This window comes from Variovorax sp. PBL-H6 (genome assembly GCF_901827155.1).
Lineage (GTDB): Bacteria > Pseudomonadota > Gammaproteobacteria > Burkholderiales > Burkholderiaceae_C > Variovorax.
Genome location: NZ_LR594659.1, coordinates 5863835 through 5919261, shown reverse-complemented (window position 1 = coordinate 5919261; position 55427 = coordinate 5863835). Strand labels below are relative to the sequence as shown.

Annotated in this window: 56 protein-coding genes (2 of these 56 running past the window's edge); 27 read left to right on the top strand and 29 right to left on the bottom strand. The window is 66.7% G+C overall.

From position 1 onward, the window contains the following. The 3 genes from G3W89_RS27870 to G3W89_RS27860 form a co-directional block, all read right to left on the bottom strand. Positions 1-878: the 5' portion of a non-ribosomal peptide synthetase gene (locus G3W89_RS27870; RefSeq protein WP_162577183.1), read on the bottom strand. The gene continues 4336 nt to the left of window position 1, outside the view; only the first 878 of its 5214 coding nucleotides appear in the window; its start codon is at positions 876-878; its stop codon lies beyond the left edge, outside the window. A gap of 365 nt (positions 879-1243) precedes the next feature. Next, positions 1244-2221: a Bug family tripartite tricarboxylate transporter substrate binding protein gene (locus tag G3W89_RS27865; RefSeq protein WP_162577182.1), complete on the bottom strand. Its 978-nt coding sequence runs from the start codon at positions 2219-2221 to the stop codon at positions 1244-1246. A 41-nt stretch (positions 2222-2262) separates the two neighbouring features. Next, positions 2263-3501: a pyridoxal-phosphate-dependent aminotransferase family protein gene (locus G3W89_RS27860; protein ID WP_162577181.1), complete on the bottom strand. Its 1239-nt coding sequence runs from the start codon at positions 3499-3501 to the stop codon at positions 2263-2265. 121 nt (positions 3502-3622) lie between these two features. Between G3W89_RS27860 and G3W89_RS27855 the strand changes: the two genes are divergently transcribed. Beyond that, positions 3623-4321, top strand: a complete 699-nt coding sequence (locus G3W89_RS27855; protein WP_162577180.1) for a GntR family transcriptional regulator — start codon at positions 3623-3625, stop codon at positions 4319-4321. Further along, positions 4321-7365, top strand: coding sequence for an FAD-binding and (Fe-S)-binding domain-containing protein (locus G3W89_RS27850; RefSeq protein ID WP_162577179.1), 3045 nt, complete (start codon positions 4321-4323; stop codon positions 7363-7365). Before G3W89_RS27855 ends, G3W89_RS27850 begins: the two co-directional genes overlap by 1 nt. An 8-nt stretch (positions 7366-7373) precedes the next feature. On the opposite strand, the gene G3W89_RS27845 is transcribed toward G3W89_RS27850, so the two are convergent. After that, positions 7374-8387: a methyltransferase gene (locus G3W89_RS27845; RefSeq protein WP_162577178.1), complete on the bottom strand. Its 1014-nt coding sequence runs from the start codon at positions 8385-8387 to the stop codon at positions 7374-7376. Between the two features lie 110 nt (positions 8388-8497). Beyond that, positions 8498-8929, bottom strand: coding sequence for a MarR family winged helix-turn-helix transcriptional regulator (locus G3W89_RS27840; RefSeq protein ID WP_162577177.1), 432 nt, complete (start codon positions 8927-8929; stop codon positions 8498-8500). A 274-nt stretch (positions 8930-9203) separates the two neighbouring features. Here G3W89_RS27840 and G3W89_RS27835 point away from each other — a divergent pair, with 274 nt between their 5' ends. The 3 genes from G3W89_RS27835 to G3W89_RS27825 all read left to right on the top strand — a co-directional run bounded on the left by G3W89_RS27835 (position 9204) and on the right by G3W89_RS27825 (position 11948). Further along, positions 9204-9692 carry a tripartite tricarboxylate transporter TctB family protein gene (locus tag G3W89_RS27835; protein WP_162577176.1) on the top strand — a complete coding sequence of 163 codons (489 nt, stop codon included), beginning with the start codon at positions 9204-9206 and terminating at the stop codon, positions 9690-9692. A gap of 14 nt (positions 9693-9706) precedes the next feature. Next, positions 9707-11221: a tripartite tricarboxylate transporter permease gene (locus tag G3W89_RS27830; protein ID WP_162577175.1), complete on the top strand. Its 1515-nt coding sequence runs from the start codon at positions 9707-9709 to the stop codon at positions 11219-11221. A gap of 67 nt (positions 11222-11288) precedes the next feature. Then, positions 11289-11948 carry an NUDIX hydrolase gene (locus tag G3W89_RS27825; RefSeq protein WP_162577174.1) on the top strand — a complete coding sequence of 220 codons (660 nt, stop codon included), beginning with the start codon at positions 11289-11291 and terminating at the stop codon, positions 11946-11948. 48 nt (positions 11949-11996) lie between these two features. Here the strand turns inward: G3W89_RS27825 and G3W89_RS27820 are convergent, their stop codons facing one another. From G3W89_RS27820 to G3W89_RS27810, 3 genes are all read right to left on the bottom strand, one after another. After that, the gene (locus tag G3W89_RS27820; protein ID WP_162577173.1) at positions 11997-12182 is read right to left on the bottom strand and encodes a CsbD family protein; all 186 of its coding nucleotides are present in this window, start codon (positions 12180-12182) and stop codon (positions 11997-11999) included. Between the two features lie 161 nt (positions 12183-12343). Further along, positions 12344-12589, bottom strand: coding sequence for a hypothetical protein (locus G3W89_RS27815; RefSeq protein ID WP_162577172.1), 246 nt, complete (start codon positions 12587-12589; stop codon positions 12344-12346). Between the two features lie 76 nt (positions 12590-12665). After that, the gene (locus G3W89_RS27810) at positions 12666-13313 is read right to left on the bottom strand and encodes a dihydrofolate reductase family protein (protein WP_162577171.1); all 648 of its coding nucleotides are present in this window, start codon (positions 13311-13313) and stop codon (positions 12666-12668) included. 56 nt (positions 13314-13369) lie between these two features. Between G3W89_RS27810 and G3W89_RS27805 the strand changes: the two genes are divergently transcribed. Then, positions 13370-13540 (top strand): helix-turn-helix domain-containing protein, encoded by a 171-nt coding sequence (locus G3W89_RS27805; RefSeq protein WP_232076779.1) that lies wholly within the window; start codon positions 13370-13372, stop codon positions 13538-13540. 5 nt (positions 13541-13545) lie between these two features. Here G3W89_RS27805 and G3W89_RS27800 read toward each other — a convergent pair whose 3' ends face one another. From G3W89_RS27800 to G3W89_RS27750, 11 genes are all read right to left on the bottom strand, one after another. Further along, on the bottom strand, positions 13546-14382 hold the full coding sequence (locus G3W89_RS27800) for a Bug family tripartite tricarboxylate transporter substrate binding protein (protein WP_162577170.1): 837 nt from the start codon (positions 14380-14382) through the stop codon (positions 13546-13548). A 193-nt stretch (positions 14383-14575) separates the two neighbouring features. Next, a complete protein-coding gene (locus tag G3W89_RS27795) occupies positions 14576-15280 on the bottom strand; it encodes a TetR/AcrR family transcriptional regulator (RefSeq protein WP_162577169.1) in 705 nt (234 codons plus the stop codon). A 10-nt stretch (positions 15281-15290) separates the two neighbouring features. Next, the gene (locus tag G3W89_RS27790; protein WP_162577168.1) at positions 15291-16172 is read right to left on the bottom strand and encodes a fumarylacetoacetate hydrolase family protein; all 882 of its coding nucleotides are present in this window, start codon (positions 16170-16172) and stop codon (positions 15291-15293) included. Further along, the gene (locus tag G3W89_RS27785) at positions 16169-17401 is read right to left on the bottom strand and encodes an FAD-dependent monooxygenase (protein WP_162577167.1); all 1233 of its coding nucleotides are present in this window, start codon (positions 17399-17401) and stop codon (positions 16169-16171) included. The genes G3W89_RS27790 and G3W89_RS27785 overlap by 4 nt, the downstream gene beginning before the upstream one ends. Beyond that, positions 17398-18384 (bottom strand): cupin domain-containing protein, encoded by a 987-nt coding sequence (locus G3W89_RS27780; protein WP_162577166.1) that lies wholly within the window; start codon positions 18382-18384, stop codon positions 17398-17400. The genes G3W89_RS27785 and G3W89_RS27780 overlap by 4 nt, the downstream gene beginning before the upstream one ends. Positions 18385-18413: 29 nt before the next feature. After that, on the bottom strand, positions 18414-19793 hold the full coding sequence (locus G3W89_RS27775) for an FAD-dependent oxidoreductase (RefSeq protein ID WP_162577165.1): 1380 nt from the start codon (positions 19791-19793) through the stop codon (positions 18414-18416). A gap of 50 nt (positions 19794-19843) precedes the next feature. Continuing rightward, positions 19844-20776, bottom strand: a complete 933-nt coding sequence (locus tag G3W89_RS27770; protein ID WP_162577164.1) for a Bug family tripartite tricarboxylate transporter substrate binding protein — start codon at positions 20774-20776, stop codon at positions 19844-19846. 122 nt (positions 20777-20898) lie between these two features. Further along, complete coding sequence (locus tag G3W89_RS27765; RefSeq protein WP_162577163.1) at positions 20899-21618, bottom strand: NADPH-dependent F420 reductase; 720 nt, start codon at positions 21616-21618, stop codon at positions 20899-20901. Between the two features lie 19 nt (positions 21619-21637). Next, on the bottom strand, positions 21638-22555 hold the full coding sequence (locus G3W89_RS33115; RefSeq protein WP_197893588.1) for a nuclear transport factor 2 family protein: 918 nt from the start codon (positions 22553-22555) through the stop codon (positions 21638-21640). Between the two features lie 49 nt (positions 22556-22604). Beyond that, positions 22605-23516, bottom strand: coding sequence for a 1-acyl-sn-glycerol-3-phosphate acyltransferase (locus tag G3W89_RS27755; protein WP_162577162.1), 912 nt, complete (start codon positions 23514-23516; stop codon positions 22605-22607). 16 nt (positions 23517-23532) lie between these two features. Next, entirely contained in the window at positions 23533-24444 is a 912-nt protein-coding gene (locus G3W89_RS27750; protein WP_162577161.1) for a LysR family transcriptional regulator, read from the bottom strand. Positions 24445-24559: 115 nt separating this feature from the next. Here G3W89_RS27750 and G3W89_RS27745 point away from each other — a divergent pair, with 115 nt between their 5' ends. From G3W89_RS27745 to G3W89_RS27730, 4 genes are read left to right on the top strand one after another with little or no spacing between them, the layout of a single operon-like run. Beyond that, a complete protein-coding gene (locus G3W89_RS27745) occupies positions 24560-26263 on the top strand; it encodes an alkaline phosphatase family protein (RefSeq protein ID WP_162577160.1) in 1704 nt (567 codons plus the stop codon). Continuing rightward, complete coding sequence (locus G3W89_RS27740) at positions 26253-26705, top strand: cupin domain-containing protein (protein ID WP_162577159.1); 453 nt, start codon at positions 26253-26255, stop codon at positions 26703-26705. The genes G3W89_RS27745 and G3W89_RS27740 overlap by 11 nt, the downstream gene beginning before the upstream one ends. A 5-nt stretch (positions 26706-26710) precedes the next feature. Continuing rightward, positions 26711-27688 (top strand): Bug family tripartite tricarboxylate transporter substrate binding protein, encoded by a 978-nt coding sequence (locus G3W89_RS27735; protein ID WP_162577158.1) that lies wholly within the window; start codon positions 26711-26713, stop codon positions 27686-27688. A gap of 27 nt (positions 27689-27715) precedes the next feature. Further along, positions 27716-28531 (top strand): alpha/beta hydrolase, encoded by an 816-nt coding sequence (locus G3W89_RS27730; RefSeq protein WP_162577157.1) that lies wholly within the window; start codon positions 27716-27718, stop codon positions 28529-28531. Here the strand turns inward: G3W89_RS27730 and G3W89_RS27725 are convergent. From G3W89_RS27725 to G3W89_RS27715, 3 genes are all read right to left on the bottom strand, one after another. Continuing rightward, entirely contained in the window at positions 28518-28943 is a 426-nt protein-coding gene (locus tag G3W89_RS27725; protein WP_162577156.1) for a hypothetical protein, read from the bottom strand. The two genes, G3W89_RS27730 and G3W89_RS27725, sit on opposite strands and share 14 nt — an antisense overlap. Positions 28944-29015: 72 nt before the next feature. Next, a complete protein-coding gene (locus G3W89_RS27720; RefSeq protein ID WP_162577155.1) occupies positions 29016-29828 on the bottom strand; it encodes a hypothetical protein in 813 nt (270 codons plus the stop codon). Positions 29829-30059: 231 nt separating this feature from the next. Next, complete coding sequence (locus G3W89_RS27715) at positions 30060-30740, bottom strand: peroxiredoxin-like family protein (RefSeq protein WP_162577154.1); 681 nt, start codon at positions 30738-30740, stop codon at positions 30060-30062. Between the two features lie 246 nt (positions 30741-30986). Here G3W89_RS27715 and G3W89_RS27710 point away from each other — a divergent pair, with 246 nt between their 5' ends. Further along, positions 30987-31907 (top strand): YihY/virulence factor BrkB family protein, encoded by a 921-nt coding sequence (locus G3W89_RS27710; protein ID WP_162577153.1) that lies wholly within the window; start codon positions 30987-30989, stop codon positions 31905-31907. Here the strand turns inward: G3W89_RS27710 and G3W89_RS27705 are convergent. After that, the gene (locus G3W89_RS27705) at positions 31879-32850 is read right to left on the bottom strand and encodes a Bug family tripartite tricarboxylate transporter substrate binding protein (RefSeq protein ID WP_162577152.1); all 972 of its coding nucleotides are present in this window, start codon (positions 32848-32850) and stop codon (positions 31879-31881) included. The two genes, G3W89_RS27710 and G3W89_RS27705, sit on opposite strands and share 29 nt — an antisense overlap. A 77-nt stretch (positions 32851-32927) precedes the next feature. After that, positions 32928-34310, bottom strand: a complete 1383-nt coding sequence (locus G3W89_RS27700) for an FAD-dependent oxidoreductase (protein ID WP_162577151.1) — start codon at positions 34308-34310, stop codon at positions 32928-32930. Positions 34311-34434: 124 nt separating this feature from the next. Here G3W89_RS27700 and G3W89_RS27695 point away from each other — a divergent pair, with 124 nt between their 5' ends. Together G3W89_RS27695 and G3W89_RS27690 are read left to right on the top strand one after the other, a co-directional pair. Beyond that, positions 34435-35217, top strand: a complete 783-nt coding sequence (locus G3W89_RS27695; protein WP_162577150.1) for an IclR family transcriptional regulator — start codon at positions 34435-34437, stop codon at positions 35215-35217. Between the two features lie 94 nt (positions 35218-35311). Further along, positions 35312-35896 carry a BPSL1445 family SYLF domain-containing lipoprotein gene (locus G3W89_RS27690; RefSeq protein WP_162577149.1) on the top strand — a complete coding sequence of 195 codons (585 nt, stop codon included), beginning with the start codon at positions 35312-35314 and terminating at the stop codon, positions 35894-35896. Positions 35897-35924: 28 nt separating this feature from the next. On the opposite strand, the gene G3W89_RS27685 is transcribed toward G3W89_RS27690, so the two are convergent. Beyond that, positions 35925-36167: a hypothetical protein gene (locus G3W89_RS27685; RefSeq protein WP_162577148.1), complete on the bottom strand. Its 243-nt coding sequence runs from the start codon at positions 36165-36167 to the stop codon at positions 35925-35927. Between the two features lie 73 nt (positions 36168-36240). Beyond that, positions 36241-37020 carry a lipase family alpha/beta hydrolase gene (locus tag G3W89_RS27680; protein WP_232076778.1) on the bottom strand — a complete coding sequence of 260 codons (780 nt, stop codon included), beginning with the start codon at positions 37018-37020 and terminating at the stop codon, positions 36241-36243. Positions 37021-37233: 213 nt separating this feature from the next. On the opposite strand from G3W89_RS27680, the gene G3W89_RS27675 reads away from it, so the two are divergent. Together G3W89_RS27675 and G3W89_RS27670 are read left to right on the top strand one after the other, a co-directional pair. Then, positions 37234-37668, top strand: a complete 435-nt coding sequence (locus G3W89_RS27675) for a hypothetical protein (protein ID WP_162577147.1) — start codon at positions 37234-37236, stop codon at positions 37666-37668. Positions 37669-37724: 56 nt separating this feature from the next. After that, complete coding sequence (locus tag G3W89_RS27670; RefSeq protein WP_162577146.1) at positions 37725-38141, top strand: DUF3037 domain-containing protein; 417 nt, start codon at positions 37725-37727, stop codon at positions 38139-38141. Positions 38142-38198: 57 nt separating this feature from the next. Here the strand turns inward: G3W89_RS27670 and G3W89_RS27665 are convergent, their stop codons facing one another. Continuing rightward, positions 38199-38507 carry a hypothetical protein gene (locus G3W89_RS27665; protein WP_162577145.1) on the bottom strand — a complete coding sequence of 103 codons (309 nt, stop codon included), beginning with the start codon at positions 38505-38507 and terminating at the stop codon, positions 38199-38201. Between the two features lie 484 nt (positions 38508-38991). On the opposite strand from G3W89_RS27665, the gene G3W89_RS27660 reads away from it, so the two are divergent. Continuing rightward, a complete protein-coding gene (locus G3W89_RS27660; protein ID WP_162577144.1) occupies positions 38992-40461 on the top strand; it encodes a beta-propeller fold lactonase family protein in 1470 nt (489 codons plus the stop codon). A gap of 217 nt (positions 40462-40678) precedes the next feature. On the opposite strand, the gene G3W89_RS27655 is transcribed toward G3W89_RS27660, so the two are convergent. Beyond that, complete coding sequence (locus G3W89_RS27655) at positions 40679-41602, bottom strand: SOS response-associated peptidase family protein (RefSeq protein WP_162577143.1); 924 nt, start codon at positions 41600-41602, stop codon at positions 40679-40681. A 171-nt stretch (positions 41603-41773) separates the two neighbouring features. On the opposite strand from G3W89_RS27655, the gene imuA reads away from it, so the two are divergent. Genes imuA through G3W89_RS27640 form a run of 3 tightly spaced genes read left to right on the top strand, consistent with a single transcriptional unit; the run spans position 41774 to position 47052 of the window. Beyond that, the gene (gene imuA / locus G3W89_RS27650; protein ID WP_162577142.1) at positions 41774-42613 is read left to right on the top strand and encodes a translesion DNA synthesis-associated protein ImuA; all 840 of its coding nucleotides are present in this window, start codon (positions 41774-41776) and stop codon (positions 42611-42613) included. Beyond that, positions 42555-43919 carry a Y-family DNA polymerase gene (locus G3W89_RS27645; protein ID WP_162577141.1) on the top strand — a complete coding sequence of 455 codons (1365 nt, stop codon included), beginning with the start codon at positions 42555-42557 and terminating at the stop codon, positions 43917-43919. Before imuA ends, G3W89_RS27645 begins: the two co-directional genes overlap by 59 nt. 10 nt (positions 43920-43929) lie before the next feature. Further along, a complete protein-coding gene (locus tag G3W89_RS27640) occupies positions 43930-47052 on the top strand; it encodes an error-prone DNA polymerase (RefSeq protein WP_162577140.1) in 3123 nt (1040 codons plus the stop codon). A gap of 61 nt (positions 47053-47113) precedes the next feature. Here G3W89_RS27640 and G3W89_RS27635 read toward each other — a convergent pair whose 3' ends face one another. Then, entirely contained in the window at positions 47114-47875 is a 762-nt protein-coding gene (locus G3W89_RS27635) for a GntR family transcriptional regulator (RefSeq protein WP_162577139.1), read from the bottom strand. A 105-nt stretch (positions 47876-47980) separates the two neighbouring features. On the opposite strand from G3W89_RS27635, the gene G3W89_RS27630 reads away from it, so the two are divergent. The 8 genes in view from G3W89_RS27630 to G3W89_RS27595 are tightly spaced (at most 43 nt apart) and all read left to right on the top strand, a layout consistent with a single transcriptional unit that may run on beyond the window. Continuing rightward, entirely contained in the window at positions 47981-48865 is an 885-nt protein-coding gene (locus G3W89_RS27630; protein ID WP_162577138.1) for a polysaccharide deacetylase family protein, read from the top strand. Further along, a complete protein-coding gene (locus G3W89_RS27625) occupies positions 48862-49641 on the top strand; it encodes an SDR family oxidoreductase (protein WP_162577137.1) in 780 nt (259 codons plus the stop codon). Before G3W89_RS27630 ends, G3W89_RS27625 begins: the two co-directional genes overlap by 4 nt. Positions 49642-49664: 23 nt before the next feature. After that, entirely contained in the window at positions 49665-50564 is a 900-nt protein-coding gene (locus G3W89_RS27620; protein ID WP_162577136.1) for a fumarylacetoacetate hydrolase family protein, read from the top strand. 43 nt (positions 50565-50607) lie between these two features. Then, positions 50608-51594, top strand: coding sequence for a Bug family tripartite tricarboxylate transporter substrate binding protein (locus G3W89_RS27615; RefSeq protein ID WP_232076777.1), 987 nt, complete (start codon positions 50608-50610; stop codon positions 51592-51594). Between the two features lie 12 nt (positions 51595-51606). Continuing rightward, positions 51607-52569, top strand: coding sequence for a Bug family tripartite tricarboxylate transporter substrate binding protein (locus tag G3W89_RS27610; RefSeq protein ID WP_162577135.1), 963 nt, complete (start codon positions 51607-51609; stop codon positions 52567-52569). Then, positions 52566-53705 (top strand): mandelate racemase/muconate lactonizing enzyme family protein, encoded by a 1140-nt coding sequence (locus G3W89_RS27605; RefSeq protein WP_162577134.1) that lies wholly within the window; start codon positions 52566-52568, stop codon positions 53703-53705. Before G3W89_RS27610 ends, G3W89_RS27605 begins: the two co-directional genes overlap by 4 nt. Further along, positions 53705-54142 carry a tripartite tricarboxylate transporter TctB family protein gene (locus G3W89_RS27600; protein ID WP_162577133.1) on the top strand — a complete coding sequence of 146 codons (438 nt, stop codon included), beginning with the start codon at positions 53705-53707 and terminating at the stop codon, positions 54140-54142. The genes G3W89_RS27605 and G3W89_RS27600 overlap by 1 nt, the downstream gene beginning before the upstream one ends. Then, positions 54142-55427, top strand: partial view of a tripartite tricarboxylate transporter permease gene (locus G3W89_RS27595; RefSeq protein ID WP_162577132.1) — the 5' portion only. Its footprint extends 205 nt past the window's final position; the window shows 1286 of its 1491 coding nt (coding positions 1-1286); the start codon lies at positions 54142-54144; the stop codon falls past the right edge of the window. The genes G3W89_RS27600 and G3W89_RS27595 overlap by 1 nt, the downstream gene beginning before the upstream one ends.

The window sequence follows — 55427 nt, the reverse complement described above, 5'->3', positions numbered from 1 at the left end:
CCGCAGTTCAGCGACACCAGGCTTTCCAGCCGAGCGCCGAGCGCCTTGTCGCCCAGCGCCTGCAGGCAGGCGACGAAGGCCGAGTCCGGCGCGCCCGTGTGCGTGATGCCGTAGGTCTCGACGGCCTCGAGCCAGCGCAGCGGCCGGCGCAGGAATGCCACCGGCGACATCAGGTAGCCGGTGGCACCCGCCACCACCGGCGCCAGCACGCCGAAGGCCAGGCCGTAGTCGTGGAAATGCGGCAGCCAGCTCAGCCCGCGCGAATCGGCGCTCGCATGGCCTGCGGCGATCATCGCGCGCACGTTCGCCAGCACGTTCAGGTGCGACAGGCGCACGCCGCGCGGGGCAGAAGTGGAGCCCGAGGTGTACTGCAGGTAGGCCAGCGCCTGGGCGTCGATCACCGGCAAGATGAAGTCCTGCCCCGCTGCCGCCAGCTGCGCCGCATCGGGCAATGCGGTCCAGCGCGCCATTGCCAAGGTGGCGGGGTCCAGCGCGGCGGCCGCGGCGTCGAGCAGCTTCGCGCTGGTCAGCACCAGCGCCGAGCGCGAATCCGCGATCACGCTGCGCAGGCGCGGTGCCGCGTGATGCAGGCGAATCGGATCGGGGGCCGGCACCGGCACTGCGACCCGGCCGCTGAGCAAGCAGGCCCAGAACACCCGCACGAAATCCAGCCCCGGCGGCAGGGCCAGCAGCACGCGGTCGCCCGGACGGGTCGCACCAGCCAGCCATGCGGCGATGCGGTGGACATCGTCACGCAGCTGGGCATAGCTGCTCTGCTGCGCGAGGGACAGGTCCTCCGCCAGGAAACCATAGGCCAACTGCGTCGGGCGCGTCGTGCATTGCTCCTCGAAGACAAAGGCCAGGGTGTCTTGTGACACGCCAATGGCGGGGGGCGGCAGGCTTGCGTGCGATGGCGAATTGAACATGTGTGGGAGCGGCCCGGCGATTGAAGGGATTGCATCGCGGGAGGCGACGCAACAAGCCCCGCCCTTTTGTCATCGTGTTGCGCTGCAACACGCCGGTCATGTTCGGCAGTTTGATAGCGGCTTTGTCTGACAAGGCCGGAACGGACTGCGCCGTTCTTCTGAAGCGTGCCCGCCTTCGCCGCCGACTCCGCTGCTCATCGTGGACTTCCACCGAGCCTCGCGCCCTACAGCCACCTCACTCGAAAGAACGTTGCAAGCTACGAGGCTCGCGGCCTTTCATCCATGCCCTGCCTCATGCCCGCTGGCCCTCCGCGCGCTCAGGCGTCCACCTTCACCTTGCCATCCCGCACCACCCGCCCCCACTTCTGGATCTCGGAGGCGATGAACTGCGCGAACTTCTCGCGCGAGCCGCCGCCGTCCTCGGCGCCGTAGGTGTCGAGTCGCTCCTGCACATCGGGCATCGCCAGCACGGCGTTGACGTCGCGGTTGATCTTGTCGGCGATCGCCGTCGGCAGCTTGCCGGGCCCGGCCAGTCCGTACCAGGTGGTGGCCTCGAACCCTTCGAAGCCCTGCTCCTGCATCGTCGGCACGCCCGGATGGCCCTTGGCCCGCTTCAGCCGCGTCTGCGCCACCGCGGTCACCTTGCCGCTCTTCACATGCGGCGTGGCTGCGGTCATGGTCTCGAAGCTGTACTGGATCTGGTTGCCCATCAAGTCCGCGAGCAGCGGGCCGCTGCCCTTGTAAGGCACGTGCAGCGCATCGACCCTGGCCTGCAGCTTGAACATCTCGAGTGCCAGGTGCTGGGCCGAGCCCGCGCCGGCCGATCCGAAGCTCACCTGGCCCGGCTCCGCCGCACACAGCGCGACGATGTCCTTCACCACCAACGCCTTCTGCGCGGGCCCCGCGATCAGCAGGTTGGGCGTCACGCCCACGAGCACGATCGGCACGAAGTCCCGTTCCACGCTGTAGCGCAGCCTGGGCTGCAGGCTCGGCGCCAGTGCGTGGCTGTTGATGTGCGCCATCAGCAGCGTCGAGCCGTCGCTCGGCTGCGTCGACACGTACTCGGCCGCGAGCACCCCGGCCACGCCGCCCTTGTTCTCCACGATCACCGACTGGTTCCACATCGTCGTCAGCTTCTGCGCCACCACCCGCGCCAATGCGTCCGTGCCCCCGCCCGGTGGAAAGCCCACCACGATGCGCACCGGGCCGTTGGGCCATTCCTGCGCGAACACGCGCGGCACGCCGAGCGTGGCCGCCGCAGCGCCTGCTGCCTGGATCAGGGAACGTCTTTGCATGGATGGGTCTCCTGGTTGGGTTGCGTTTCGGCGACCTGGATTCAGGCGGCCTTCTTCAGCGTCGCCGGCGCCGCGTGGCTCGCGAAATGCTCCATCGCCGCCTGCACTCCGCTGCCCGCGAGCTTCACGCCCGTGAGCTTCAGTCCCATCTCCACGCCGGCCACCATCGCCACCAGCGTGAGGTCGTTGCTGTCGCCCAGGTGGCCCATGCGGAACATGCGGCCCTTGAGCTTGCCCAGCCCCGTGCCCAGAGAGAGATCGAAGCGCTCGTGGATGAGCCGCCGCAGTGCATCGGCGTCCACCCCCTCGGGCGTGATCACGCCGGTCAGCACCGGCGAATGCACGGCCGGGTCGGCGCATTGCGTCGGCAGGCCCCACGCCTTCACCGCGGCGCGCACGCCCGCGCCCCAGCGCTGGTGGCGCGCGAACACCTGGGACAGGCCCTCACCCAGCAGCATGTCGAGCGATTCGCTCAGGCCATAGAGCAGGTTGGTGTTGGGCGTGTAGGGCCAGTAGCCGCCCTGGTTCATCTCCACGATCTCGTCCCAGGCCCAGAAGGCCTTCGGCAGCTTCGCGGTCTTGCTGCGCTCCATCGCCTTGGGCGACAGCGCATTGAAGCTGATGCCCGGCGGCAGCATCAGGCCCTTCTGCGAACCGCTGATGGTCACGTCCACGCCCCACTCGTCGTGGCGGTAGTCGGCGCTGGCCAGGCCCGAGATGCTGTCCACCATGAGGAGGGCAGGGTGGCCCGCCGCGTCGATCGCGCGGCGCACGGCCGCGATGTCGGAGGTCACGCCGGTGGAGGTCTCGTTGTGCACCACGCAGACCGCGCGGATCTTTTTCTCCGCGTCATCGCGCAGCCGCGCCTCGATCAGGTCCGCCTGCACCCCATGGCGCCAGCTGCGCGGCAGGCCGGTCTCGTCCACGCCGGGAAGGCTCAGGAACTCGGGCGCCAGGCCCAGGCGCAGCGCCATCTTCTGCCACAGCGTGGCGAAGTGGCCCGTCTCGTACATCAGCACCGCGTCGCCCGGGCTCATCACATTGGCGAGCGCGGCTTCCCAGGCGCCCGTGCCCGAGGCCGGATAGATCACCACCGGGTGCCGGGTCTGGAAGACCTGGCGAATGCCCGCGAGCACCTTCAGGCCCAGCGCTGCGAACTCAGGTCCGCGATGGTCGATGGTGGGCAAGCTCATCGCCCGCAAGATGCGGTCGGGGACCGGGCTCGGTCCGGGGATCTGCAGAAAATGGCGGCCGGTCGGATGAAAGTCGAGTTGCAGCATGGCAGTCCTTTCCTTCAAGTTTTGCATGCAAAATACGCTGGAGCATGATGGATTACCCTGAACCAGCGTTCTTGAGGCCAGTCATTTTTGCATTCAAAATGCAGGCGGAGGAAAACAAGCCATGGCAGAAGTGATCGAGATCTCCCGCTTGGCGCTGCACGACCAAGTGGCCGCGCGCCTGCGCACCATGCTGGTCGAAGGCCATATCGCGCCGGGCGCCAAGCTCAACGAGCGCGAGCTGTGCGAGCAGCTGCGCGTCTCGCGCACACCGCTGCGCGAAGCCATCAAGCTGCTGGCGGCCGAGGGCCTGGTCGACCTGCTGCCCAATCGCGGCGCGGTGGCCGTCAAGCTGACCGAAGCCGACGTGGAGAACACTTTCGAGCTGCTGGCCGCGCTCGAAGGCCTGTCGGGCGAACTGGCGGCACGCCGCATCACCGATCCTGAATTGGCCGAGCTGCGCGCCCTGCACTACGAAATGCTGGCCTGCTTCGCACGCCGCGATCTCTCGGGCTACTACCGCATCAATGCACGCATCCACACCGCCATCAACGATGCCGCCGGCAACCCGGTGCTCACCAGCACCTACCGCGCGATCAATGCGCGCGTGCAGTCGCTGCGCTTTCGCACCAACCAGGACGAGGCCAAGTGGAAGCTCGCGGTGGCCGAGCACGAGCGCATGATCGAGGCGCTCGCCGCCCACGACGCCGCGGTCATGCGCGAGGTGCTGGTCGAGCACCTCGAGCGCAAGCGCGACACGGTGCTCGCGCTGCTGCGCGCCGGCGAGATCTATCCCGAGGCGGCCCAGCAGGGCAAGCGCTGATGCGCATCGATCCCGCCAGCCGCCTGCAGCCCGCCGGCACCGTGCTGCCGCCGAACGAGGTCTGCGCCCAACTCGCGCGCCGCCTCGCGGCCGAGACCGAGGGCGAGGTGCTGTTCGACGATGCCTCGCGCGGCCGCTACGCCACCGACGCGTCGATCTACCAGATCATGCCGGTGGGCGTGCTGGTGCCCAAGACCGAGCGCGACGTCGCCACCGCCATCGACATCGCGCGCGACCTGCAGGTGCCGGTGCTCGCGCGCGGCGGCGGCACCAGCCAGTGCGGCCAGACCACCGGCGCGGCACTGGTGATCGACAACAGCAAGCATCTGCGGCGCGTGCTCGAGCTCGACGTGGCCGAGCGCCGCGTCACCGTCGAGCCGGGGCTGGTGCTGGACCACCTCAACGCGCAGCTCAAGCAGCACGGCCTCTGGTTCCCGGTCGATGTCTCCACCAGCGCCCAGGCCACGCTGGGCGGCATGGCCGGCAACAACTCCTGCGGCTCGCGTTCCATCGCCTACGGCAACATGGTGCACAACGTGCTGGGCGCGAGCGCCTGGTTGTCGGACGGCGAGCTGGTGGACTTCGGCCCGGTCGGCACGCTCGGCACGCGCGCTGCCGGCATCGCGCAGCACGTGCAGCAGCTGGCGCGGCAGCACCGCGCCGACATTGCCGAGCGCTGGCCGAAGGTGATGCGGCGCGTCGCCGGCTACAACCTCGACATCTTCGACAACCAGAGCGAGCGGCCCTACACGGCCGACGGCAGCGTCAACCTCGCGCACCTGCTGGTCGGCGCCGAGGGCACGCTGGCCTGCACCCGCAGCCTGACGCTGCGACTTTCCGAGCTGCCGCGCGCCAAGGTGCTGGGCGTCGTCAACTTCGCGAGCTTTCACGCTGCGATGGATTCGGCCCAGCACATCGTGAAGCTGGGCCCCACCGCCGTCGAGCTGGTCGACCGCACCATGATCGAGCTGAGCCTCGGCAACCCGGCCTTCCGGCCGACGGTGGAGAAGGCCTTGATCGGCAAGCCGGCCGCCATCCTGCTGGTGGAGTTCTCCGGGGACGACCGCGCCAGGCTGCTGCGCCAACTGCAGCAGCTGGTCGAACTCATGGGCGACCTGGGCTTGCCCGACAGCGTCGTGCGCATGCCTGAGGAGGCCGCGCAGAAGGCCCTTTGGGACGTGCGCAAGGCCGGCCTCAACATCATGATGAGCCTCAAGGGGGACGGCAAGCCGGTCAGCTTCATCGAGGACTGTGCCGTGCCGCTGGAGCACCTGGCCGCCTACACCGACGGGCTGACCGAGGTGTTCGCGAAGCACGGCACGCGCGGCACCTGGTATGCGCACGCGTCGGTGGGCACGCTGCACGTGCGGCCCATCCTCGACATGCGCCTCGACGGTGCCGCGAAGATGCGCGCCATCGCCGAGGAAGCCGGCGAACTGGTGCGCAAGTACAGGGGTGCCTTCAGCGGCGAGCACGGCGACGGCCTGTGCCGCGGCGAGTGGATCGAGTGGCAGTTCGGCCCCGCCATCAACGAGGCCTTTCGCGCCATCAAGAACAAGATGGACCCGATCGGCCTGTTCAACCCCGGCAAGATCATCGACCCGCCGAAGATGGACGACGGCGCCCTCTTCCGCTTCGCGCCCGCCTCCGCGCCCCGGCCTTACAAGCGCATCGCCATCACCCCCGTGCTCGACTGGTCCGCCTGGAACGTGCAGGCCGACCCGGTGACCGAGGAGACCACACTGCCCGGCAGCGGCGGCGACGTCACCGGCGGCTTCGCCAAGGCCGTCGAGATGTGCAACAACAACGGCCACTGCCGCAAGTTCGACGCCGGCACCATGTGCCCCAGCTTCCGCGTGACGCGCGACGAGCAGCACCTCACGCGCGGGCGCGCCAACACGCTGCGCCTGGCGCTTTCGGGCCAGCTCGGCCCCGACGCCTTCACCGGCGAGGCCGTTCGCGACGCCATGGACCTGTGCGTCGGCTGCAAGGGCTGCAAGCGCGACTGCCCGACCGGTGTGGACATGGCGAAGATGAAGATCGAGTTCCTCGCTCACTACAAGCGCAAGCACGGCCACACGCTGGCCGAGCGGCTGGTCGCCCACCTGCCGGAGTACCTGCACACCGCCAGCCGCATGCCCTGGCTCTTCAACCTGCGCAACCGCGTGCCCGCCGTCGCCAGGCTGGGCGAGCGGCTGCTCGGGCTGTCGGCCAGGCGCTCGCTGCCGGAGTTCCGCGGCGACACCTTCTGGCGCCAGCGCGAGCCGACGCTCTTCACCAGCCGCGACATGGTCATCGCCGCCGCCATCAGCGGGCGCAAGACCGCAGTGCTCTTCGTCGACACCTTCAACGGCGGCTTCGAGAGCGAGAACGCCTGGGCCGCCGCCCGCGTGCTCAAGGCCGCAGGCTACCTGCTGCACACCGTCGAGAAGGACGGCGGCCACCATTGCTGCGGCCGCACCTACCTGGCCAACGGCATGGTGGACGAGGCCAAGGCGCGTGCCGGCGCATTGGTCGATGCGCTGCTGCCCCTGGCCGAGGAGGGCGTCCCCATCGTCGGCCTGGAGCCCTCCTGCCTGCTGACCCTGCGCGACGAGACCCTGGCGATGGGCCTGGGCGACAAGGCGCAGACCGTCGCGGCCCAGGCGCTGCTGTTCGAGGAATTCATCGCGCGCGAGATGCGCGAGGGCCGCTTCAAGCTGAGGTTCAAGCCCGCCGGCAAGCCCATCCTGCTGCACGGCCACTGCCACCAGAAGGCCTTCGGTGCGGTCAGCCCCATCCTCGAGGTGCTGAAGCGCATTCCCGATGCGAAGCCCGAGCTCATCGAGAGCTCCTGCTGCGGCATGGCCGGGAGTTTCGGCTACGAGGCCTCGCACTACGACGTGTCGATGCGCATGGCCGAGGCCGCCCTGCTGCCCGCGGTGCGCAGCCAGCCCGACGCGATCGTGCTGGCCGACGGCACCAGCTGCCGACACCAGATCGCCGACGGCGCGCAGCGCCAGGCGGTGCATGTGGCGAGGCTTCTGGATGCGCTGATCGTCTGAACGAAAGCTCAGGCCGCCGCGACTGCCTCGAGCACCGAGAAGCCGCCCGCATCGACGACGCGGCCCAGCTTCAGACCGGCTGGTTCGAGCACGGCCTCGAACTCTGCCAGCGTGCGCTCGCGCCCGCCCGGCGCCACCAGCATGTTGAGGTCGGAGAACTTGGCATCCCGCCCTTCGTTCGGCGGCGCGATCACGCGCTCCACGACCAGCACCCGGCTGTGCGTCGCCATTGCCTTGGCCACCGTCGCGAGGATGCGCACCGCGTCGCCGTCATCCCAGTCGTGGATCACGGAGCGCAGCAGGTACGCATCGGCGCCCGCCGGCACCTGCTCGAAGAAGCTGCCCCCGACGACCCGGCAGCGATCGCCCATGCCGGCGACAACCAGCTGCGCCTGGGCCCGTGCGACCACCTCGGGCAGGTCCATCAAGGTTCCCTGCAGCTCCGGATGCGCCAACAGCACCGCCGCCAGCAGCGCGCCGTTGCCGCCACCCACATCGACGATGCTGCGCAGCCCCGAGAAGTCGCAGGCGGCGAGCATTGCCGCGCTGGCCCGCTTCGACAGGGCCGTCATCGCGCGATCGAAAAGCGCGCCGTTCTCCGGATGCGCCGCGCGGTAGTCCCAGACCCCCTGCCCGTGCGCGTGGACGAAGGCGTTCTCTCCGGTGCGCACGCCATACAGCAGCCCCGACCAGGCCTGCCAATACGCGGAGCTGCCGATGAACGCCGCCCACCCGGCCATCGAGCCCTCCGCATCCGAGCGCAGCGTTTGGCCCATCGGCGCGAGCGTGAAGCGCTGCGCATCGCCTTCGTGCAGCACCTCCACGCTCGCCAGCGCGCGCAGCAGGCGATAGAGCGTCGGCGCGTGCGTGCCGGTGGAAGCCGCCAGTTCGTCGGCGCTGCGCTCACCCTCGGCCAGCAGGTCGGCGATGCCCAGCGTCGCCGCGACGTGCAGCGCCTGGGACACCTGGTAGCCCTCGATCATGCGGCGCAGCGCCAGGGCCGGACTCGGATCGTTCTGCATAGGCGTCCCTCTGCGAGTGGGCGTGTGTGGAGCCGGCCATTGTGTGCTTCTTGGTTGAAATGCGCGATACCGCCTGACGGGAGCGCCATGCGCCTGCCCCGCCGCCCACCCTAACCCTCGTCGGCCTCGCCGCCGATCTCGCTCGCGAGCCGTACCGCCTCCGCCAGGTGCGACAGCTCCAGCGCGTGCTGCCGCGCAAGCTGCGCCAGTACATGACGTCCCTTCGGCAGCAGGTGCACCTCCACCAGCCGCCGGTCGACGGTGCTGGGCTGGCGCCTGACCAGGCCCGCCTCCTCGCAGCGTGACACCAGGGCCACGACGCCATGCGGCTGCGCCTGCAGGCGCTCGGCGATTTCGCTGATCGAGGCCCATTCGCGGCCCGGGAAGCCTTGCGTGTGCAGCATCACCTGGTACTGCTGCACGGTGACGCCGGCATCGCGCGCCGCGTCCTCGCTGAATCGCAGGAAGCTGCGCAGTCGATGCCTGAATGCCGACAGCGCCTCCAGGCGCAGCTTCGATGCGCTCTGCTCGTTATTGGACATGTTCTCTTCTTCTGCTGGAAGTCCCCGCAATGTAGCAAGACACCGGGCTCGCGTGCCGGCGCGGCGCGACTCCGGCCCCAGGGTAATCCCTCATGATGTGAGGTAAAAAACCTCATAACATGACGCAATTCGATCGCGGCGCCGTCGACGGGCCTGCATCTGCATGCGGCCTTGGCACCGCCTCTGCACACGCGGCGCTCGCGCTACGCATGGCCGACCGGCCTCGCCCGGACGGCGGTCGTATCCCCTTTCCAGATCCTTCGAAAGCACACTCATGAAAATCAGGAGTCAGCGAGACTTCTTCTCAGGCTTGATGTTCGCTGGTGTCGGCGCCGCGTTCGCGATCGGCGCCACGAACTACAACATCGGCACGGGCGCCCGCATGGGCCCTGGCTACTTCCCGCTCATGCTCGGCGTGCTGCTGGTCGTGCTGGGCCTCGGTGTGATCTTCGGTTCCATCACCATCCGAACTGCGGACGGCGACCCGATTGGCCGCATTGCCTGGAAGCCGCTGCTGCTCATCATCGGCGCCAACCTGGTCTTCGGCATCCTGCTGGGCGGCTTGCCGAGCATCGGCCTGCCCGCGCTGGGCCTCGTCGTCGCGATCTACGCACTGGTCGTGGTCGCGAGCCTGGCGGGTTCCACCTTCCACATGAAATCGGCACTGATCCTGTCCACGGTGCTGGCGATCGGCAGCTATGTGACCTTCATCCTCGGCCTGAGCCTGCAGTTCCAGGTCTGGCCCACCTTCATCACGGGCTGAGGACCCGCATCATCATGGAACTCATCGAACATCTCGCGCTCGGCTTCGGCCATGCGGTCACGCTGCAGAATTTGATCTACGCGTTCGTCGGCTGCCTGCTCGGCACGCTGATCGGCGTGCTCCCGGGCATCGGCCCGGTCGCCACCATCGCCATGCTGCTGCCGGCCACCTACGCGCTGCCGCCCGTGGCCGCGCTCATCATGCTGGCAGGCATCTACTACGGCTCGCAGTACGGCGGCTCCACCACCGCCATCCTGGTCAACCTGCCGGGTGAGTCATCGTCCGTCGTCACGGTGATCGACGGCCACCAGATGGCCAAGCAGGGCAGGGGAGGAGCCGCGCTCGCGGCGGCCGGCCTGGGCTCCTTCTTCGCCGGCTGCGTGGGCACGCTGATCCTGGCCGCCTTCGCGCCGCCGCTGACCGAGCTGGCCTTCAAGTTCGGCCCGGCCGAGTACTTCTCGCTGATGGTGCTGGGCCTGATCGGCGCCGTGGTGCTGGCCTCGGGCTCGCTGCTCAAGGCGATCTGCATGATCGTGCTGGGCCTGCTCATCGGCCTGATCGGTACCGACGTGAACTCGGGCGTGGCGCGCTACAGCTTCGACATTCCGGAGCTCACCGACGGCATCAGCTTCATCGCGATTGCGATGGGTGTGTTCGGCTATGGCGAAATCATCTCCAACCTTGCGCAGCCGGAGCACGAGCGCGAGGTCTTCACCGCCAAGCTGCAGGGCCTGTGGCCGACCAGGGAAGACTTCAGGAACATGCTGCCCGCGGTGCTGCGTGGCACCGCCCTCGGCTGCTCGCTGGGCATCCTGCCGGGCGGTGGCTCCTTGCTGTCGGCATTTGCCTCGTACACGCTGGAGAAGAAGCTCAGGCTCCGTCCCGGCGAGATCCCCTTCGGCAAGGGCAACATCCGCGGCGTGGCCGGCCCCGAGTCGGCCAACAACGCCGGCGCGCAGACCTCCTTCATCCCGCTGCTCACCCTCGGCATCCCGGGCAACCCGGTGATGGCGCTGATGGTCGGCGCGATGACCATCCACAACATCCAGCCCGGCCCGCAGGTGATGACCAGCAACCCCGAGCTGTTCTGGGGGCTGATCGCCTCGATGTGGATCGGCAACCTGATGCTGATCATCCTGAACCTGCCGCTGATCGGCATCTGGATCAAGCTGCTGTCGATTCCTTACCGCTGGCTGTTCCCGGCCATCGTGCTGTTCTGCGCGATCGGCGTGTACTCGACCAACAACAACACCTTCGACGTCTGGATGGTGGGGCTGTTCGGCATCATCGGCTACGCCTTCAACAAGCTCGGCTGCGAGCCCGCACCGCTGCTGCTCGGCCTGATCCTCGGGCCGATGATGGAGGAGAACCTGCGGCGCGCGCTCCTGCTGTCGCGCGGCGAGTGGAGCGTCCTCGTCACGCGGCCCATCTCGGCCGGCCTGCTCGTCGCCGCCGCCCTGTTGCTCGTCATCGTGCTGATGCCCGCGGTGAGGTCCAAGCGCGAAGAGGCCTTCGTCGAGGAAGGCTGAAGGTCTTTGCACCCTCTCCCTTGGAGGGGGGGCTGGGTTGGGGCACGAGCGCGCAGATAATTTCTCGATGCAGCTCGACGAAACCCTGCGTGCCTCGATCGCCCAACGCCTTCGCCAGTTCGAGCTGCAGGCGCTTTCCGCGCCCGGCTCGCGGCGCGCCGCCGTCGCATTGGCGATCGTCGAGGAAGGCTTCGGCGCCGCGCTGCCCGGCATCCTCGCGCCAGCCGCGTGGAGCGGCCAGGCGGCTTTGCTCCTCACCCGACGCCCCTCGCACATGCGCAACCATGCCAGCCAGTGGGCACTGCCCGGCGGAAGCATCGACGGCGATGAAACACCGGAGCAGGCGGCATTGCGCGAGTTGCATGAAGAAGTCGGGCTGCAACTCGGCGCGGCCACGGTCCTCGGCCGCCTCGACGACTTCGTGACGCGCTCCGGTTTCGCCATCACGCCGATCGTCGTCTGGGCCGGCGCCGCGCGCGATCTGGTGCCGAGCGAAGCCGAGGTCGCAAGCATCCACCGCATCCCGATCGCCGAATTCATGCGCGCCGATGCGCCCCTGCTCGACGCCATCGACGACAGCGTGCACCCGGTGCTGCGGATGCCTGTTGGCGACACCTGGATCGCCGCGCCTACTGCAGCCTTCCTGTACCAGTTCCGGGAGCTGTGCATCGCCGGACGGGCGACGCGCGTCGCGCATTACGAGCAGCCGTTGTTCGCGCGCAAGTAGCCGGGGACGCGCCCCGAACGCCTCCCCGCCTGCCGACGCCCTGCCCGCTCAGGGCTTTTTCGTGATGGTCTTGGCCGCTTCCTTCACGTCCCCAACCTTCTTCTGGACAGCCCCGCCCGCCTTGTCAGCGGCGCCTTCGCTCTGCAACCTTTCATTGCCCACTGCCTTGCCTGCCGCTTCCTTCACGCTTCCCTTGGCTTTCTCGAGGCCGCCTTGGACTTGATCCTTGTTCATCAGTTTCTCCTTCAAAGTGTCGCCGCGGGTGCTGCTGCACCCCCGTGCCACTGCCATCTGGCAGCACGCGATATGTCGACTTCCTCAAAGGCACGAACCGAACTACTTTGCCTCGTCCTTCTGTAGTACACGCCTGACTTCTCGCGGCGAATTGCGCGGATCTACGTGCGCCGATACATCGCCCACTTGAAAGTCAAGATGTCTGCGGCGATCTTCGCAGCGTTGACCCCGGCATACGGTTCGGAAGGGTCGAACTGGAATGCCTCTTGATAGCGGACGATGTCCGCGTAATCCTTGTCGAACACCATCGGGCCCGTCAGCTCGGCCGGGTCCACCCCAGCCGGAATGGCCAGGAATTTTTCTGGATTGGTAGCACTCTGGTAGAGGTCGACGCTCAACAGGTTCATACATCAGTCCTCGGATCGGTCTTCGATATCGCACGAATGATTGCCGGCCGCCGCGCCGCGCGCAATCGGCGCAGGCCTACATGGCGTTCCTCGCGAACTTCAGGTGAACCACGTTCGGAGCCGTGACCGCTTTCATCATCGCGAGCGCGTGCAGGGCTTCGACGCCGTCGAACAGGCGCTCCCCACTGCCAAGCAGCTTCGGAACCAGGTGAAGCTGCATCTCGTCGACCAGGCCGGCTTTCAGGTATTGCTGCGCAGCGCGCGCCCCGCCTGCCAGCGAGACGTCTTTTCCACCTGCCGCGCGCCGGGCCTGATCCAATGCACTTTCGATCCCGTCGGTCACGAAGGTGAAGCTCGTGCCGCCCTCCAGGATCAACGGGTCGCGCGCGTGATGCGTCAGCACGAACACGGGGTGACGAAACGGCGGATTCCGGCCCCACCAGCCCTCCCAGGGATCCGTCTTGCTCCACGGGCCCGGACCGCCACCGAACATGTTGCGGCCCATGATGGTCGCGCCCAGGTTCGCGAGTTCCTCTTCCATGACCGGCGTGCTCTCGTTGACCACGCCACCCTCCATCCCATGGGGGCGCCGCCAAGCCTCCAGCGGGAATACCCATTCGTGCAGTTGCTCGCCGCCGGTGCCCAGTGGCTGCTGCAAGCTCTGGTTCGGGCCGGCGACGAACCCGTCCAGAGACACGGAGATCCTCAATCGGAGCTTTGACATGCTGTTCACCTGTTAGTGCGGAGCAGCGAGTCTAGGAGCTGCTAATTCGCGCGGCAATGACGATGAAGCCGCGCTCGAAACCGCCAACGAAAGAGAAGACCCAAGTTGCCTTTGGCGCGGCCGTCCGAGCCCGGCGCGAAGCCCTGTCGCTGACTCAAGAGCAACTCGCCGAGCTTGCAGAACTGCATACGAACTACGTGAGTTCGGTCGAGCATCAGTCGATGTGAAGCAATCAGTTCGCTGTGATTCCCAGCGCCTTCACCAGCGGACCAAAGCGCGCTCGGTCCACGGCCATCAGTTCATCCAACACGGATGGCAACCCAGGCGTGACCGTCAGGCCGAACTCCGCCAAGCGCTTCGACACGTCTGCCTGGCCCAGCGCCTTGTTGATCTCGGTGTTCAGCCTTAGCACGACGTCGGCGGACGTCGATGCAGGGGCGAACATCCCGAACCAAACGGAGATGTCGAGATCGGGATGTGACTCCTTGAACTCTGGAAGATTGGGGAACACTTCCTTGGCCGCGGGTCCGCTGGTTGCCAAGGCGACAACGTTGCCTGCTTTTACCTGCGGCATAGCCTCCGCCATGCTCACGATGACAGCGTTCACGTCTCCACCCATGAGGCCTTGAAGCGCCAGGGATGTTCCCTTGTACGGAACGTGCGTCAACTGCAGACCGAGGCGGCTGGCGACCAACTCCATGGCCATGTGAGAGGGATGCCCAGGGCCCCCACTGCCGAAGTTGATCGCTTTCGGCTTGGCCTTCGCCATCTGGACAAATTCGGTCAGCGATTTTGCGTTCATCGCAGGGCTGACCAGCAGCACCAGAGTGGCCTTGCCCAGCAGCGCGACGGAGCGGAAGTTCTTGGTCGGGTCATAAGGCAACTTCGGAAACACGAAGGGATTCACGACCATCACTGCGTCCGGTGCCACAAGAAGGGTGTGGCCGTCGCCTTGTGACTTTGCGACGTAGTCGGCCGCAATGCCACCGCTGGCCCCTGCGCGGTTGTCGACGATGCTGGGCTGGCCCAAGGCATCGCCAAGCTTTTGAGCCATGAGCCTGGCGATCACGTCTCCGAGCGCTCCCGGCGGACTTCCCACGACCACCTTGATGGGTCGCGAAGAATGTGGCTGGGCCCACACCGGCAGGTTGACCGTGGCGGCCACGCCCGCAGCAAGTACTTGCAAGAGGGCTGCTCGGCGGCCTTGAAATTGGGTAAGGGAAGCGGTCATGAGGTCTCCATTGGCGTGGATGTCGCAGTGCTCAAGCAGCGTTGTTCTTGCGGGCCGTTCGCTTCGGGGCACCGAGAGGGCGACGGGACTGGGTGTCCGAAGCGCGAGGCCCTGATGAAAGTAGAAGCATTGCCTCGGCCATGCGCATCCACGAATCCATCAGGTGCTGGAACTCTTCGTCCTGTCCTGCGATGAGTTGTCGGACGCCAAACCCGCGCGCTATCGCGAAGGTCAGCCGAACGACGTCCTTGGCCTGACGTTCAGGATGACCTGCCGCCACCAGGGCGTCCAGCCACGCTTGCTCTACCGGCAGGCGGTAAAGCTGCGCCAGTCGCTTGACATCGCTCCCCAGCGTGGAACTCGGATCCACCATCATCAAGTCGAGCGAGAGAAGGAAGTCGTCGCCCAGAAAAAACTCGCGACTATCCGAGACGAGTTGCTCAAGCAAGGTGCCGGGGGCGGAACGACCGACCGCGATGCGTTCGAGCGCGCGCTGCTGGGTTCGTCGATAGACCTCCTCCAGCGCTTGCAGAACCAGCATGTCCTTCGAAGGAAAGTGGTGGGTCTGGGCTCCTTTCGACACGCCTGCCTGCTCGGCTACGTCTGCTGTCCGAAAGCTTGCGTAGCGCTTCTTCTTCAACAGGTCGATCGCACCGTCGATCAGCTTGCGCTGTGTTGACATGGTGCGCTCGGCTTGCGTACGACGCGGGCGTGCGGGAACGAGCGGTTTGGCCATGGGTCGTGTATTACAAGTGGTTGGAGACACGTAGTGTCATCTCACCAATGCCATCACATGCAGCGCGTATCTGGTCCCCTGCCACCACCGGACCGACACCCTCGGGGGTACCCGTCAGGATCACATCCCCCGGGTGCAATGTGTAGACGTGCGACGCGAGTTCGATCAGGTCAGGAATATCGATCGTCATCGCACCCGTCGAACTATGCTGGCGCCGCTCTCCGTTCACCCAGAGCGAAATCGTGAGTGCGTGCGGATCGGCAATTTCATCCGCGGTGACGAAACATGGGCCGAGCACGGTGTACGTGTCGGGGGATTTCCGGAAACTGCGGTCCTCGGCTCCGCGAACCGTCATGTCCAGCCCCACGCAATAGCCAGCGACGTGTGACATGGCCTCGGCTCGCGAGATCCCGTGTCCCGCCTTCCCTATGACCACGCCAAGTTCGACCTCGTGGTCAGTTCGGCGATCCGGCAAGATGATTTTCACGCCCTCCGAAGGGCCTGCGATGGCGGAGGTGGCCTTGAGGAAAAGTCCGTACTTCTCGGCAGGCCGCTCCACGCCTTCCAGCGCCTTGCGATGCACACCCTGATCGACACCGGCGTCCTTCGTGTCCTGCTCGACGTGCAGTCGGTAGTTTGCGGGCGCTGCCATTACCTTGCTCGGGGTCGTGATCGGACTATGCAGGTGAACTTGGGAGAGCTTGCAAGCGTGCGCACCGCGCCGCGCGCGGCGTGCAGCATCCATCAATGCAGGAAGGTGAGCGATTAGCGGGTCGCCCAGCGGCACCGGCCACCGCATCGTCGGCAACGCATCGAGCGCGGGCGTAATGTCGAACACCTCATCGCCTTCGATCAGGCCCAGGCGGTCATTGTCAAATCGGCAGAATTTCATTGGGCGCGCCCCTCGTAGGTTCTTGATTGCCGCGGACCCGGAGCAGCGCTCCGGGCGGCCGCAGGGTTCCAGAGCCAGTCGAAGCAGCGGTACAGGTCTTCCGTGGTGCGCTCCTGTAGTTGCTGAGTTCGTACTTCCGCGTCGGTGCCACCGCAGTGATAGGTGTGCCAGAGGGCGCGCGACTCGAGTTGCACGCGCGCGGTGCGCACGAAGCGCAGGCGTTCGAAAGCTGCGAATGCACGCTCTGGATCTTCGGGATGCTTTCCCAAGAGGGCGGTGAGTTCCGATGCGTCTTCCAGGGCCATGCCCGCGCCCTGCGCAAGCGACTGCAACGTGGCGTGCGCCGAGTCACCCAGCAGCGTCACTCGGCCATCGGACCAGCGTCGCATAGGGTTGCGATCGGCAATAGCCCAGCGGCGCTCCAGATTGACCACGGAAATCACGTCGCGAACCTCCGGCTGGGCATTGGCCGCGATGGCATTGATGTAGTTCCTGTAGCCGCCGTTGTCGGTAGGTTCCAGATCTGGCGGTACGCGGAAGACAGCGACGATGTTCATCTCGGTGCGCTCACGCAGCGGGTAGTAGATGACGTGAAAGCCGTCGCCCGTCCACATCGTGACGCCCGAGCGTTTTTGCAGGCTTGTCGGGGCTTCACTCATGGGCACGATGGTGCGGTGAGCGACGTACCCGGTGTCGCGCGATGCATCTTCGGGATGCATCTGCGCGCGCAGGCGTGAGCGCAGGCCGTCCGCCGCCACGAGCGCGCAGCCCTCGATGGTTTCACCCCGTTCGGTCTGGATCTGCACGGCATCCGGAGTCTGCGTATAGCTGCTCACGGTGGTCGCCTGGTTCAAGTCCACGCTGGGCAGTTGCCGTACTGCCTTCAGCAGGATCTCGTGCAGATCCACTCGGTGGATGGCAATGTAGGGTGCCGGGTATCGGCTCTCGAAGGCCTCGCCCTTCAATGGCACGCGCACCAGCTTTTCGCCCGTGCAGGCGTCCAGCAAGAGAAGGTCGTCCGGCAAGTAGGAGGCGCGGCGCACTTCGTCGCCCACTCCCAGGCGCTGGAGCACTGGAAGTACGTTGGGGCCGATCTGGACGCCATAGCCGATGGGCGCGATCTCGGCAGACTGTTCAAGAAGCCGCACGCTGCGGCCCCGCTGGCCCAGGCCCAGGGCAGTAGCCACGCCACCGAGCCCGCCGCCGACAATGAGGACAGGTCGAGTCATTCGCAGGCCTCCAGTGCGTCATAGCCGCAGAACTTCATCAGGCCCTCATCGGTAAGAGCCACGAGCACGGCGTCTTCGCTCGCCGAATGAGCGACGCGCACTCCCAACGGTTCAACGAAGACGTCGCCAAAGGACCAGTTGAAGTGCTCTTCACCAACGGCGCTGCTACCACTACCCCTGAGCACGACGTAGATTGCATTGGCATTGCGCCGGTAGGCAAGCCCCTGCCAGCCCTCGGCCCAGTGGTGAACCTTGATCGTGATGGTGGGCATCAGAGCAGAGGTGACGTCCACCGTCTTCCCGAAGAAGGAGGCATCGCTGCCGCCGGTATCAGTCGCCGCCAGCCGGCTCTCGATGTCAGCCCATTCGATGCGCATGGGCGAGTGGTCGACGCGCTCGGCGTTCTGCTCCCAGTGCTCGGGGTGGTCCTCCGCTTTCATGGGCTCCAGCAGATGCACGAGAGGCAAGTCCAGGCAGTCAAACCAGAATGCCTGCGAATCACCGTCGTGTCCATGGCCGTGCCAATGATTGCCGGGCGTGAGGACGATGTCTCCGGTTTCCATCGGGTGTCGCTTGCCATTGACCACGGAGTACGAGCCGCGCGATTCGATGATCACGCGCAGCGCGTGTGATGAATGGCGGTGCGAGCGCGCCCGTTCTCCCGGCAGGATCGACTGGTAGGCCCCGACCAGTGTGCGTGTGGTGGCGAAGTCATTTCCCTCGATCGGGTTGCGCAGCACGAAGTTGCGCCGCTCGGCCTGATCGGTGCCGATCACGCGGCCGGCTGCGAGCAACGCTGGCCGGATCTCGGAAAAGCGCCAATGCACGGGGACAAATTTAGAAAGTGGGTGGCGCCACATCAGCGGCTGTTTGCGCGGCGTCCAGCCTGGAGTGCAATTCTGTGCATCAATGGCATGAATAAGCTCGTCCACGTGCCGGATCGCGTCGTAGCGCGATGCGGAGGCTTCCAGGATTTCAGGCATAGAGTTGTTCCAATGTGAAGAGATGCGGCTCAGGCGTTGACAGCCACTGCTGCGCCTATGCGACGGCAGGCGTCCTGCGCGGCAAGGCGCCCGAAGATGCACCCCTTCGCAAGCGACGAGCCGCTCAGATACGAGGCGCCATGCAGCCCTCCCATGACTTCGCCCGTGGCGTAGAGGCCGAGAAGCGGCTGGCCGAACACGTCCAAGACCCGGGCGCCAGCGTCGGTACGCAGGCCACAATAGGTCGAGTTGAGGCCGGTCGTGCAAGCAATGCCGTAGAACGGCGCGGCCGAGAGTGTCGGTACGGTGCCATAACCTGCCGTGAGGCAGTCGCGGCCCATCTCGTCACCCCCGCGGCCTTCGGCCGCGGCGTTGTACCGTGCCACCGTGGCCGCCAGTGCCTGGGGCGGAAGGCTGAGCAGTCCGGCGAGTTCGTCCAGCGAGTCCGCGCGCTTGATCAGTCCGGCTTCGAGTGCCGAGTTGTAGTCGTCCACTGTCGGGAAAGGGGCGGACTGGTCCATGATGCGCTGGTCGAAAACCTGTACGCCAACGCGGCCGGGCTGCTTCAGGCATTCCTCGCCGATCACCTTGTACGACAGGGATTCATTGACGAAGCGAGCTCCGTTCGTGTTCACGACGATGCCGCCCTTGTACATGGTATGCACGAGGTACGGCGCCAGCTTTTCCTTCCCCGGGAGCGGCGTCGTAGCGGGCGCACCAAAGGTGCCCTTGGTAAAGCCCATATCCACCAGGTCCGCGCCCAATGCCCATGCCATGCGCAATCCATCCCCCGTGTTGCCCTCGCCTCCCATGGGTTTGGCATCGGCCAGGTGCGGGGCGAAGCGGGCAACGAGCTCACGCGAACGAGAGAAGCCGCCGGTCGCGATGATCACGCCGTGCTGCGCCATCACCTGTTCGCCACTCGCCAGTTCGACACCGATGACCCTGCGCTCGGCGCCGTCTCCGCTGGTGAGCAGCCGGCGTGCGCCCGCATTTGCGCGGAACTTGCCGCCCGCATCCAGCAGCGCCTGGTGCAACACGTGCAGCATGTGCTTTGGATCAAGGCTATGCAGGCGCGGCATGGACTGGCCACCGTTCAACGTGACATTGTCGAAGTCCAAGCCCAATGCTTCGAGCCAGCGGTAGGCGTCGTACTGGTGCTCGGCATAGGCATGCACCACCTGCGGGTCATTGGCATGATGCCCACAGGTGAGCAAATCCTGCTCGAGCAGTTCGGGCGTATCGGCGATGCCCTGCTCTTTCTGCACACGGGTGCCGGCGAAGGCAAATGCACCGCCGCACATCGCGGTACTGCCGCCGTAGGCAGGCATTTTCTCTAGCAGGATCACCGAAGCGCCAAGTCGCGCTGCCTCAAGGGCCGCACAGTGGCCGGCCATGCCCGCGCCCACTACGACGACGTCATGTTGCAAGGATGGCTTGTTCATTTCGTCTCCTCAGTTCAGTCGAGTTGAAGACCCAGTTGCTTGATCACGGCGCCCCAGGATTTGATGTCGCCCTTGATCTGTGCGTCCATTTGCTCGGGCGAGGCCGCCAACGGCGTCAGCGATTGCGCTGCGAGCAGTGCCGTCATTTCTTCGCCGCGCAGGACGGTGTTGATCTCTTCGTTGAGCTTGCGAACGATCGCCTGCGGTAAACCGCCGGGGCCGACCACGCCCATCCAGATCATCGGAATCTCCACACCCGTGACCCCCGCCTCGGTGAGCGTGGGGACCTCCGGCAACGAAGGCACGCGGCTCTTCCCGAGAACAGCCAGCGGCGTCAGCCGACCGGCCTTGATAAACGGCGCCGATCCTCCGACATCGAACATGGCCGAATCCACATCGCCGGCGACCACCGATTGCGTCGCCGGCGCGGCGCCCGGGAACGGCACCTGCAAGACGTCGATGTTCACCTTCGACTTCAACAACTCGGTCGCGAGCGTGTAGGGCTGCGCAGAGCCTGTCGAGGCATACGAAAGCTTGCCCGGGTTGGCCTTGGCGCGTTCGATGTAGCCCTTCATCGACGTGATTCCGGTCTTCGGGTTTACGAAGATCACGGTCTGGAATTCGGCCAGCAGGGAGATCGCCGTGTAGTCCTTGTTGGCGTCATAGCCCAGTGGTCGCTTGTAGAGCGCCGGCAGCATCGACCACGGCGTGGTCACGCACAAGTAGAGGGTGTAGCCGTCCGGTTTGGCACTGGTGGCGTATTGCGTGGCGATAAGGCCATTGCCACCGGGCTTGTTTTCCACGACAACCGGCTGACCAAGACGCTTGCCGAGCCCCTGCCCCAGCACGCGGGCCGCGGCATCCAGGCCGCCGCCGGCACTAAAAGGGACAACGATGTGGATCGGCTTTGTTGGGTACACCTGCGCCGCCGCGGTTGCCGCGGCCAAGCTGAAGGCTGCTGCCGTGAGCGTGTGAAGCAGGGGAATGCGTGGGATCATCGTGAATCTCCAGTTCGTTCTCGTGGGCAGCCAAACGGCTCGTGTTTCATGGTTCTCGGAGAGCGAGCGTCTCATCGGCTCGTCGCGGCGTTTCGGGCCCACCAAGCGGAAGCGTGGCGCCCGCCAAATCGGCCGGCCTCCGCCGGTTCCAGCACATCGACCTTCAACGTGGTGTAGGGACCAAGGCCAGCACCGAGGATGAGATAGCGGATGACATCGCCCAGTGGTTCGACAATCCGCGCGTTTCGCAGTGGCCCCATGTCCACCGGCGCGAGGCCCAGATCGCGCGCCAGGCCGACGACGGCCTCGCGCGCGTCAGCGAAGTCAGAGGCGATGAACGCCGAGACCTTCTGCGCGCGCAGTTCGGCGACCGGCATTTCGAACAACTCCTGTGCCATCGTGTTGAAGCACTTCACCACGCGGCTTCGAGGAAGCCATGCTTGGAGCTTTTCTGCGAGCGACTGCGCAACTGGTGCGAAGTCGAATTTCCCTTCAGGGATTGGCCAGTTATTCGGATCGATCACGACCTTTCCGTCCAATGCGGAAATGTCACCGATCACGTGACTGGGCTCCACGTCGCGAACGCTGTAGAAAATCACGTCGCCAAAGAGGGCTGCTTCGCGATTGCTGCCTGCCCGCGCGCCCGCAGCGCCATTCTTTTGCGCCAGGTCGGCGGCCTCGATGGCAGTCTGCGGATTGCGCGCGCCGAAGAAGACTTCGTGCCCGTGGACAGCCCATCCGCAACCCAGAATGCGCCCCATGTTGCCGGTGCCGATGATTCCGATCTTCATCACATCGCTCCTTTCTTGCCTAGAGCCGATCGCCGCGCGGAAAAAGAGAAAGAAGCCGATACGACGCGTCCTGATCGTTCGGCTGGCTCAGCGCCATGCCGAAGTGCCCGTGGTAGAGCGAGTCGTCAACAGGGCGCTCGGTCACCCAGTCGCGGACCACGCTGCGGTGGGAGATCTTCCACAAGCCTTCGCGACACTCATACCGATTGAAGGTGCGGCAGGCGGCTATGGCCTCTGTGGCCGGCCCGTCCGCGGCCCGTGTGCGATGGTAGGAAAGGCGGTGCGTCTCACCCTCGGCCTTTTCGCCGTCGACGCGGTACCACTCGTTGAGCACATAGTGAGCAGTGAGTTCGTACTTCGGCAGGAAGTCGCGGAACACCCATTCGGCGAACTCTGTCGCGCGACCGCTGTACATATCCCCGTGTTCCTCGATTGCGTCCTCGAAGAAGATGGAATGCAGCAGTGCTGCGTCGCGCCGGTCCACCCCGCGGCAGTAGGCCATCTCCAAGTCGTGCAATCGATCCTTCACGACCCATTCGCGCAACATCTCGTCCGTGGTCTTCAACATAGGTCTCCTTGTGTTGCCGCTAGATCCAGATTCGCTACAAACAAACCGACCCGCCGGTTGGTAAGTGTGCGGCTTGAGCCATGTCGCAGCATCGGTGTTTACGCTAGGTACGGCCCTTCGATCGCTCGCGCTTGGCGAGGAGGCCCCTCTTGCTTTGAGCGCGCCGCCGGCAGGGATGACCGCCTGGCCGCCGCAGCGCGGGCCGGTCCACAGAATCGAGTTCGTCGATTCCATCGGCATCGCGTAGGGCGGCTCCTCCACGAGCCGGAGCGATCCGAGGGCATTGCCGATGCGGACGACGACATGGTCGCCCTTGGCATTGCCGTAGAGACGCCCGACAGTATGTCCGGCAGCATCAGCGACTTTCAACGGTGATCGTTGAGCGAATGTATCGACGCGCGTCACGCTCCATGCGCAGTCAGTTTCGACTCGGCATGAGCGGATCCAGCGATCCGCCGGTGTGCTGCGCCGGTCCGTCCGCAAAGAGAAGCTGACGCATCTGCGCAGCAATGGATGCGCCAAGCGCCTGCGCCCCGCACACGCCCAACCTCGACGCGTTCCCGAACGTGACCCTCGCGACCAGGTCGCGGTAGCGCGGCAGCATCACCTGCAGCGTTGCAGCGATCCTCTCCTTGTTGCGCGCTGTCCGGTACAACCGCGTCAGCGGATGCCGCTGTGCATCCGGCGAAATGACGTGGCTCACCAGCGCCGGCACAAACCGCGCTTCAGGAACCAGCCTGGCGAACAAGGCGTAGCTGATCGACCAGTTCTGCAATGACGCGGCTGCCCGCTCCAGGCCAAAGGTGGCGGGGTCCGGCTCGATCTCTCCGGCCGGGAAGGTCAGCAGGGCACCGCCTTCCTGCAAATGCCTGCCGGCAGCTCGAACGACTGCCATGTGCCCGCGTTCCTCATCGGGCAGAAAGATCAGTTGCCGCGCAACATGGGGCAGGGCGCGAAGGAACGGCCGATCCGATGCGATCACCCGAAGGTCGGGACGCGACGCAAGACTGGTGAAGAGCGCGACCGTGTCCGTCATTCCGGGATGGTTGGCCAGGATGATCACAGGCCCTTTCCGCGGAACGTGTTCCAGGCCCGAGGTGATGATGCCGGCGGTCATCCGGCTCATCAGCCAGGCACTGCCTTGCGCCAGGCCATGTTCGCCGACGCGGGCGTCGAACTCGTGCGCAGTTCGCGCAAAGCGACGGGCCGCAGGCCGGAACAAACGACGCAAAGGCGTGTCACGCAGACACAGCAGGCCAGTCGACTCCAGCAGGTCGACGGTGTTGACTTCGGTCAGCGTCTCGATCAAGGGTGTCACGGTGGTGATCATCGGCCGGAAGGACGGGTCAAGCCTGTAGCGTTGTCCGCAGCGCGTGGGCTTCGGCGAGGAACGCTTCAAGCAGCCGCTGCGCAGGCAGCGTGAGCGGCGCGTCGGCGCGGTGCAGCACGTGGATCGTGGTGTTGGGCAGCACGTCGGCAATCGGCAACTTGACGAGGTCCATTCCGGGACCATAACGATCGAAGAAGCCCTTGGGCATGATTCCGATCACGTCCAGCCTCGGCATGAGCGCGAGCAGCGTGGCAAAGGACTCGCATTCGAGGCGAACTTGCGGCGTGCGGTTGCTCGTCGTGTCGAACGGGATGTTGCGCGGGTCGCCAGGCCCGCCGGGCGGCCCCGTGAGCACCCAGCCCGTGTCGAGCAGCTCGGCAAGTTTCCTGGCACGCGCGAGCGGATGGCTGCGGCGTGCGACGAGCACCGATGCACTGTCGAAGAGCGGCTGAACGACCAGGTCGCGGCCGACCCCCTCGGTGGGTAAGGGCCCCAGTGCCATGTCGAGCTCGCCGGCGCGCACCTGCTCCAGCGCGCGCGGATAGAGCGCATCGCGCATGCGCAGGCTCACCTGGGGCCATCTCGCGCCGAAGCGCTCCACCGCGCCCGGCGCCAGCAGGATCGCGGCGACGGGCGACACGCCGATGGTCACCCGCGCCTCGGCATGCCGCAGATGCCACGCGACCTCTTCGCGCGCTCGATCGATTTCACGCACGACGGTGGCCGCGCGTGCCGCGATCAGCTCGCCGGCCGGGGCCAGCCGGACTCCCTTCGGTGTGCGTATCACGAGTGACGTGCCGAACTCGTCTTCGAGCTGGCGCAAGGCCTTCGTCAGCGCCGGCTGGGACACGTTGAGTGCCTGCGCCGAGGCACGCAGGCTGCCCGTCCTGGCAAGTGTCAGCAGCAGATGAAGATGCTGGAGCCGCATGGTGAGCCCGAGGGATTGCGATAACCCATGGTAATCGGCATGAGAACGTGTGACGCGACAGCCGCCGATGCGGCCACTAGCATTCGGCGCATACCCAACCACGACAGGAGCCGGCATGACCCGACGCGTGAAGAACATCCTCTTCATCATGTGCGACCAGCTTCGCGCGGACCACCTGTCGTGCTTTGGCCACCCCAGGCTGAAGACGCCGAACCTCGATGCGCTGGCCGCGCGCGGCGTGATCTTCGACCGCGCCTACGTGCAGTCGCCAGTGTGCGGGCCGTCGCGCATGAGCTACTACACCGGCCGCTACGTTCACTCGCACGGCGCCAGCTGGAACTTCGTGCCGCTCAAGGCGGGCGAGATGACGATCGGCGACCACCTGCGCCCGCTGGGCGTGCGCTCGGTGCTGGTCGGCAAGACCCACATGCGCGCCGACCTGGCAGGCATGTCGCGCCTCGGCATCGACCCGGCCTCCACCATCGGGGTGCGCATCGCCGAATGCGGCTTCGATCCCTACGAGCGCGACGACGGCATCCACCCTTACTCCGGCCATGACCCGGACCCCAGCTACAACGACTACTTGCGCAGGCAGGGCTTCGACGGCGACAACCCGTGGGAGCAATGGGCCAACTCCACCGTCGACGACGACGGCCAGCTCCGTTCCGGCTGGTTCCTGAAGTACTCCAACCGGCCGGCACGCGTGCCCGACGAACACTCCGAGACGCCCTACATCACGCGCCGCGCAATGGACTTCATTGCCGAGTCCGGCGACCAGCCCTGGTGCCTGCACCTGTCGTACATCAAGCCGCACTGGCCCTACATCGTTCCCGAGCCCTACGCCAGCATGTACACGGCCGAGGATGCGTTGCCGGTGGTTCGCTCGGAGGCCGAGCGCCACGATCCGCACCCGGTGTACGACGCGATGATGAAGCACCGCGTGTCCAGGACTTTCTCGCGCGAAGGTGTGCGCGACGCCGTCATGCCGGGCTACATGGGCCTGATCAAGCAGATCGACGACCAGCTCGGCAAGCTCTTCGGCTTCCTGGAGGAGCGCGGGCTGATGGAGACGACGATGATCGTCTTCACCTCGGACCATGGCGACTACCTCGGCGACCACTGGATGGGTGAGAAAGACCTGTTCCACGAGCCGATCATTCGCGCACCGCTGATCGTGTACGACCCCGACGCGCGCGCCGACGCCACGCGAGGCACGCGCTGCGAGGCATTGGTCGAGGCGGTCGACCTGGCGCCGACCTTCCTGGACGCCTGCGGCGGCGCCCCGGTGCCCCACATCATGGACGGCCGCTCGCTGCGCCCGCTGCTGTTCGGCCAGCGTCCGCACGACTGGCGCGAGCACGTCGTCTGCGAGTACGACTACGCCTTCCAGGACTCGCGCATTGCCCTGGGCACGCCGTCGCGCGATGCCTGGCTGCGGATGATCTCCGACGGCCGCTGGAAATACGTGCTGGCCGAAGGCTACCGTCCGATGCTGTTCGACCTCGCGTCCGACCCGAACGAATTCGTCGACCTCGGCGCCGCACCCGAACACGAGGGCGTCCGCCAGCGCCTGCACGAGGCCCTGTTTCGCTGGGCACGCCAGCCGCGCCAGCGCGTGACCATTCCCGACGGTGCCATCGAGACGATGGAAATCCAGCCCCGCATTTCCGAGGGCGGCATCCTCATCGGCTACTGGGACGAAGAAGACCTGAGCGAGGCGCGCAAGAGCTTCAAGCCGCGCTTCGCATCGACCAACCCCCTTGTGAAATCCACGCTCGATCGCCTCACCCGCCAGGAAGGAACGTCCCATGACCATTGAAACCCCCGACATCACGCGCGCGCAGACCGGCATCGACGGTGTGTCGTGGAACATCCTCGGCCAGGTGTACGTGCCCAAGCAGTCCACCGACGACAGCTTCTCCTGGCATGCGACCTTCCCGGTCGAGACCTTCGTGCCACCCCACGTGCACCCCTACCAGGACGAGTACATCTTCGTGCTCGATGGCCGCATCGACCTCATGCTGGGAGGCAAGAAGACCTCGGCCGGCGCCGGCGACCTGGTGCGCATGCCCCGCGGCATCCCGCATGCCTTCTTCAACAACACCGGCGAACCCGTCACCGCCCTCTTCTGGGCCACGCCCGCCGGCAAGCTGCAGGCGCTCTACCGCCGCATCCACAACATGTCGAGCCCGGCCGAAGTGGTGGCCGCGGCGCGCGAGTACGACGTCATCTTTGCACCGCCCGTTTCATCGGCGGCATGAACATCATGATTCAACGCAGACGGATCCTCGGCGCGCTGGGTGCAGCGCCCTTCGCCGCAGCAACCCTGCCCGCCTGGGCGCAGGGCTATCCCGCCAGGCCCATCAAGATCGTCGTGCCGCTGCCGCCCGGCAGCCCGCCCGATGTGCTTGCGCGGCTGGTCGCCGAGCGCCTGCAGGACGCATGGAAGCAGCCCGTCATCGTCGACAACCGCCCTGGCGCGACGGGGATGATCGGCATGGACGCCGTCGCCAAGGCAGCGCCCGACGGCTACACGGTGGGCGTCATGTTCCTCACGCACACGGTGCTGCCGGCGCTGTTCGGCAAGGTGCCCTACGACACCAGCGCAGACTTCGTGCCCATCGCCAACCTCGTCTGGCTCTACAACGTGCTGGTGGTGCCACCCTCGGTGCCGGCTCGCAGCGCGAACGAACTGGTGGAACTTGCGCGCACCCAGCCGGGCAAGCTCACCTACGGCTCCGGCGGCAACGGCTCGCCGGCCCACCTGATCGGCGAGTCCTTCAGGCAGCTCGCCAAGGTCGACATGCTGCATGTGCCTTTCAAGGGGCCATCGGAAGCGGTGCAGGCGCTTCTCGGCGGCTACGTCTCGGCCATGTTCGCAACCACCTCGGTGGCCGTGCCGCTGGTCAACGCCGGCAAGCTGCGCGCAGTTGCCGTGACCAGCCCCGCCCGCCTTCCCGCGCTGCCGTCGGTGCCGACCATGGCCGAGAGCGGCATCGCAGGGTTCGACATGAAGGAATGGGAGGGTATCGTTGCACCGGCGGGCACGCCGCGTGACATCATCGCCAAGTGGAACCAGGAACTCACACGCATCATGCAGCTGCCCCAGATCCGCGACAAGCTGTCCGAACTCGGCATGGAAGCGGCTGCGCCGAACTCGCCGGATCAGTTCACCACGCTGATGCGCAGCGAACTGCAACGCTGGACGCAGTTCGTGAAGACCAGCGGCCTCAAGGCCGACTAGCCAATTTGCCGATTAGCCGATAACACCGTGGAAGACGCCCAGTTCCAGTACGTAGAAGGCCAGTCGCGCCCTGGCTTTGCTTCGCTGCTGGCTGCGTACGAGGCCGAGAGCGTCGCGGCCGTCGGCACCGAGACCTGCGTGCTCGATGTCCGCTACGGGCCGTTGGAGCGCCAGACCTTCGACTTCTTCACGGCGCGCCAGAAGCCCAGGGGCACGCTCGCGTACTTCCATGCCGGCTACTGGCAATCACGTGACAAGTCGACTTTCCGCTTCATCGCGCCGGCCTACACGGCGGCCGGCCTGAATGTCGCGCTGGTCAACTATCCGCTATGCCCGACCGTGTCGCTGCCGGAACTCATCGAGGCTGTGCAGGCTTGCATCCCTGCGATCAGGGCGAGGGCAGCCGCTGACCAGGCCGAGAGTCTGCCCTTGGTTCTGTCGGGGCACTCCGCAGGCGCGCACATCGCGGCCGAGCTTGCACTCTCGGGCGTCGAGGACATCGCGGGCGTTGTTGCCATGAGCGGCATCTTCGACCTCGCGCCCCTCCTGGCAACGACGCTCAACCAGAAGCTCGGGCTGGATGCTGCAAGCGCAGCGGCCTGCTCTCCGCTCCATCGCGTGCGCGCGCTGGCGGCACCTGCGCTCGTCGTTGTCGGCGACGAGGAAACGCCTGCATTCATCGCGCAGAGCCGGCGCTTTCACGAGGCGTTGAACAAGGCGGGAAGCCGCAGCTCCTTGCTCCTCGTGCCGCAAGCCGACCACTTCAGTTTGCTGCGACGATTTTCATCGCCTGGCAGTCTCTTGTTCGACCAGGTCTGCACGTTGTCGTTCAAAGCGCCTTGACCAGTCCGATGCAGACCGCGCAAAGCTGCGCAAGGTTGAGGACCATGCCCCAGACATGGAGCAGGCGAAACTGGCGGATGCGGGCCGTGTCCGTGGCTGTCATGGCATCGCGCAGCCGATCCATGCGGTTCAGAATGCTCCGGCGGCTGACGAATGCGATCAAGGCGATGCCGGCCATTCCCGTGGCGATGACGGCGCGTCCGACCGCAGCGTGAGCGAGCGCGCCGGCACCGGCGGTCACCATCACGGCCTTGTAGTACACATCGAAGAGACCGCGGATGAAAAGTGCGTCCAGCGGGGTGTCGTGCTTCAGGATCATCAGCGGCAGCGAGCCGCACATGAAGAAGCCCATCCACACCAGCAGGATGACGATGGTGGCGAACGGAGCAAACGGGGCGAGGGTGGCGAGCATTCGAACACAGCAGCCGACCCTCCCGCGGGCAACGGCGCGTTCGGATACTACACAAGCCCCCCACCTTTGCGCCTAGAACCGTGCCTTCAAGAAAGCCGACGGCCCCTGCAGCTTGACCCGCAGCCGTGCCGTGCTGCTCAGCGCATCGAAGTCGCGCTTGAGCTCGATCTCGCTCACGCCATACGAGAGCACCACGCCCACGTTCTTGACGGGAAACCACTCCACGCCGAGGGCGGCGTTGTAGATGTGCCCGCGCAGGTTGCTGCCGCCCTTGCGCACGCCCGACACGTCGGCGAACAGGCGCAGGTCGGGACTGATGGCGTGGCGCACGCCGACTTCCAGCAGTGGCGCGAAGGCGTCGTCGCTGTCGTGCTGGCTGAAGCTCGCGGTGGCGCCGTTCACGCCGGCCAGCGCGTTGCTGTCCAGGCTGACGCGGTAATACGCCAGGCCCGCGCCCAGCCCCAGCACCGTGTTGCCGGAGCCGATCCACCACTTGTAGGCCAGCTTGGCGAAGTCCAGCTTGAGGTCGAGGCTGACGTTGCCCAGCGCCGTGACCGAGGTCGGCCCGACCGCGAAGCTGTTGCCAAAGCCGGTGCCATAGTTGCGGTTGAACCGGTAGTAGTCGAGCGACAAGCCCTGGCTGTCGCCGAACAGCACATCGGCGGTGATGCGCGGCATGGTCACCTTGCTGCCTTCGATGTCGCGCGTGTCGAAGCGGCCGTAGGGCGTGTTCAGCCCGGCGTCGAGAGTGGGTTCGGCATGGAAGGCGCCGACAGAGAAGCTGAAGCGATCCAGCGCGGGCGAAGGCTCGGCGAGCGCTGGGGTCGACATCACGAGGCTCGCCCCGGCCAATGCGGCGAGGGCGCATGAGCGCGAAAACATCATGAGGAATGATTCCGATGAGCGGCCTGATGCCCGGCGCCGAAAGCCCGATGTCTGCGGCCGCGAAACTCCCCTGGGCGCGAGCGCCACTCTAGGCACGCTGCGCCGCGTGGCAAGTTCCGGATGTCGACTCCGCCTGTAGGAGCTTGCCTTGTCCCCGGCAAGGGTGGTTGTCATGCAGCATGCACGGTGAGCTTTTGGGAATGCCGCCCCGCCCCTGCTGCCAATGACGACTCAGTGCTGGAGCGTGCCCGCGGCGGTGACGATCTCCTTCGCGTCCGGAAAGTAGCAGAGGCTGCTGGGCCCATTGGGCGCCTCGATGTGCTCCCAGGCGATGGTGCCGCTCTCGTCGATGAGGAAGTGTCCGACCAACTGCGAGGCGTGATTCGCCATGATCGCACTGTCGGTGCCATCCATCTCGAAGCCGTCCTGCGCGTTGAGCGCGCCGTTGGCGGCCATCGGCTGCGCGGGCTGCGGCAGCTCGCCGGTGGGATTGATGCGTGCCGCCTCGAAGTCAGCCATGCGCGTGCGCGACGGCCACTCGGGCGATTCGCTGCTGCCCTCGGTCAGGAATTCCACGCGCGGCACGCCGAAGGCCTGGTGCGTGCGGCAATCCGGATCGGCCAGCAGCAGCAGCGACATCGGCCGGTAGCGGAAATACATGCGGGCGCGTTCCACCGGCGTGTTGATCACTGCCACTGTCTCGACCCCCGCGGCGCGCAAGGCCGGCTGCATGTCGGCGAGCTGCCTCACCTGCCGACGGCAGAACGGGCAGTGCAGCCCACGGAAGAGGCCGAGCACGAAGGGGCGCCCGCGCAGGTCCGCGAGCGACACCATGCCTTCGCGGTTGGCCGCGGGGAGCATGAACCCTGGCGCGGGTTCCCCTGGCTGCAGCGGATGTTGCGGGTCTCCCATGGCGCGCCTCCTTCCTCGTGTGGTGGTGGGGAGCAGTGGGCGCATCGACCGTATCACTTGCCGCGGAAAGCCACAACGCGGCTTTCATCCTTGCGGGCTCCGCGGGCCCGATCCCCCTGCTTCGCTTCCTGGTCGTTTGACCTCTCGCGTTTGGAGGCGTTGTCCTATACGGGTCAAGTGCCCGTCGCAACACGCTGCTTGCAGTTCAATTTTTCGCGAAGCCAAGGGCTTCCTGCAGGAGGTGATTTGGCCCCCCGACCCGTGAGCCTCGCGAGAGACGCCCTCGGGCGCGTGTGGCACGCCGCAATGGCCGCGCCCGGCCTGGGCGTCGTCCTGCTGGCGATGCGCAACTACATCCTGCACCAGAGCGCCAACCAGGCGGGCAGCATGGCGTTCTCGTGGGTGCTGTCGATGTTCCCGCTGCTGATCCTGGCGTCTTCCGCCGCTGCCTTCATCGGGCAGCCGGGCCAGGCGGCGGCACTCGCCGTGCGCGTCATGGACTATGCGCCGACGATGGTGCGCGACGCCGTGCAGCCGGTCATCGACCAGGTGCTGGCCCAGCGCAACCAGACGCTGCTGACAATCGGCGTGCTGGCGACGTTGTGGACGGCCTCTTCGGGCATGCAGGCGGTACGCACCGCGCTGAACCGCGCGTATGGCATCGACCGCGGCCTTCCGTTCTGGAGAGCGCGCCTGAAGGTCACCGTGTTCACCTGCGTCGTCGGGCTCGGCGTGCTGGCCGCGTTCAGCTCGGTGATCGTCATGCCCTACGTGTGGAAGCTGATCGAGGCCAACGGCGGGGCCGGGCAAGACGCGCTCTGGATGCGCCTCAGCGTGCGTTACGGCCTGGCCTTTGTCACGCTGGCGGCCGTGTATGCGCTCCTGTACGGCTGGCTGCCCGACATTCCCCAGCGGCTGTACACCGTGCTCCCTGGTGCCCTGGTCGGCGCCGCGCTGTGGGTGACCGCCGCCGCCACGCTGTCGTACACCTTGCGCACCGCCGGCAAACTGGCGCTGCTCTACGGCAGCTTCGCGGGCGTGGTCGCGACCCTCGTGTTCCTGTACATCAGCGCCACCACGCTGATCTTCGGCGCCGAGATCAACGGCGTGCTGCGCGAGAAGGTCGCGCCGCCGCCCCTCAATCCAGCTGGATCTTCGCCTTCTTGATGACCTCGCCCCACACCGCCGAGTCGGACTCGATCATCTTCTGGAACACCGCCGGGCTGCCGCCGATCGGCTGCGCGCCGAGGGCTTCCAGCCGGGCCTTGAAGTCGGCTTCCTGCATTGCCTCGTTGATGCTGGCGTTGAGCTTCTGCACGATGGCCTCGGGCGTGTCGGTGCGCGCCACGATGCCGAACCACGAGTAGAGCTCGAAGCCCTTCACGCCTTGCTCGTCGAGCGTCGGCACGTTGGGGAACTGCGGCGAGCGCTCCAGGCTCGTCACGCCCAGCGAGCGCAGCTTGCCGGACTTCAGCATCGACTGGGCGGAGAACTCGATGTCGAAGTACACCGGCACTTCGCCCGACAGCACCGCGGTCAGCGCGGGCGCCGAGCCGCGGTATGGAATGGGCGTCATCGACACGCCCACCACCTGCTTGAAGCGCTCCGCGCCCAGGTGCGGCATGGTGCCCGCGCCCGACGAGGCGTAGTTCATTGCCTCGCCCTTCTCCTTCGCCATCTTGATCAGGTCCTGGATGCCCTTGCCCTTGAAGCCGGGCGCCACCACCACCTGGTGCGGGCTCTTGAAGACCCCCGCGACGGCGCGGAACTCGCGCAGCGGATCGAAGGACATGTTGGGGTAGAGCCACTTGCCGGTGGAAACCACGTTGCTCGCCATCAGCAGCGTGTGGCCGTCGGCCGGCTGTTGGAGCACGGCCTCGCTGCCGACGATGGCGCCGGCACCGGGCTTGTTCTCGACCACGACCGGTTGCCCGAGCTTCTGCCCGAGCCCCGTCGCGATGGCGCGTGCGGTCGTGTCGGACGGGCCGCCGGCAGGGAAGGGCACCACCAGCCGGATCGGCTTGGTTGGAAAGCTCTGGGCGAATGCCGCGCATGGAAGCGCGAGCGCGGCGGCGGCGGAGATCAGGAGAGAGCGGCGCAAGGTGAACATGAGGTGTCCTGCAAATTCAAGGTGTTCGTGAGAAGGCATTCGTGAGAAGGCATTCGGGAAGAGGTCTCGAGGGCCCATCAGGCGGGCAGCGCCTCGATCGGCGCCTCGCGTTCGGACAGCTGTACTGCGGCATCGCTCGACACCAGCGCGTTCTGCTCGACCAGCACGCGGCGGACGTCTTCTGCAGCCGGTTCCCTGCCCGCGGGCGCGGCAGCGGCAAGCGCCGCGTACACCCCGGCTGCATGGCCGAGGCACATCGCCGTCCCCATGTGCCGCGCGCCGCCGTTGGCCTCGCGCGTGGCCGAGATGGCGCGCCCCGTCACCACCAGGCCGCCGACCTCCTGCGGCAGCAGGCAGGCCAGCGGAATCTCGAAGGGCGCGGGCGGCATCCACAAGGCGATGCCGGTGCCGCCCGCCTCGTGCAGGTCCATCGGCCCGGCGCCGAGCGCCACCGCATCGGCAAAGCGCACGCCGCCGACGATGTCGCTTTCCGTCAGCGTGTGGCGCCCGACGATGCGGCGCGTTTCGCGCACGCCGACCCGCTCGGCAATGCCGGCAAGCACCGAGGCCTCGAAGCCCGGCACGCGCTCCCGCAGGAAGTCGACGACCGACTTGACCTGCTGCCGCCCCGTCTGCTCGGCACGCGTGAGGTCGCCTGCATCCAGCGCGTCGATGCCGGGGATGCGGCTCATCAGGCAGATCGCGTCCTTCTCGCCCGGCGTGCTGCAGAAAGAGAGGCTTTCCCAGAACAGCCGGCCCTGCTGCACGCCCTCGACCGCGAGCGCACGCTTGGTCTCGCGCGGAAGGGCGCGGAAGGTCTTCACGTCGACGTTGGACATGCGAAACACCAGCGTGCAGGGCTGGCGGTGGTGCCGCAGTTCGGGCTCCGCGCCCGCGAACGGCACGCCCGACGCCGCGGCGACGGCCGCATCGCCGCTGGCATCGACCACCATCGCCGCGCGCAGCGCGCTGCGGCCCGAGGCGTTCTCGATCACCACGCCCTCGACCCGGCGCTCGCCCAGCAAAGGCCGCACCACCTGCGAGTGCAGGTACACGTCGACGCCTGCTTCGCGCGTGATCTCGTCCGCCGCGATCTTCAGCACCTCGGGGTTGAAGGGGAAATTGGTGATCGTCACCGGGCTGCTGCTCGCCTCGGCCAGCGTGTAGCGGCGAAAGCCCGTGCTGCCCCCGAGCGCACGCACGCGCTCCGTCAGCTCGAAGCCGATGCCGCCGACCACCCGCACCGGGCCGTTGAAGAAGCCGATCCACTGCGCCACCATGCCCGCCGTGCCGGTGCCGCCGAGGCAGCCCGAGCGCTCGATGACCGCGGTGCGCGCACCGCTGCGCGCCGCAGCAACTGCGGCCACGAGCCCTGAAGCCCCGCCGCCCACGACGACGACGTCGTAGCGCGAGAGGACGGGCGTGGAAAGACTTTCGTTGATGAATTCGTTGCCTGGCATGGGGTCTCCGGGAGTGGCGCGGTGCCGAGAGGATCGGCGCGGCTGGATGTTGAAAGTTTCCATACAGAAACTGTTTCCATTATACTTGCCTCCCAAAATCCCTCCCGCCGAGGCCACTTTCGCCATGCAGACCACCGCCCCCGTCAAGTCCGCCGAGCGCACGCTCGACCTGCTCGAGTTCATCGGCCGCAACGGCAATGCCGCCTCGCAGTCCGACATCGTCGTGGGCCTCGGCGTGCCCAAGGGCAGCCTGAGCAAGCTGCTCGCAACCATGCGCGAGCGCGAGTACGTGGCCTTCGATGCCGACGCCAAGGTCTACCGCCTCGGCCCCGCCGTGCAAGCGCTCGTCGCACAAGCGCAGGCCGCGGCCGACGTGGCCACGCTCGCGCTGCCGGTGCTGCAGTGGGCCACCGAGGTCACCGGCGAGGCCTCGTCGTACACCGCCCTGCGCAACGACGAGATGGAGCGCATGTGCGGCGTCGACAGCGAGCAGCCGCTGAGCTACCGCATGAACAACAACAAGCGCTTTCCGCTGTATTCGTCCTCGGGCGGCAAGGCCGTGCTTGCAGACATGCCCAAGGCGCTGCGCGAGGCGTACCTCTCCCGCGCGAAGCTGCAGAAGCTCACGCCATCGACCGTCGCATCGGTCACCGCGCTGCGCGCCCAGCTCGCCACCATCGCTGCCGAGGGCGTTGCCGTGTCGCGCAACGAGCACACGCAGGGCGTGGTCGCGCTCGCGGTCGCCATCCGGCGCGCGCAGGGCGAGGCACCGGTGGGCGCCATCACCATCGTCGTGCCCGATGCGCGCTTCAACCACAAGCTGGAGGCGCTGTGCCGCAAGACGCTGAAGACCGCGCGCGCGCGCATCGAGAAGGCCATGCAGATGGCCGGCGTGCAGGCGGGGTGAGCCGCCCGCGCGGATCGTCCTACACGTCCACGCGCAACAGGCCGGCTCCATCGGTCGCCAGGGCTCGCATCCTGGGGAGCGGAAAGGAACGGCCATGAACGCCATCAAGCTCCGAACCCTCTGCACTGCGGCAGCGCTTGCCGCCAGCAGCGTTGCCTTTGTCGGCTGCACCACCACGCGGCCTGACGACCACCCCAGCACGGCATCGTCGCGCGTGTCCATCGATGCGCAGGTCGACGCCACGCTCTCCAAGCTCTACGACGCCGTGCCTGATTCGCGCGAGCTGATCGCCAGGTCGCGCGGCGTGCTGGTGTTTCCGTCGGTCGTCGGCGGAAGCCTGGGCGTGGGCGCCGAGTACGGGCGCGGCGCGCTGCGGGTAGGCAATCGCACGCAGGCCTACTACAGCACCACCGCCGGCTCGGTCGGCTTCCAGGCTGGTGCGCATTCGAGGGCGGTGATCTATGTCTTCACCAACCAGGAGGCGCTCGACAGGTTCCGCAACAGCAAGGGCTGGACCGTAGGCGCCGATGCCACCGTCGCCGCCGCGACCGTTGGCGCCAACGGCAGGATCGACACCAACACCATGCGCCAACCCGTCGTCGGCTTCGTGCTGAACAACCTGGGCCTGGAGGCCGGTGTGTCGATCCAGGGCGCGCGGATCGCCGAGGTTCGGCTCTAGCGCCGCTAGTGCGGGCCCGCGGGCCCTGCTAGTCCGCGTCCGTGTCGTCCGGCGAAGCTTCCACCGGCCCTTCGAGCTCGTCGTCGACGTAGGCCATCAGCGCCTCGTTGCCGGCGTCGAAGGCTTCACGCCAGTTGTCGTAGGTGTCGTCGCCCGTCTCCAGGTCGAGCCAGACGGCCTGGTCGTCCGTGCTCTCCAGGAGGATCCAGTTGAAGTGGCCCGGGCTCGGCCGGTCGACGAAGACAGCAAGGCGGCGGTATTGGTCGGTCATGCGAAACAGCGTAGATCCGAGTGAGCAAGAACGCCAGAGGCAAACGCCTAGGGGGCGCCTGCAGTTCGTGGCCTCAGTCGCGCGTGGGGTCGGGATAGAACGGGCGCAGCCCCGACGGTGCGGCGAAGGGCGCCCAGGCGTCTTCCGCTTGCGACAGCCGGTCTGCCACCGCATAGAACACGGCCGGGTGAACGCCCAGGCCCAGGTGGCTCGCCTCGACCTCGATGTTCTCGGTGAATGGCGTCTCTTCCTGGAAGCTGCTGCGCCAGGACACGATGCCGTCGGAGCGGCTGAAGATCGACGTGGCGGGCACCTGCGGCACCGGCCGCACCCACTTGTCGCGCCTGGGATCGTGTGCCGACCGGCCGCTCAGCAGCTCGTAGGCCTTCACAGCGCGCGTGGTCTTCGGGCTGCCGTGCAACGGACTGCCCAGCGTGACGACGCTGCGTACCGACTCCGGCGACTTCGACGCCAGCATGCGTGCGAACACGCCGCCGAGGCTCCAGCCCACCAGGCTCACCCTGTTGCCCGAGCTCTCGTGCAGGCGGCGAAGCAGGTCCAGCAGGCCCTTCTCTACGCCCGGCCGAGGCCCGCAGTTGGTGCCGAGGCCCCAGCCTTCGACCTCGTAGCCCCGCGTCTCCAGGAACTTCCGGAGCATCTCCGTCGAACCGTCGCTCGCGCCGAGGCCGGGCAGCACGATCACCGTGTGGCCATCACCGCGCGGCGCGAACTGAAGGAGCGGCCACAGCGCGAGCGTCGCGCCGGCTTCCCAGATGGCGCGGCCTTCGGCGAGCAGCAGGAACTTGGAGGGTGGACGGTCCGAGGTGGCCGTGGCGGTGGCGGTCATTGGCATGTGTTCTCCCGTGTCTGTAATGTGGATGCGCAGTGCACAAGTTAAAGCGTGAGCCAGGCATTCGGCTGGGACAGGAGCCATGCGCTGCGTAGGCGGATTTGCCATTCTTCGGTGCGCCATGTCTTTTGACATGAAGTGCGCCTTCGATGGCGCACGGAGTCTTCATCGTCCTACTCGCGAGGCGGGGCTGCGGATTGTCTGATCCTTCGGACCATGCACCCGATCGTCCAGACCGCACTGCGGAGTTTGCAAGGCTTGGCCTATGCGAAGGCGGTCGAGCAGTGCAGGCGAGTGGCATGGTTGTCCCGCACGCATGCAGGTATAGCTCGACTGGAGGAACGCGCACGCAGCGTGGCGGCATGGGAGAACAACATCTCGATGCTGCGGCTGGCGATGACGGCGGAGGAACGCGCCGAGCTCAAGATCAAGCGGGCGATCTACCTGCGCATGCTGCTCGACAGTGCGCCCGTGCGGCTGCAGCCCTGGGTGGACGAGGATGAACTGGCGGACATGCCGGTGTCGCACCTTTTTGAATGGGTGGCGTATGACCTGGAGCGGCTGGAGCTGGATGAGATCGAGGCTACGTTGACGGAGAGGGAAGAGGCGCGGTATGCGAGGGAGGTAGGGGAGTTCAAGGGGTTTGAGTAGGTCGGCTCTACGATTTTCGTAGAGCGGACGTTGGGGCTTTCGTTCAGCATCGAGGGATGGAAGGCGCCTATTCGTACAGCATTACCCGGTACGTGCATGACTTGCAGACGGGGGAGTTCATCAATGTGGGGGTTGTCGTGGCTCTGTGCCACGAGCCGCGTGTCGCGGCGAAGTTCACGATGGACTATCGGCGCGTGAAGGGTGCGTTTCCTGGGCTGGACGTGGAAGTCTTTCTGGCGCGCATGCGGCGTTTGCAGGCGTGCTTCGATGCGATCGATGCGGCACGATGCTCCGAGTTGCGCGCCCGCGAAGGTGGGTCCATCGAAGCGCTTATCCATTCGGTGCTGCCGGTTGAAGACAGCGCGCTCCACTGGTCTCCTGTCAGTACTGGTGTCTGTGGGTCTCTACCTGTGTTAATCGAGGTGTTCTATCGGCGGCTCATCGCCAGGCATGAATTGCCGTTCAGGCATTGAGCGCTTAACCGTCGCCATCCACGCCCAGCACGCACGAGCTTGAAAGCTGTTGGAAGATCAGTGGGTTGAGGTCTTGGACTCGCGCTCGACTACCGCTTCGCAGCGGTTGCGGTCGTCAAATAGCGACCTCACTTCGTCGTCAGAAGCATCAGAGTCCCTGGGAGGACGTGAGGTGGACTTATAGCCCTCCTTCTCTTGCCCGGCTTCTTTTTCTTCCAAGTATTCGCGGTGTTCAGAGAGAGTCTGTTGCGAAACAGTTGCGAGTGGTACGCCGTATCGCATCAGCGCACTCGTCAATTCACTTTCAAACGAATCAAATTCGCTCGTTGAGGAGACTTCGGAAACACGCTCAGTGAGTTCGCCCAAGATCCGCGAAGCGCATCGCTGGCGGCAGAACTAGCCAGATCGGGCCGCTCCCCATGGACGTCGATGGCTCTGGCAATGCCCTTGATCTCGTCAAGCGTTTGTCGATTGAGTGAAGGAGGTGTTGCGCAGTTCGCGACGTAGCGTTAAGCCGCCAGAGGAGCCGAGCGATGAATCACGTGGACAGAACGTGAAATTGTTCGCATGTGGGCGCGATTGCGCAAAGTTGTCGCGAACTTTCCGAAATAAGTCACACACCTGCGCAGGATTGAATGAACCCTGCCGCGATACTTTCGCAACTTGTTAGTACTTAAGAATGCGAAACATGCAGATCGAGAGTTGCTGTGCTGCGTCACCTGGCTTACTCCGGAAGACGCCGTGGTCCACCCGCTGGAGTCGCGCCCTTTCGGTCGCCCTGACAGTCACCCTCGCTGCATGTGGCGGCGGAGGCACTGGCAGCCTCGGGATCACCGCGTTGAGCGCGCCCATGGATGAGCCCGTCGCCGCCACGCCGCCCGGTGAGCCTGTCGGGCTATCAGCGCCCGACGCACCGGTCGTCGTATCGGCTGCGCCGGTGCTGGCCGACGCACCGGTCATCGTGTCAGCTGCGACGGTGCTGCCCGCCCCGCTGGTGGTCGTGCCGAATGCGCCGGTGTTGCCGGTCCCGCCGGCGGTGCCGAGTGCGCCGGTGCTGCCTCCCTCGACCTACAAGGTAGGCGGGACCGTCTCCGGCTTGGTCGGCACGGGCCTGGTGCTGCAGAACAATGCCGGGGACGACCTGGTCATCTCGGCCGATGGCAGCTTCACCTTCACCACCGCGATAGCCGCTGGCGCGAGCTACGCGGTGACCGTGAAGTCGCAGCCCCGGATCGCAACCAAGGTCTGCACCGTGAGCGGCGGCAGCGGCACGATCGCCGCCGCAAACGTGAGCGACGTGGCCGTGACCTGCGCCGTTCCCACGACCCGGTTCGCCTATTCGGTCGACTACGGTGCGGACAAGTTGTACGCCTTCAACGTGGACCCAGCGACCGGTGCCCTCAGCGCCATGGCTGTCGCGACAGCGGACACCGGTCCCACACCTATCTCGGTGGCGGTCGACCCGACCGGCCGCTTCGCCTATGTGTCGAACTACGGCGGGGCCAGCGTGTCGGGCTATGCGCTCGACGCAGGCTCCGGCGCGCTGACCCCGATGGCCACACCGACGGTGGCGACGCAAAGCCTGCCTATCGCGATCACGGTGGACCCCACGGGTCGTTTCCTCTTCGTGGCGAACAATGGCGCCGGCACAGTTTCCTCGTACGCCATCGATCCGGTCACCGGCGCATTGAGTCTGATCGGTGCTCCGGTGGCCACCGGACGGTCTCCGTATTACGTGGCCGTTGACCCCACCGGGCGGTTCGCCTATGTCCCGAACTGGCTCGACAACACGGTCTCCTCATTCACTATCGATCAGGCGTCTGGCGCCCTGACCGAGATGCCAGGTCCCCGGGTGGCCACCGGTTCCTATCCGATTTCGATGAAGGTCGACCCGTCCGGGCGTTTCGCCTACGTGGCCAACTACATGTCGAACAATATTTCTGCCTACGCCATTGACTCGACAACAGGTGCACTCACCGCCATGGGCGGGCCGAATGCACCGACGGGGCTCAGGCCGGTTGCGACCGCGGTGGATCCGTCGGGCAAGTTCGCCTACACGGTGAACTACTCGTCTCACACGGTCTCCAGTTTCGCCATCGACAGTGCGTCCGGCATGCTGAGCGCAGGTCCAACGGCCGCGACGGGGCAGTACCCTGTGAACTTGACCGTGGATCCAACGGGTCGCTATGCATACGTCGCCAACTATGGAGACGGCACCGTCAGCGCCTACACGATCGACGCGGCATCAGGCGCGATGAGACCGGCCGGCGCTGCGACGCCTGCTGGCAGCTATCCCTACAGCATTGCGCTGTCACGGTAGTTGGTTATGACTATGTGGCAGGAGCCGGATCGCGGGTTCCGGCCAAGCTGCTTCGGCCTCGCACCACAAAGGAGTTAAACGCAGGCGCAGGTCAGTGCCCTAGGCGCTTGGAAACCTCGACGCCACATGCCTTCACTGCATTTGCCTGGGGGCCGGTCCAATTCGTAAGCCGAGCCGCGGTCTTTGCAGAGGATCTTCCAGTCGCGGACCCAGTGCCCTACGCCGCCAACCGATTCTCATAGTACGGCCGCTCCCGATCCTCAAGCACCGCATACGCAGCAGCCAGGTTCCCACGCTCCGGCCTCAGCCAAGCATCCACGTTCTCCGGCTTGATCGGAACAATGCACCGGTCGTGCCCCGCCGCCGCGATCTCCTCCGGCGGGTCATCGGTGATCGCCGCGAACGAGAGCAGGTCCGGCTCGCCCGGCCCTGACCATGCCGACCACAGGCACGCAACAAGCATGTCCTGCTGCGGCCGTGGCCGAAACTCCAGCACCACATCCTCGCCGTCCCGCTTGACGTGCTCATAGAAGGCATTGACGACCATGATCCCGTGCGACAGACCGAAGATGTCCTTCCAGAACCCGCTCAGGTTGTCGCGCCGCGCGTTGTACGTGCCGGGATACAGCGCGTCGAATTTCGCGGACTTGTCGGCGGGCCGGCACTGGTAGCGCATGGGCTTGACGACGCGCTGGCCGTTCTCCCAGATCATCACCGGCGCATACCTGCCCGGAAACACGCGCGCATCCTTCGGTTCGAGCTCGACCCGGCTCAGGTCCGCGAGCTTGCCGAGGCCCCACTCGATCTTCGCCGTGGCAATCCGCACATCCTCCGCCGCCTTCTTCGTCACCTTCACCTGGAGCTTGCGTTCGGCATCGACCAGACGCTTGCGCTGCTTGAACAGGTCCTGCTCGAGCGCCATCGCCTGCTCGGTGTCGAAGGCCTCGATCAGGCGCTTGATCTCCCGCTCCTCATCAGACTCGGGGTTCATGAACGCCGCGTCGACGGCCTTCGGGATCTTGATTTTCGGATTGCCCTGGCGCTCGTAGTAGAGCTTGGCAAATTCGCGAATCGACAGGACACCGCCGAACTCGCGGAAGAAGCGCTTGTAGTCGGCGCGGATCTGGGCTGAGTAGCACATAGCTCACATTGTGATGAGGGTTCCGGCTTCGCCGGACGGGGATTTCCTTGGGGCCGGCAAGGCAGTCGAATTTCGTACAAACCGGATGTTCTGCTTCGAATTTGTAAACGTTCTTGCTCATCTAACTGCACTGCGTCGATACTGTACATCCATACAGTCATCGGAGTCCTCGTGGCCATCCCCCTGTCATGGGCCGATGGCGATCAAGCCTTGTCGGCCCCCCAGCGTTCACCGCCGCCCGAAGCGCCGCGACCGCGCCTCGTGCTGCCGCACGCGATCGAATCCGCGGTCTGGCGCGGCGATGCGCTCGGCACGCCCGTCACGTCGACGGTCAGCACAGGGTTCGCGCCGCTCGACGCCGAACTGCCGGGCGGCGGCTGGCCCTGCCAGTCGCTGACGGAGGTGCTGCAGGTGCAGCCCTCGGTGCTCGAATGGCGGTTGCTCGCGCCCGCGATGCGCGCGCTGGTCGGGCAGGGCAAGCAGATCGTGGTCATCGGCCCGCCGAAGGCACCGCATCTGCCCGGCCTCCATCACCTCGGGCTCGACGAGCGGCACCTGGTCTGGATCGCGGCCGACAAACCGGTCGAGCGCCTGTGGGCAACCGAGCAACTCATCAAGGCCAATGCCGCCGGCATGCTCGTCAGCTGGCTGCCGCAGGCCCGCCAGGAGCAGATCCGGCGGCTGCAGGTCTGTGCCCAGGGCTGCGATGGCCCCGTCATCCTGTGCCGGCCGGCCGCGGCCGAGCACGAGGCCTCGGCCGCGCCGCTGCGTCTGCAGGCGCGCTTCGGGGTCGACTGGGAACTGCGCATCCACCTGCTCAAGCGCAAGGGGCCGCCGCACGAGGGCGAGCTGACACTGCACTCGGTGCCCGGTGGGCTCGATGCCATCCTGACGCCGCGTCTTCGCCACCCGAGCCGCCTGATCGCGGCGCGCCAATCGCGGGAGCTCTCCCATGCTGTGGGCAGCCCTTCTTCCCGACAACCTGCCGGACGACCCGCAGCCGCGCACTGAGGCGCTCGATGGCCTCGCGACGTGGTGCCTGCAGTTCACGCCCCGCGTCGCGGTCCTCGAAGCGCTTCAGCCGTGCCCGGCGGTGGTGATGGAAGTCGAACAGAGCCTGCGCCTCTTCGGCGGCAAGCGCCGCCTGGTCGAGCGCGTGCGCGAGGAATGCCCCGACCTCGGCGTGCGGCAGCTGAGCTGGGCGCCGACCAGCCTCGCCGCACTCGCGGTGGCGCGGGCCGGGCTGTCGAACGGCTTCGCGAAGCCGCTCGCGCAGTTGCTCGATGCGCTGCCGCTCGAAACCCTGACGCAGGTCGCCGCGCATCAGGCGACGCTGGCGCGCCTGGGCTGCCGCACGCTCGGCCAGGTGCGGGCCTTGCCGCGCGGCGGGCTCTCCCGCCGCTTCGACGCGCAGCTGCTCGCCACGCTCGACCAGGCCTACGGACTGCGGCCCGAGACCTACTCCTGGGCCCAGCTGCCGGAAACCTTCCGCGCCAAGCTCGAGCTGATGGCGCGCGTCGAGCACGCACCGGCGATGCTCTTCGGCGCGCGCCGGCTGATGCTGCAGATGGCTGGCTGGCTCATGGCGCGGCGCTCGGGCGTGACGGCGTTCACCTTGCGCTGGTGCCACGACGCCATGCGCGCCAAGAGCGCGGGCGACGGAGGCGAGCTCACCGTCCGCACCGCGCAGGCCACGCGCGACACCGAACACCTGATGCGGCTGCTGGCCGAGCACCTGGGCAAGGTCGAGCTGCTCGCGCCGGTGGGCGACCTGGCGCTGCAGGCGACCGAAGTGCACTCGCTCGAGGAAAAGAGCCTCTCGATGCTGCCCGAGGCGCGGCAGTCGGGCGAGAGCCTCGCGCTGGTGCTCGAGCGCATCGCGGCGCGGCTCGGGCCCGACCGCGTGCTGCGCCCCGTCATCCTTGAAGACCACCGCCTGGAGTGGATGTGCCGCTGGCGCCCCGCGCCCGAGCCCGCGCCGCGCGCGAAGTGCCGCACGGTCGACGTGCCGCAGCCGACCTTCATCCTGCCGAAGCCGCTGCGGCTCGCAACCCAGCACAACCGGCCGATGTACCAGGGCGTGCTGCAGCTGCTGGCCGGTCCGCATCGCGTCGAGGGTGGCTGGTGGGACCGCACGGTGGAGGAGGGCGACTGCAAGGATTGCAAGCACGAGGGCGAAGGTCCGCAAGAGACGACGCGCCACGCCAGCCGCGACTACTGGGTGGCGGTGAGCGAGCATGCCGGCGTGCTGTGGATCTTTCAGATGCGGCTCGCGCAGGACGAGACGGCGTGGTTCCTGCACGGCACCTTCGCCTGAGAGAGACGCGATGGAACTGCCCGACTATGCCGAGCTGCGGTGCGTGAGCAACTTCAGCTTTCTGCGCGGCGCGAGCCAGCCGCATGAGCTCGTCGAGCGTGCGAAGCAGCTGGGCTACACCGCGCTCGCGCTCACGGACGAATGCAGCCTGGCGGGAGTGGTGCGCGCGCACGTGGCGGCGAAGGACCACGGCCTCAAGCTGCTGATCGGCAGCCAGTTCCTGGTCGAGGTCGATGAACAGGTCGATCCCGATGCGGCGCCCTTCACGCTCACCGTCCTGGCCTGCGACCTGGCGGGCTACGGCAACCTCTCGGCCTTCATCACCCAGCTGCGCCGCAGTTCGGCGAAGGGCAGCTACAGGCTGACGCTCGCACAAGTTCACGGGGCCGAACTCGCCGGCTGCGTGGTGCTGGCCTCGCCGAAGCGCATGGCAACGGCCGCACAGCTGGGCTGGCTCGGCAGCTGGCTGCTGCGCGAGTTCCTCGGGCGCTGCTGGTTCGCGGTCGAGAAGCTGCGCCTGCTCGATGACGAGATGTGGCTGCATCGCCTGGGCGAGATCAGCGCGGCCACGGAGATTCCGCTCGTCGCGGCGGGCGACGTGCATTTCCATGTGCGCTCGCGCAAGCCGCTCCAGGACGTGATGACTGCGACGCGCCTGGGCAAGCCCTTGACCGACTGCGGGCTCGCGCTGCAGCCCAACGCGGAACGGCATCTGCGCACGCGGCTGCGGCTGGCGCAGACCTACGCGCCCGAACTGCTCGCGGAAACGCTCAAGGTGGCGGCGCGCTGCAGCTTCAGCCTCGACGAGCTGCGCTACCAGTACCCCGACGAGGTGGTGCCCGCAGGCGAGACGCCGGCCGGGTACCTGCGCCGCATCACGTACGAGGGGGCAGGGCGCCGCTGGCCCGACGGCATTCCGGCCAAGGTCCAGGCACAGGTCGAGCATGAGCTCGCGCTCATCGCGGAGCTCAAGTACGAGCACTACTTCCTCACCGTCGCCGACATCGTGATGTTCGCGCGCTCGCGCCACATCCTCTGCCAGGGCCGCGGGAGCGCCGCGAACAGCGTGGTCTGCTACTGCACGGGCGTGACCGAAGTCGACCCGGGCCGCATGAGCGTGCTGTTCGAGCGCTTCATCTCGAAAGAGCGCAACGAGCCGCCGGACATCGACATCGACTTCGAGCACGAGCGGCGCGAGGAGGTGCTGCAGTACCTCTATGCCAAGTACGGTCGCGAGCGCGCCGCCATCACCGGCGTGGTGATCAGCTACCGCCCGAAGAGCGCGATCCGCGACGTGGGCAAGGCGCTCGGCATGTCGCTCGAGACGGTGGACGCCATTGCCAAGGGGCACCAGTGGTGGGACGGGCGCGCGGTGCGGCCGGAGCGGCTGCAGGAGGTGGGCCTCGCGGTCGGTTCGCTGCAGGTGCAGCAGCTGCTGCGCCTCACCGAGCAGCTCATCGGCTTTCCGCGGCACCTGAGCCAGCACACCGGCGGCTTCGTGCTCACCAAGGGGCCGCTGTGCCGCATGGTGCCGATCGAGAACGCCTCCATGCCCGACCGCACCGTGATCGAGTGGGACAAGGACGACCTCGACGCGCTCGGCCTGCTGAAGGTGGACTGCCTCGCGCTCGGCATGCTGACCGCGATCCGCAAGGCGCTCGATTTCATCGGCCTGCGCAAGGGCTGCGTGTTCGGCATGCAGGACATTCCCGCGGAAGACAGCGCCACCTACGACATGGTCTGCAAGGCCGACACCGTCGGCGTGTTCCAGATCGAGAGCCGCGCGCAGATGAGCATGCTGCCGCGCCTCAAGCCGCGCTGCTTCTATGACCTGGTGATCGAGGTCGCCATCGTGCGGCCGGGGCCCATACAGGGCGGCATGGTGCACCCGTACCTCAACCGGCGCCAGGGAAAGGAGCCGGTCGTCTATCCGAGCGAGGCGCTCAAGGAGGCGCTCGGCCGCACGCTGGGCGTGCCGGTGTTCCAGGAGCAGGTGATGCAGATCTCGATCCTGGCGGCGGGCTTCACGCCGGGCGAAGCCGACGGCCTTCGGCGCGCGATGGCGGCCTGGAAGCGCAAGGGCGGGCTGGAGCACTACTACTCCAGGATCGTCGACGGCATGACCGCGCGGGGCTACGACGAGGGCTTCGCCAAGGCCATCTTCGAGCAGATCAAGGGGTTCAGCGAGTACGGGTTTCCCGAAAGCCACGCCGCATCGTTCGCGCTGCTGGTCTATGCGAGCTGCTGGATCAAGTGCCATCACCCGGCGGAGTTCCTGGCGGCCATGCTCAACTCGCAGCCGCTCGGGTTCTATTCACCGTCGCAGCTCGTGCAGGACGCGCGGCGCCACGGCGTCGAGGTGCGGTCGGTCGATGTCATGTACAGCGATGTGGACTGCACGCTGGAAGATCTCGCACACGAACCGGCCGTGCGGCTCGGCCTGCGCATGATCGGCGGGCTCCAGTCGGCTTCGGCGGGGCGCATCGTCGAGGCGCGCGCGCAGCAGGTGTTCGACAGCACGGAGGACCTGGCACTGCGCGCCAGGCTGGAACTCCACGAGATGAAGCTGCTGGCCGCGGCCGATGCGCTCGCGAGCCTGTCAGGGCACCGGCGCCAGCAGGTCTGGGAGGCGGCGGGGCTTCGTGCGGCGCCCGGCTTGCTGCGCGAAGTGCCGGTGGACGAGGCGTTTCTGGAACTCGACGCTGCGCCCGAGGGCGAGGAGATCGTGTTCGACTATGCGTCCACCGGGCTCACCTTGCGCCGGCATCCGCTCGCGCTGCTGCGCGAGCGCCTGGCGCTGCGCGGCCTGATGACGGCGCGGGACCTCGACGAGATCGAGAACGGCGCACACGTGAGCCACTGCGGCATCGTGACGCTGAGGCAGCAGCCGGAGACCGCGAAGGGGACGATCTTCGTGTCGCTCGAGGACGAGACGGGCGTCGTGCAGGCGATCGTCTGGAAGAGCCTCAGGGACGTGCAGCGCCGTGAGCTGCTGGCCGCGAGACTGCTGGCGGTGCACGGCACGTGGCAGCGCGAAGGTGCGGTGAAGAACCTCGTCGCGGCGCGGCTGGAGGACCTGACGCCGTTGCTGGGGCGGCTGGCGTCGACGACGGTGAGCCGGGACTTCCGATAGAAAGCACTTCCAGGCCGTGGCGACGCGACCGAGATGTCCGCCTTCGAGTTGTCGCCCGTGTTCAGCCACCCGACCTGCGCGCAGCCCGTTGCGTGGAGTCGGCGCGTCGTTCCCGACGGCGAGGTGCCGCAGGCGGTGGCGCTCCGGCAAGGCTGCCGCGTACCAACTCCGCCGTGACCGCCAGATGCTTGTGCAGCAGCAGCACCGCGTCCTCGGTCTTGCGCTCGACCGTGGCTTCCATGAGGGCCTTGTGCTCGTCACGCGCGCGCACGGCTTCGCGCACGTTGGACAGCCGGCTGAGATGCCGGTAGCGGTCGGCGGCATCGAAGAGCTGTTCGCAGTAGCCCAGCAGCCAGCTGGAGCCGCAGGCCATGAGCAGGCTCTTGTGGAAGTCGCGGTGCGCTTCTTCCCACGGCGCGTTGATGTCCGACGCGGCGGTGCCCGGCTCGGCCCGCGGGAGCCTCGAGAGGCGGTGGTACGCCAGCACCACCTGCTCCTCCCAGGCGCGATCGCCGTTCGCGATCGATTGGCGCAAGGCCAATTCGTTGAGCCAGCCGCGCGTCTTGGTGAGCTCGTCCAGGTGCACCTCGCTGACGGGAGTCACGTGGAAGCCGCGCTGCTCGCTGTGCGTGACCAGCCCGTCGCGCGCAAGCCGGTTCAGCGCCTCTCGCATCGGGCTCAAGCCGACCGCATAGCGGGTGCACAGTTGGGCGATGTGCAGCTTCTGCCCGGGCGGCAGGACCGCGTGAATGATGTCCAGGCGCAGCCGCTCGTACACCTTCGAAGAAAGCGTGCCTGCGGTCGCCGGAACCCGTGATGCCATGGCCGGCATTCTGGCATCGTGCCTTCTTCAGGAAAATCGATTTTTCGTTGACGTTTAAAGAAATATCGATTAATTTCGCAGCCCGAGACCTCTTGGAGACAGTCGATGGAGCATTCCCTGGACATCCACGCTGGCGGCACGGAAACCGCGGCGCCGGCCGATTTCCGCTGGCCTGGCGGCAAGCGCATTGCGGTGTTCCTGCGCGTTTCTTTCGAATGGTGGTCCGACGGCAAGTGGCCAGGCATCGGGCCCATGGGCAATCCGCTTCGCCAGGGATTCCCGGACCTCAACGCCATGAGCTGGGCCGAGTACGGCCATCGCCGCGGCATCTTCCGCATCCTCGATGTGCTGGAGCGGCAGCAAGTGCGGGCCACCTTCAACGTGAGCGGCATCCTGGCGGAGCATTACCCGCAGGTCATTCGCCGCATTGCGGACGCCGGCCACGAGGTGGTCTCCCATTCGTACACGATGGACGTGATCCCCGTCTATCTCGACGAGCAGGAGGAGCGCGCCAACATCGTGCGTACCACCGACCTGATCGCACAGGCCACCGGCCGGCGTCCCCGCGGCTGGATCAGCCCACGCAGCACGCCCAGCGTGCGCACGCCCCGCCTGCTGCTGGAGGCCGGCTATGACTGGCACGGCGACACGCTGAACGACGACCTGCCCTATGTGGTGCGCTACGGCGATCGTTCCATCGTCGCCTTCCCCAACAACACCGAGGTGAACGACCTCCCGCACTACATGCGTTACGGCAACTCGCCGCGCGAGATGCTCACGCTGTTCGAGGACTGGCTCGAGTCCGCACGCGAGTTCGAGACCGGTGCCGTGCGCATCGATCCCGCCATCCACGCGCACGTGTCCGGCCGCCCCCTGGCCATGGCGGCCTACGAAAGAATCATCCGTCTCGCCAAGGCCGCGCCCGATGTCTGGATGGGCACGCGCGCCGAGGGTGTCGACCACCTGCGATCGGTGCTGGCACAGGCATGAAGCTCGGGCTCGAAGGCCGCACGGCCCTGGTTTGCGCCTCGTCCGATGGCCTGGGCAAGGCCTGCGCGCTTTCGCTGGCGCGCGAGGGCTGCACGGTGATCATCAACGGCCGCGACGCCGATCGCCTGCAAACGGCGGCCGAGCAGATCCGAGGCGAGACCGACGCGAAGGTCACGCCGGTACAGGCCGACCTCAACACGGTGGAAGGCCGCGAGGCACTCTGCCGCACGGCACAGGGCGCCAGCATCCTCGTGAACAACAACGCGGGGCCCGCTCCTGGCAACTTCCAGGATTTCGAGCGCGAGGACTGGGAGCACGCTCTGGAGGCGAACTTCTACGCGCCCCTGTTCATGATCAAGGCGATGCTTCCCGGCATGCGCGCGCGCAGGTTCGGGCGAATCGTCAACATCACCTCGGCGCGCGTGAAATCGCCCACGCCGACGATGACGCTCTCGACCGCGCCGCGCGCGGGCGTGACGGCCCTGGTGCGCGCGCTCGCGCTCGACATCGCGGTGGACAACGTGACCATCAACAACCTGCTGCCCGAGCGCTTCGCGACACAGCGACAGGTCGAGATGGCCGAGCGCATCTCGAAAGAGCAGGGCATCGACCGCGAGAGCGCAATGAAGGTGATTGCCGAGACCATCGCTGCAAAGCGCCTCGGCCGGCCCGAGGAATTCGGCGACACCTGTGCCTTTCTCTGCAGCGTGCAGGCGGGCTACATCTCGGGCCAGAACCTGCAGCTCGATGGCGGCTCGTACCGCGGCCTGATCTAAGCCCCCCGTTCCACATTCCCATCATGAAACTCGCCACCTTCGCTGCCAGCGCCAACGATGCCCCGCGCCTCGGCGCGGTGGTCGACCAGGACCGCCTTCTCCTCGACCTGGCCACAGTCCGGGACGCACCCTTCGAAGACATGTCCATGCTCGGCCTGATCGACGCCGGCGACACCGGACTGGACTGGGTGCGCAACGCCGTTGCGCACGCCAGCGGCGAACTGCTGCCGATCGCACAGGCGCATCTTTTCGCGCCGATACCCCGGCCAAGAAAGAACGTCTTCTGCGTAGGCTGGAACTATGTTGCCCATTTCGACGAAGGCAGCAAGACACGCAGCGCGGCGACCGAGCTGCCGGAGCATCCGACCTTCTTCACCAAGGCGAGCACCGCGGTTATCGGGCCGCACGACGCGATCCTGATCGATCGCACCATCACCGAGAAGCTCGACTGGGAAGCCGAGCTCGGCGTCGTGATCGGCAGGCGCGGCAAGAACATCGCACAGTCCTCGGCCATGGAGCACGTGTGGGGCTACATGGTCATCAACGACATCACCGGCCGCGAAGTGCAGCGTCGCCATGGAAACCAGTGGTTCAAGGGCAAGAGCCTGGATTCGAGTTGCCCCATGGGCCCCTGGATCGTGACTGCCGACGCGCTCGACCCCGCCGACCTGGCGATCCAGTGCCGCGTCAACGGCGTGGCGAAGCAGGCATCCACCACGCGACGCATGTTCTTCGGGATTCCGAGCATCCTCGAGGAGCTGTCGCACGGCCTCACTCTCGAGCCGGGCGACGTGATCGCGACCGGCACGCCCGAGGGCGTGGGCCATGCGCGAGTGCCGCCCGAGTTCCTTGCGCGGGGCGACGTGGTGGAGACCGAGGTGAGCGGGATCGGAAAGCTGCGCAACATCGTCGGTCCGCCCTGACGCGCTCCGGCGCGCCGCACGGGACAAGAACAGGAGACAACAGATGAACGAGTTCCGAAGGTGCCACTTGCGAAGGGCCATGCTGGGCTGCATGGCCGCACTCGCGCTGACCTGCGCCGTTCCGTCGGCATGGGCTGCATATCCGGAGCGCCCGGTGCGCCTCATCGTCCCGTTTCCGCCGGGCGGCCCCAACGACATCATCGCGCGCCTGCTGAGCGAGAAGCTCACGACAGCGCTTGGCCAGCCGGTCGTCGTCGACAACGTGCCGGGCGGCAGCACGATCATCGGCACGCGCCAGGCGGCGGAAGCGCCAGCCGATGGCTACACGCTGCTGATGGTGTCGCCGAGCCACGTCATCAACCCGGGGCTCAGACCGAACATGCCCTACGACCTCCTGAGGGACTTCGCGCCGATCATCCATGTCGCGGTGTCACCCAACGTGCTGGCCGTGCACCCCGGGACACCGGCGAAGAGCGTCCCGGAACTGATCGCGCTGGCCAGGGCGAAACCCGGCCAGATCAACTACGGCTCCGGCGGCGCCGGCACCGCCACCCACCTGGCCGGCGAGCTGCTGTGCGCGATGGCTGGCGTGAAGATGAACCACATCCCGTACAAGGGCGACGCGCAAGCGACGAGCGACCTGCTCGGCGGCCAGATCAGCTGGAAGTTCGGCACCATCCTGTCGACCAAGCAGTTCGTGGACGCAGGGCGGCTGCGCGCGCTGGCGGTGAGCGGTGCCAAGCGAGTCCCGGCGCTGCCGGACGTACCCACGGTCGCGGAAACCATCCCGGGGTTCGAAGCCACGTCGCTCTACGGTGTCGCGGCGCCGGCAAAGACGCCGGCGAGCGTCATTGCAAGACTGAACAGGGAAATAGGCGCCATCGTCGAATCCCCTGCCTTTCGCCAGACGCTGTCGGAAGACGGCGCCGAAGTCGTCGGCGGCACGCCAGAGGCTTTCCGCAGCAACTTGGCGAAGGCCATCGACAAATGGAAATCGGTCATCCAAACCGCCGGCATCAAGCTGGAATGAAAGGAGACTCTCATGGCTCAGCGATCGAGACCCTGGCTTGCAACGCTCCTGCTGTTCGCCACCTGCACCGGCGCGATGGCGCAATGGAAGCCCACGCAGGACGTGGAGTTCGTCATCCCGTTCGGACTTGGCGGTGGCGCCGATCTGTTCGCGCGCACCCTGATCAAGATCGCGCAGGATGAGAAGATGGTCCCGACCCACATCGTGGCCAACAACAAGCCTGGCGGCGGCACGGCAAGCGGGGTGGGCTACGTGGTCTCGTCCCGCAACAAGGACCCGCACACACTGGTGCTGATCAACCCGCAGACGCAGATCACGCCGCTGCGCGTGCCCCGGACCTTCGGTGCCAAGGACCTGCAGCCGATCATGAACTTCATGCTCGACGACTACCTGCTCGCGGTGAAGGCCGGGTCGCCCTACGCGTCGGCGGCCGACATGGTCGCGGCGGCAAAGTCCAGGCCGCGCACGATCTCGGTCGGTTCCGCCGGCACCGCCGACGACATGGCGATCGCGCTGCTCGAGCAGGCAACCGGCACCAGGTTCAACCTTGTACGGTTCAACGGCGGTGGCGAGGCGCTGACAGCGCTGCTCGGCGGCCATGTCGATTCGGTCGCCGGCAACCCGATCGAGTTGATGTCGCAACTCCAGGCCAAGACGATCAAGGGGGTGGGTGTGTTCCGCCCGACGCGCTTCGAAGCGCTTGCGGATGTTCCGACGCTTGAAGAGCAGGGCATCAAGGTCACGCCGTTCCAGATGTGGCGCGGCGTAGCGATTCCCAAGGGCGCACCCAGGGAGGCCGCCATGTACTGGGAGGACGTGTTCGCAAGAGTGGCACGCACACCGGCATTCAAGAGCTACATCGCAACCAACGTTGCGACGGAGAAGGTGCTGGGCACCCAGGATTTCCTCGCATTCCTGAGCGAGCAGGAAACCATCTACAAGGCGGCGCTGGCGCGCATCGGGGGCAAGCCATGAGCGAACTGAAGATCACGGCCGTCGAGGCCATTCCGCTCGCCTTCGTCGGCACGCATGACTTTCGCATCTCGGAGGGTCGCACGCGCCGGCATGTCTCGGTGCTGCTGCGCGTCGCAACCGACGACCCGGCGGTGACCGGTGTGGCGGAAGTGGTGTCGGCGCCACCTGGCAAGCCGGAAGAATTCCAGGAGGAGATCGTCTTCGCGATACGGCGCTATGTGGAGCCCGCACTGGTCGGACTGCCCGCCACCGACACGACGGCTGCCTGTTTGCGCGTGGCGGCCGTCCTCAAGGGGCGCGCATGGACCAAGGCCGCGGTGAACGTGGCGCTGCGCGATCTCTCCGCCCGCGCGCTGGGCGTGCCCGTGCACGTTCTGCTCGGAGGCCGCGTGCGCGACGAGATTCCGGTCATCGGCCCGGTGCTCGGCATCGACACGCCCGAGCGCATGGCGCGGATTGCCTCGGAGACCGTCGGTGCCGGCTTCCGCACGCTGAAGCTCAAGCTCGGCGAAACCGTGCGCTCGGACATCGACCGGGTTGCAGCGGTGCGCGAGGCGGTGGGCCCGGCCATCGGGCTGCGCGTGGACGGCAACGACCACTACAAGCCGGCCGATGCGATCCGGTTGATCCGCGCTATCGAGCGCTTCGACCTGGAGCATGTCGAGCAGCCCACCGGCCGCGGCGACGTTCTCGGCATGGCCGAGGTGCGGCGCCATGTCGGCGTGCCCATCATGTCGGACGACATGGTGGCTACGCCCGAAGAAGCCATGACTGCCATCCGGCTCGGCGCCGTGGACCGCGTCAAGGTGAAGGTCACCAAGCACGGCCTCGACGGCGCGCTCGCGATCGTGAACATGCTGGAGGCCGCGGGCGTCGGCGCCGTGCTGGGGCACGTGTTCGAGCTCGGGCTCGCCGCCGCGGCAGAGGCGCAGTTCGCACTGGCCGCGCCGAGCCTGATCATGCCGGTCGAGATCGGTTCGCTTCGCCCCATGGGCTTCTCGCAGGACATCATCGAAGAAGACCTGCACCGGCGGCCTGGCTTCATCAGCCTGCCCGAGGGCCCGGGGCTCGGGGTGACGCTCGATGCGGCGGCCGTGGATGCCGCCCGCATCGAGAGCCGGCCGAAGGTGGCGTGATGCAGCGCGGTGAACGCATCTTCGCCGCCGTCATCGGTGTCTTCGGCTTGCTGTGGATCTGGAAGTCAACCGAGCTCACCTACCTCGACTACTACGCACCGGGGCCCGGCTTCCTGCCGCTGTGGCTGGGCGCATTGCTGGTCGTGCTGGTGCTGGTGTTCTTCTGGAGCCACCGGGGCACTGAGGCGCCGGCCTCGCCTCACCATCCGGCGCGCTGGTGGTCCATCGTCATCGGCCTGGCCGTGACCGTGGGCCTGGTCGAGCCGCTCGGCTTCATGGTGCCCGTGGCCCTGTACCTGCTCTTCCTGCTCAAGCGCGTGGAGCAGCTCCCCTGGCGCCTGTCGCTGCTGGTGGCCGCGGGGACCTCGCTTGCCATCTTCGGCGTCTTCCACCTGTGGCTTTCCGTGCCGCTGCCGCGCGGCCCCTGGGGGTTCTGATGGACATCTTCGCCGCATTGGGCAACGGCTTTGCCGTGGCGCTGACCCCCATGAACCTGCTGTTCTGCCTGGCCGGCGTGCTGCTCGGTCAGATCGTCGGCGTGGTCCCGGGCATCGGGCCCGCAGCGGCGATCTCGCTGTTGCTGCCCTTGACCTTCGGCGGCAATGCGATCTCGTCCACCATCATGTTCGCCGGCATCTACTACGGCGCGCAGTACGGGGGAACCATCACCTCCGTGCTCCTGAGCATTCCGGGTGAGTCTTCCTCGGTGATGACCAGCATCGACGGCCACCAGCTCGCCCGCAAGGGCCGGGCGGGCGCGGCGCTCGGCATCGCGGCAATAGGCTCCTTCATCGCAGGCATCCTGGGCACCCTCGGGCTCGCTGCCCTGGCGCCGCTGCTGGCGGCCGGTGCCCTGGCGTTCGGGCCGCCGGAGTATTTCGCTCTGGTCGTGCTCGGGCTCACGGCGCTCGCGCTCGTGGGCGGCTCGGTCATCAAGGGGCTGATCATGGGCGTGCTCGGCCTTTGCCTCGCCACGATCGGCACCGATCCGCAGGAGGGAAGCACTCGCTTCATCTTCGACCAGCTGTGGTTGCTCGATGGCGTGGAGTTCCTCGTGCTCGCGGTGGCGATCTTCGGTGTCGGTGAGGTGCTCTCGTCAGCGGAGAACGGGCAGCCGCCTGCGAAGATCGAGGCCAACATCAAGGGTGCCTGGCCCACCAGGGCCGACTGGCAGGCCTCGCGCTGGCCCATCTTGCGTGGCAGTGTCGTCGGCTTCCTGGTCGGTGTGCTGCCGGGTGCCGGGGCGACGATCGCGTCCTTCATGTCCTATGCGCTGGAGAAGCGGCTGTCGAAGCATCCGGAGACGTTCGGCACGGGTGCGATCGAGGGCGTGGCCGGTCCGGAATCCGCGAACAACGCGTCGTCGGCGGGTGCGATGGTGCCGATGTTCGCCCTCGGGATCCCGGGTTCGAATACGACTGCCATCATGCTCGGCGCCCTGGTCATGTTCGGCTTGCGGCCTGGCCCCCAGCTCTTCGAGCAGAACCCGGAGCTCGTCTGGGGCATCGTCGCAAGCATGTTCGTCGGCAATGCGCTCCTGCTGGTGCTGAACATGCCTCTGGCTGGCCTTTCCGTGCTGCTGCTGCGGGCGCGCTACGCAGTGCTCTACCCGGTCATCCTGGCGATCTGCATCGCGGGGGTCTACAGCCAATCCAACAGCGTTTCCGACCTCTATCTGCTGGCGGGCTTCGGCGTCGTCGGCTACCTGATGCAGCGGTATGC

Excerpts from the sequence above, each read along its gene's own strand:
- G3W89_RS27865 (WP_162577182.1), bottom strand. The coding sequence starts at position 2,221 with ATGCAAAGACGTTCCCTGATCCAGGCAGCAGGCGCTGCGGCGGCCACG.
- G3W89_RS27860 (WP_162577181.1), bottom strand. The coding sequence starts at position 3,501 with ATGCTGCAACTCGACTTTCATCCGACCGGCCGCCATTTTCTGCAGATC.
- G3W89_RS27855 (WP_162577180.1), top strand. The coding sequence starts at position 3,623 with ATGGCAGAAGTGATCGAGATCTCCCGCTTGGCGCTGCACGACCAAGTG.
- G3W89_RS27850 (WP_162577179.1), top strand. The coding sequence starts at position 4,321 with ATGCGCATCGATCCCGCCAGCCGCCTGCAGCCCGCCGGCACCGTGCTG.
- G3W89_RS27845 (WP_162577178.1), bottom strand. The coding sequence starts at position 8,387 with ATGCAGAACGATCCGAGTCCGGCCCTGGCGCTGCGCCGCATGATCGAG.
- G3W89_RS27840 (WP_162577177.1), bottom strand. The coding sequence starts at position 8,929 with ATGTCCAATAACGAGCAGAGCGCATCGAAGCTGCGCCTGGAGGCGCTG.
- G3W89_RS27835 (WP_162577176.1), top strand. The coding sequence starts at position 9,204 with ATGAAAATCAGGAGTCAGCGAGACTTCTTCTCAGGCTTGATGTTCGCT.
- G3W89_RS27830 (WP_162577175.1), top strand. The coding sequence starts at position 9,707 with ATGGAACTCATCGAACATCTCGCGCTCGGCTTCGGCCATGCGGTCACG.
- G3W89_RS27825 (WP_162577174.1), top strand. The coding sequence starts at position 11,289 with ATGCAGCTCGACGAAACCCTGCGTGCCTCGATCGCCCAACGCCTTCGC.
- G3W89_RS27820 (WP_162577173.1), bottom strand. The coding sequence starts at position 12,182 with ATGAACAAGGATCAAGTCCAAGGCGGCCTCGAGAAAGCCAAGGGAAGC.
- G3W89_RS27815 (WP_162577172.1), bottom strand. The coding sequence starts at position 12,589 with ATGAACCTGTTGAGCGTCGACCTCTACCAGAGTGCTACCAATCCAGAA.
- G3W89_RS27810 (WP_162577171.1), bottom strand. The coding sequence starts at position 13,313 with ATGTCAAAGCTCCGATTGAGGATCTCCGTGTCTCTGGACGGGTTCGTC.
- G3W89_RS27805 (WP_232076779.1), top strand. The coding sequence starts at position 13,370 with ATGACGATGAAGCCGCGCTCGAAACCGCCAACGAAAGAGAAGACCCAA.
- G3W89_RS27795 (WP_162577169.1), bottom strand. The coding sequence starts at position 15,280 with ATGGCCAAACCGCTCGTTCCCGCACGCCCGCGTCGTACGCAAGCCGAG.
- G3W89_RS27790 (WP_162577168.1), bottom strand. The coding sequence starts at position 16,172 with ATGAAATTCTGCCGATTTGACAATGACCGCCTGGGCCTGATCGAAGGC.
- G3W89_RS27785 (WP_162577167.1), bottom strand. The coding sequence starts at position 17,401 with ATGACTCGACCTGTCCTCATTGTCGGCGGCGGGCTCGGTGGCGTGGCT.
- G3W89_RS27780 (WP_162577166.1), bottom strand. The coding sequence starts at position 18,384 with ATGCCTGAAATCCTGGAAGCCTCCGCATCGCGCTACGACGCGATCCGG.
- G3W89_RS27765 (WP_162577163.1), bottom strand. The coding sequence starts at position 21,618 with ATGAAGATCGGAATCATCGGCACCGGCAACATGGGGCGCATTCTGGGT.
- G3W89_RS27755 (WP_162577162.1), bottom strand. The coding sequence starts at position 23,516 with ATGATCACCACCGTGACACCCTTGATCGAGACGCTGACCGAAGTCAAC.
- G3W89_RS27750 (WP_162577161.1), bottom strand. The coding sequence starts at position 24,444 with ATGCGGCTCCAGCATCTTCATCTGCTGCTGACACTTGCCAGGACGGGC.
- G3W89_RS27745 (WP_162577160.1), top strand. The coding sequence starts at position 24,560 with ATGACCCGACGCGTGAAGAACATCCTCTTCATCATGTGCGACCAGCTT.
- G3W89_RS27740 (WP_162577159.1), top strand. The coding sequence starts at position 26,253 with ATGACCATTGAAACCCCCGACATCACGCGCGCGCAGACCGGCATCGAC.
- G3W89_RS27735 (WP_162577158.1), top strand. The coding sequence starts at position 26,711 with ATGATTCAACGCAGACGGATCCTCGGCGCGCTGGGTGCAGCGCCCTTC.
- G3W89_RS27725 (WP_162577156.1), bottom strand. The coding sequence starts at position 28,943 with ATGCTCGCCACCCTCGCCCCGTTTGCTCCGTTCGCCACCATCGTCATC.
- G3W89_RS27720 (WP_162577155.1), bottom strand. The coding sequence starts at position 29,828 with ATGATGTTTTCGCGCTCATGCGCCCTCGCCGCATTGGCCGGGGCGAGC.
- G3W89_RS27715 (WP_162577154.1), bottom strand. The coding sequence starts at position 30,740 with ATGGGAGACCCGCAACATCCGCTGCAGCCAGGGGAACCCGCGCCAGGG.
- G3W89_RS27705 (WP_162577152.1), bottom strand. The coding sequence starts at position 32,850 with ATGTTCACCTTGCGCCGCTCTCTCCTGATCTCCGCCGCCGCCGCGCTC.
- G3W89_RS27700 (WP_162577151.1), bottom strand. The coding sequence starts at position 34,310 with ATGCCAGGCAACGAATTCATCAACGAAAGTCTTTCCACGCCCGTCCTC.
- G3W89_RS27695 (WP_162577150.1), top strand. The coding sequence starts at position 34,435 with ATGCAGACCACCGCCCCCGTCAAGTCCGCCGAGCGCACGCTCGACCTG.
- G3W89_RS27690 (WP_162577149.1), top strand. The coding sequence starts at position 35,312 with ATGAACGCCATCAAGCTCCGAACCCTCTGCACTGCGGCAGCGCTTGCC.
- G3W89_RS27685 (WP_162577148.1), bottom strand. The coding sequence starts at position 36,167 with ATGACCGACCAATACCGCCGCCTTGCTGTCTTCGTCGACCGGCCGAGC.
- G3W89_RS27680 (WP_232076778.1), bottom strand. The coding sequence starts at position 37,020 with ATGCCAATGACCGCCACCGCCACGGCCACCTCGGACCGTCCACCCTCC.
- G3W89_RS27675 (WP_162577147.1), top strand. The coding sequence starts at position 37,234 with ATGCACCCGATCGTCCAGACCGCACTGCGGAGTTTGCAAGGCTTGGCC.
- G3W89_RS27670 (WP_162577146.1), top strand. The coding sequence starts at position 37,725 with ATGGAAGGCGCCTATTCGTACAGCATTACCCGGTACGTGCATGACTTG.
- G3W89_RS27660 (WP_162577144.1), top strand. The coding sequence starts at position 38,992 with ATGGATGAGCCCGTCGCCGCCACGCCGCCCGGTGAGCCTGTCGGGCTA.
- G3W89_RS27655 (WP_162577143.1), bottom strand. The coding sequence starts at position 41,602 with ATGTGCTACTCAGCCCAGATCCGCGCCGACTACAAGCGCTTCTTCCGC.
- G3W89_RS27645 (WP_162577141.1), top strand. The coding sequence starts at position 42,555 with ATGCTGTGGGCAGCCCTTCTTCCCGACAACCTGCCGGACGACCCGCAG.
- G3W89_RS27640 (WP_162577140.1), top strand. The coding sequence starts at position 43,930 with ATGGAACTGCCCGACTATGCCGAGCTGCGGTGCGTGAGCAACTTCAGC.
- G3W89_RS27635 (WP_162577139.1), bottom strand. The coding sequence starts at position 47,875 with ATGGCATCACGGGTTCCGGCGACCGCAGGCACGCTTTCTTCGAAGGTG.
- G3W89_RS27630 (WP_162577138.1), top strand. The coding sequence starts at position 47,981 with ATGGAGCATTCCCTGGACATCCACGCTGGCGGCACGGAAACCGCGGCG.
- G3W89_RS27625 (WP_162577137.1), top strand. The coding sequence starts at position 48,862 with ATGAAGCTCGGGCTCGAAGGCCGCACGGCCCTGGTTTGCGCCTCGTCC.
- G3W89_RS27620 (WP_162577136.1), top strand. The coding sequence starts at position 49,665 with ATGAAACTCGCCACCTTCGCTGCCAGCGCCAACGATGCCCCGCGCCTC.
- G3W89_RS27615 (WP_232076777.1), top strand. The coding sequence starts at position 50,608 with ATGAACGAGTTCCGAAGGTGCCACTTGCGAAGGGCCATGCTGGGCTGC.
- G3W89_RS27610 (WP_162577135.1), top strand. The coding sequence starts at position 51,607 with ATGGCTCAGCGATCGAGACCCTGGCTTGCAACGCTCCTGCTGTTCGCC.
- G3W89_RS27605 (WP_162577134.1), top strand. The coding sequence starts at position 52,566 with ATGAGCGAACTGAAGATCACGGCCGTCGAGGCCATTCCGCTCGCCTTC.
- G3W89_RS27600 (WP_162577133.1), top strand. The coding sequence starts at position 53,705 with ATGCAGCGCGGTGAACGCATCTTCGCCGCCGTCATCGGTGTCTTCGGC.